This is a genomic window from Streptomyces sp. CNH189 (assembly GCF_000527195.1).
On record NZ_AZUS01000012.1, the window covers coordinates 1 to 55,331 of the forward strand.

Genomic DNA, 55,331 nt, shown 5'->3' on the forward strand with positions numbered 1-55,331 from the left:
CACTCGGTGCAGGTGGAGAAGTCCAGCAGGCCCTTCCAGGAGAACTGCTCGACCTGGGAGACGCCGAAGACGTCGTCGTCACCGGGGTCGGTGAAGTCGATCGGCTTGCCGCCGGAGGTCATCGGCTGCAGGGCGCCCAGGGCGGTCCCGCCGTCGGCCTCGCGCTTGAACCAGATGTTGGGGAAGGCGAGGAAACGGTGCCAGGCCACACCCATGTTGGTGTTGAGCGAGACGACGATCATCCAGACGAACGACGTCCCGATCTTGATCATGGCGACCAGGTAGACCAGGTTCTGCAGCGCGCCGACCGACAGCCCCTTGAAGGCCAGGACCAGCGGGTACGACGCGAAGTACGACGCCGAGTAGCTGTCGACGTGGTGCAGGGCGCCCTCGAGGCCGCGCAGCACGTAGATCGCGAGGCCGATGGTGAGGATGACGTACTCGACGAAGTACGCCTGGCCGGCCTTGGAGCCGGCGAAGCGGGACTTGCGGCCGGGCCGGGACGGCAGGCTGAGCAGGCGGATCACGATCAGCGCCGCGATGCCCAGGACCGTCATGACACCGATGAACTCGATGTACATCTCGAACGGCAGGAAGTCGCCGATGACCGGCAGCACCCAGTCGGCCTGGAACAGCTGGCCGAAGGCCTGGGCGAGGGTCGGCGGCAGTGTCAGGAAGCCGACGGCGACGAACCAGTGGGCGATGCCGACGATGCCCCACCGGTTCATGCGGGTGTGGCCGAGGAACTCCCGTACCAGGGTCACACTGCGCTGGTAGGGGTTGTCGGTCCGGGTGCCGGCCGGGACCGGCTGGCCCAGCTTGAAGTGCCGGACGAACTGGCCGATCGCGCGTGCGAGCAGCGCAACGCCGACCACGGTCAGGACCAGCGACACGATGATCGCGGCGAGTTGCATGAGGGCTCCTCGGGCCTGCGAGGGGTTCAGGGTGTGGAGTGGGTTGTCGGGGGCTTCACCGGGACTTGCCTTCCGGCTTCCCCGAGATTACTAAGCGGTAACTTATGCGGTCCGTTTGAGACTACCCCCATCTCCAGCCGCACTGTAGCCGGGCACGAGGTGATCTGAATCGCTGAGGGTTCCTTCGCGGGTGACCGGTGAGCCGGCCGGTGGACGCCCTGGTGGGTGCCCGTGAGGCGCCCCGGCGACCGTCCCGGATGGCATCCGGGATCCGATCGTGTTATTCACGCCAAATCAGTCGATACGCCCCTAACTTATATCCGTGCTCTACGGGATCGTCGCCGCCGCCACCGCCCTGCTGTTGTCCGCCCTGCTCACGGGGGTCCTGCGGGCTCCTGCCCTGCGCCTGGGGATCGTGGACCGCAGGCGTCGGCGGGCCGTGCCGCTGTCCGGGGGAGCCGCCGTCGCGCTGGCGACCGCCCTGGTCGCGGCGGCCGGCGACGCCCTGGGCGTCGCCCCGCTCGGCGCCGGGATCGGCCGGGTGGTCGTGGCCGCCGGCTGTGTCGCGGCGCTCGGGCTGGCCGCCGACGCCTGGCGGCTCCGCCGGTGGGTCACGCCCGCCGGTACGGCCGTGGCGGCGGCGCTCGTCGTCCCGTACGAGGAGACCGGGGTGCCCGGCGGCGTGCTGGCCGCGGCGTGCGTCGTCGTCGCGACCGTCGCGTTCCGGGGCCTGGACCACGCCGACGGCCTGGCCGGCACCGTGGGAGCGGTGGGCGCGTTCGCGGTGGCCGTCTGCGCGGCGGCCGAGGTGATGGACGGACTCGCCGCGCTGCTCGGCGCCCTGGCCGCCGCCCTCGCCGGGTTCCTGCTGCACAACTGGTTCCCCGCGCAGGCGGCGCTCGGGGAGGGCGGAGCGCTGTTCACGGGCTTCGTCCTGTCCTCCTCGGCGGTGTTCGTGCGGGCCGGACAGGGAATCGGGTCCGGAGCCGCCGTGTTGTTCGCGCTGACGGTCCTGGCGTGTGCGGACGGCGCCCTGGTGGTACTCGGGCGGCGGCTCGACCGCCGGCCGGTGAGCCGCGCACGCCCGGACCATCTCGTGCACCGGCTGCGACGGCTGGGGCTCGCGCCCCGCGCTGCCGTGGTGCTGCTCGGCGCCGGGGCCGCGGGTGCGGCGGTGGTCGCCGTGTGTGTCCACACGGGGAGGGTGCCCGCGGGTGCGGCGCTGTGGATCGCGGGAGTCGCGGCGGTGCTCGTCCTGGGCCTGGTGCGGTTGCCTGTCACCCCTGTTTTCCGGCCGCGTCAACGTTCGGCCAGTGCGTCCTCGCAGGTCAGCGAGCGGTTGCGTGTAAGGAGCGGATAAGAGTTGAGTCTGTCCGACTCAGCTCTGTTGACCCCACGCCGGACGTCATGCATGCTTGAGTCTGTTCCACTCAAGTCAGCTGGAGGAATCGAAATGGCACGTGCGGTCGGCATCGACCTGGGCACGACTAACTCCGTCGTCAGCGTTCTGGAGGGCGGCGAGCCCACCGTCATCACCAACGCCGAGGGCGCCAGGACCACGCCTTCCGTCGTCGCCTTCGCCAAGAACGGTGAGGTGCTGGTCGGCGAGGTGGCCAAGCGCCAGGCCGTGACGAACGTCGACAGGACCATCCGGTCGGTCAAGCGCCACATGGGCACCGACTGGAAGATCAACCTGGACGGCAAGGACTTCAACCCGCAGCAGATCAGCGCCTTCGTGCTGCAGAAGCTGAAGCGGGACGCCGAGGCGTACCTGGGCGAGAAGGTGGCCGACGCGGTCATCACCGTCCCGGCGTACTTCAACGACGCCGAGCGCCAGGCGACCAAGGAGGCCGGCGAGATCGCCGGCCTGAACGTGCTGCGCATCGTCAACGAGCCGACGGCCGCCGCCCTGGCGTACGGCCTCGACAAGGACGACCAGACCATCCTCGTCTTCGACCTCGGTGGCGGTACCTTCGACGTCTCCCTGCTGGAGATCGGCGACGGTGTCGTCGAGGTGAAGGCCACCAACGGTGACAACCACCTCGGTGGTGACGACTGGGACCAGCGCGTCGTCGACTACCTGGTCAAGCAGTTCCAGTCGGGTCATGGCGTGGACCTGTCCAAGGACAAGATGGCGCTGCAGCGTCTGCGTGAGGCCGCCGAGAAGGCGAAGATCGAGCTGTCCTCGTCCACCGAGACCTCGATCAACCTCCCCTACATCACCGCCTCCGCCGAGGGCCCCCTGCACCTCGACGAGAAGCTGACCCGCGCGCAGTTCCAGCAGCTGACCGCGGACCTGCTCGAGCGCTGCAAGACGCCGTTCAACAACGTCATCAAGGACGCCGGCATCTCCGTCAGCGAGATCGACCACGTCGTCCTGGTCGGTGGCTCGACCCGTATGCCCGCCGTCGCCGACCTGGTCAGGGACCTGACCGGCGGCAAGGAGGCCAACAAGGGCGTCAACCCGGACGAGGTCGTCTCCATCGGCGCCGCGCTCCAGGCCGGTGTCCTCAAGGGTGAGGTCAAGGACGTCCTCCTGCTCGACGTCACCCCGCTGTCCCTCGGCATCGAGACCAAGGGCGGCATCATGACCAAGCTGATCGAGCGCAACACCACGATCCCGACCAAGCGCTCCGAGATCTTCACCACGGCCGAGGACAACCAGCCGTCGGTGCAGATCCAGGTCTACCAGGGCGAGCGCGAGATCGCGGCGTACAACAAGAAGCTCGGTATGTTCGAGCTGACCGGTCTGCCGCCGGCGCCGCGTGGCGTCCCGCAGATCGAGGTCTCCTTCGACATCGACGCCAACGGCATCATGCACGTCACGGCGAAGGACCTCGGCACCGGCAAGGAGCAGAAGATGACCGTCACCGGCGGCTCCTCGCTGCCGAAGGACGAGGTCGACCGGATGCGCCAGGAGGCCGAGAAGTACGCGGAGGAGGACCACGCCCGCCGCGAGGCCGCCGAGTCCCGCAACCAGGGCGAGCAGCTCGTCTACCAGACGGAGAAGTTCCTCGCGGACAACGCGGACAAGGTCCCCGGTGACGTCAAGACGGAGGTCGAGGAGGCCGTCGCCGAGCTGAAGGAGAAGCTCAAGGGCGAGGACGCCGCCGAGATCCGCACCGCCACGGAGAAGGTCGCCGCCGTCTCCCAGAAGCTGGGCCAGGCCATGTACGCCGACGCCCAGGGTGCCCAGGCCGCCGGTGGCGCGTCCGCCGGTGAGGCCAAGGCCGACGACGACGTCGTCGACGCCGAGATCGTCGACGAGGACCGCAAGGACGGTGCGGCGTGACGGAAGAGACCCCGGGCTTCGACGAGCAGCAGCAGCCCGACGTCCCTTCCGGCGCACCGACCGACGACGCCGAGCCGAAGGCCGCCGCTCCCTCCGAGGAGGAGGCGGCCCCGGCCGGGGACACGGGGCAGAACGCCGCCCTGGTGGCTCAGCTGGACCAGGCCCGCACCGCGCTCGGTGAGCGCACCGCGGATCTCCAGCGCCTCCAGGCCGAGTTCCAGAACTACCGCCGCCGTGTCGAGCGGGACCGGGTCGCGGTCAAGGAGGTCGCCGTGGCGAACCTCCTGTCCGAACTGCTCCCGGTGCTGGACGACATCGGCCGCGCGCGGGAACACGGCGAGCTGGTCGGCGGCTTCAAGTCCGTCGCCGAGTCGCTGGAGACCACGGTGGCGAAGCTGGGCCTGCAGCAGTTCGGCAAGGAGGGCGAGCCCTTCGACCCGACGATCCACGAGGCCCTGATGCACTCCTACGCCCCGGACGTCACCGAGACGACGTGCGTGGCGATCCTGCAGCCGGGGTACCGCATCGGCGAGCGCACCATCCGCCCCGCGCGGGTGGCCGTCGCCGAGCCGCAGCCGGGCGCGCAGACGGTCAAGCCGGCCGAGGAGAGCACCGAGGCGCAGGCGGACGCGGAGAACAAGGAGAACGGTGGCCCGGAGGAGGGCTGACGTTATAGCTGACGCAGGGAAGGAGGGACGTCGGGGATGAGCACCAAGGACTTCATCGAGAAGGACTACTACAAGGTCCTCGGCGTCCCCAAGGACGCCACCGAGGCCGAGATCAAGAAGGCGTACCGGAAGCTCGCCCGCGAGTTCCACCCGGACGCCAACAAGGGCAACGCCAAGGCGGAGGAGCGCTTCAAGGAGATCTCCGAGGCGAACGACATCCTCGGTGACCCCAAGAAGCGCAAGGAGTACGACGAGGCGCGCGCCCTCTTCGGCAACGGCGGTTTCCGTCCGGGGCCGGGCGGAAGCGGCGGCACGTTCAACTTCGACCTGGGCGACCTCTTCGGAGGCCAGCCCGGCGGCGGCGGCCAGGCGGGCGGCTTCGGCGGCGGCCTCGGTGACGTCTTCGGGGGCCTGTTCAACCGGGGCGGCGCGGGGACCACGCGGACCCAGCCGCGCCGGGGCCAGGACATCGAGTCCGAGGTGACGCTCAGCTTCACCGAGGCGATCGAGGGCGCGACCGTCCCGCTGCGGATGTCGTCGCAGGCGCCCTGCAAGGCCTGTTCGGGTACCGGCGACAAGAACGGCACACCGCGCGTGTGCCCGACCTGCGTCGGCACCGGGCAGGTGGCGCGGGGCTCCGGCGGCGGCTTCTCGCTGACGGACCCGTGCCCCGACTGCAAGGGCCGCGGCCTGATCGCGGAGGAGCCCTGCGAGGTCTGCAAGGGCAGCGGCCGGGCCAAGTCCTCGCGGACGATGCAGGTGCGCATCCCCGCGGGGGTCAGCGACGGGCAGCGGATCCGGCTGCGCGGCAAGGGCGCTCCCGGTGAGCGCGGCGGGCCCGCGGGCGATCTGTACGTCGTCGTGCACGTCGGCTCCCACCCGGTGTTCGGCCGCAAGGACGACAACCTGACCGTCACCGTGCCCGTCACGTATCCCGAGGCGGCTCTCGGCGGCGAGATCCGGGTCCCGACGCTGGGCGGTCCGCCGGTGACGCTGAAGCTTCCGCCGGGCACACCCAACGGGCGCACCATGCGCGCCCGCGGCAAGGGAGCGGTCCGCAAGGACGGCACCCGCGGTGACCTTCTGGTGACCGTCGAGGTGAGTGTTCCCAAGGACCTGTCGGGGAAGGCTCGTGACGCCCTGGAGGCGTATCGCGAGGCAACCGCGGACCAGGATCCGCGGGCGGAGCTGTTCCAGGCCGCGAAGGGAGCTTGATGCGATGGACGGCCGTCGACGCAATCCGTACGAACTGACCCAGGACACCCCGGTCTACGTCATTTCGGTGGCGGCCCAGCTGTCCGGTCTGCATCCGCAGACGCTGCGTCAGTACGACCGGCTGGGACTTGTGTCGCCGGACCGCACGGCGGGCCGGGGCCGGCGCTATTCGGCCCGTGACATCGAACTGCTCCGGCAGGTGCAGCAGCTGTCGCAGGACGAGGGCATCAACCTGGCCGGAATCAAGCGCATCATCGAGCTGGAGAACCAGGTCGCCGCCCTCCAGGCCCGTGTGGCGGAGCTGGAGGACGCGCTCGACGGCGCGGCGGCGGCGATGCGTCAGCGTGAGGCGGCCGTCCATGCCTCGTACCGTCGTGACCTGGTGCCCTACCAGGAGGTGCAGCAGACCAGCGCGCTGGTGGTGTGGCGGCCCAAGCGCCAGCAGCAGTCGGACTGACCACGCGGAACGCGCGGAAGGGGCCCCGAGGTTCACCGAACCTCGGGGCCCCTTCTCTTATGCCTGACCACAACTGTGGCTATGGTATGCCTGCGTGTCCAGGTGTCCCACGCGGCGTGTCCGCAGGACTTTCACGAGTTCAGCGGACCGTGCTGTGTCCATCTCGTTAAGTGGTTGCCCTTGACGGCGATGGGCCCTGAAGCGTTGGCTTTTCAGTCACATGGGCCGCAAAGCTGTGCCCACGTCCAAAACGCACCTGAAGTGAGCCCTCGCATGCGTCGTATCGCCATATCCGTGGCCGCCGTCTCGATGTCCGTCACGCTCGCCGGCTGCGGCATGCTCGACGCGACAGGGAGCAGCGACGAGGCGAGCCCGGCCAAGGGGGACGACATCTCCGTCGGTCTCCTCCTCCCGGAGAAGGCCAACACGCGCTACGAGCAGTTCGACTACCCCTTCTTCAAGAAGAAGGTGGAGGCGCTCACCGACAACAAGGGCAAGGTCGAGTACGCCAACGCCGAGGCGGACGCCGACAAGCAGGCCTCCCAGATGCAGCGCATGATCGACGCGAAGGTCGACGTCATCGTGCTGGACGCGGTGGACGCCCACGCCATCGCGGAGAGCGTCACCAAGGCCAAGGAGGCGGGCATCCCGGTCATCGCCTACGACCGGCTGGCCGAGGGCCCGATCGACGCGTACATCTCCTTCGACAACGAGCTGGTCGGAGAGGTGCAGGGCCGTTCGCTGCTGGAGTCCTTCGGCGGCGACCTCAGCATCACCGACAAGGTCGTCATGATGAACGGCTCGTCGACCGACCCCAACGCCAAGCAGTTCAAGGCGGGCGCGCTGTCCGAGCTCAAGGGCAAGGTGACCATCGCCAAGTCCTTCGACACCAAGGACTGGGACCCCAAGAACGCCGAGAAGAACATGGCCGAGGCGATCGGCGAGATCGGCGCGGGGAAGATCAAGGGCGTCTACTCGGCCAACGACGGCATGGCGGGCGGCATCGTCAAGGCGCTGCGCGGCGCCGGTGTCACCGACCTGCCCCCGATCACCGGCCAGGACGCGGAGATCGCCGCGGTGCAGCGCATCGTCACCGGCGAGCAGTACATGAGCGTGTACAAGTCGTACCCGACGGAGGCGGAGAACGCCGCGGAGATGGCCGTGGCGCGGGTCCAGGGCCGGGACATCCAGTTCGACGCCCTCACCCGTGACCGGGTCGACAGCCCCACCGAGCAGGACATCCCGGCGCAGTTGGTGCCGGTGGTCGCGCTGACGCAGGAGAACATCCAGGACACGGTCATCGCCGACGGGTTCTACGACGTGTCGGACATCTGCACCGCCGACTTCAAGTCCGCCTGCGAGAAGCTCGACCTGAAGTAACTCCCGTCGGTATTCGGCCACCCGCGGGTCTCGGGGCCGGCGCGGTGGCCGGCCCCGTGTTGCACAGCAGGTTCCGGCCGCGCATAGTTGCGCTGCGGAAAGTGGCTGAACCGGGGGTGGGATGGGCGATGGCCGGGCACGCGGCTCAGGAGCATCCGCACGGTGCTGACCGACTGTGCGAGGCCGGGGACCGCGTCTACTCCCGGGCCGTACGGCGCGGCCGGCTGCCGCGCCGGGAGGCCGAGCGGGTGCCCTGCCTGCTGGAACTGGCCCTGCTGCACCCCGATCCCGACGACATGGACTGGCTGGTGCCCACCGCCCCGCAGGAGGTCATGACCCGGCTGCTGCGCGGCATGTACGACGAGGTGAGGGCGAGTCAGCGCCGGGTCGGCTCGGCGGTCGCCGCCTTCGAGTGGTACGCCGGACTCGGCCGCCAGGTGCCGGTCGCGCAGTCGTCGGCGGAGGGCCCGGCGATCCGTGTGCTGGACGGACTGGCGCGTATCCAGGCCGCGATGGACGAGGCGACGCAGGCGTGCACCACCGAGGTGCTCACGGTCCAGCCGGGCGGCATCCGGCGTGAGGCCGAGCTGTCGGAGGGCCTGCACCGGGCGATGGCGCTGCGCGGCCGGGGCGTGCGCATGCGGGACCTGTACACCCATGTCGCCCGGCACGGGCACGGGTTGCTGAGTTACCTGGAGCTGATGGGCGACGCGGTGGAGGCGCGCACGCTGGACGAGGTGGTCGACCGGCTGATCCTGTTCGACCGCACGGTCGCCTTCATTCCCGCCAACGCCGAGCGCACGATGGCGCTGGAGCTGCGCCACCCGGCGCTGGTGGAGTACCTGGGCACGGTCTTCGACCGGCTGTGGCGGCTCGCCATCCCGCTGACCGCCCCTCTTCCGGCCACCGGCATCGAGGGCATCTCGCACCGGGAGCAGTCCATCGCGGCGCTGCTGGCGGAGGGCCACCAGGACGCGGTCGTCGCGGAGCGCCTGGGCATCAGTGTGCGGACCTGCCGGGCGCACATCGCCCGCCTGTCGGAGACCCTCGGGGCGGCCAGCCGTACGCAGCTGGGGGTGCGGATCGCGCAGGCGGGGCTGGACGGGGCACGGCACCCGGCCGTCACTCCGCCGGGTCGAGCACCCCGGACCGCGCGATGAGGTAGCCGAGCTGGGCCCGGCTGCCGCTGCCCAGCAGCGCGGCGAGTTTGGCGATGTGCTCCCGCGCGGTGCGGACGTTCATGCCGAGCCGGTCGGCGATGACGGCGTCGGTGTGCCCCTCGACGAGCAGCGTGGCGATGGCGCGCTGGCGCGGGGTGACGCCGTTGAGGGTGGGCTGCCGGTCCGCCTCCGGGTACATGGGGGTGGCCAGGCGCCAGAGCCGGTCGAAGGTGGTGACCAGGAACGTCACGATCGCCGGATGCCGGACCTCCAGGGCCGTCGAGCGCTCGGGGCCGGCCGGGATGAAGGCGACCGCGCGGTCGACGATCACGAGGCGGTCGGTGATCTCGTCCAGGGAGCGGGCCTCGACGTCGCCCGTGAGGCGTTCGTAGCGGGCGGCCAGCGTGGGCGCGTGGCGCAGGGTGTGCTGGTACAGGGCGCGGATGCGGCCGCCGCGGTCCAGCAGGTCCTGGTCGCGGCGGAGGGCGGGTTCGTGGACGGCCGGGTCGAACTTCACGTAGCTGCGGTGCGGCTGGACGGCGAGGAGTTCCGTGGCGCCGGTCATCGCCTCGCCGATGGCCCGGCCGATGCTCTCCGTGCCGCTGTGCCGGGTGACGAGGGGGGACTCCTGTTCCACCGGTTCGCCGGGGCGCAGCAGCGGGGCCAGGGTCTCCGCCAGGCGTTCCTGACGCCGCCGTTCCTCGGCGACGCGGTCCTCGGAGGCGCGCAGCAGCCGGTGCAGGGCGAGGTGCGGTGCGACCGGCTCCAGCCGGCTGGGGTCGTCCCCGGCGGGGTGGAGCAGGCCGAGGCGGAGCAGGAGTGGGGTCTCCGCGTCCCCCGAGGCGGGCACGTGGCCCTGGTCCAGGGCGCGGGCGTAGCGGTCCAGTGCCTCCGCCCGCAGCGCGTCCGCTGCCCTCTGTGGTGCGTCGCCGCTCATGCCTGACCGCCCCCCGGACCGGATCAGTGGTCCTGCTCGAGAATGCCGGACTGTGCGATGAGGTACCCCAGTTGGGCACGGCTGCCACTGCCGAGCGCGGTGGCCAGCTTGGCTATGTGTGCCCGGCAGGTGCGGACGTTCATGCCGAGGCGGCGCGCGATGGCCTCGTCGACGTGTCCCTCGACGAGCAGTTTGGCTATCGAGTGCTGGATGTCGGTGAGACCGTCCGGTGCGGTCTCGTACGGGGTGCCGGCGGTGAGGGGGACCGCGCGGCCCCACATGAACTCGAAGACCTTGATGAGGTAGCGCACCAGGCCGGGGTGGCGCAGTTCGAGCGCGACCTGCCGGTCGTCCCGGACGGGGATGAAGGCGACCGTGTCGTCGCAGACGATGAGGCGCTCGACCAGCTCGTCGATGGTGCGGTACTCCACCTTGCCGTCGGCGAACTGCTCGGTCCAGGCGATGCGCTCGGGGTTGTACCGGGCGGTGTGCTGGTAGAGCGTCCTGATCCGCACCCCGCGTTCGATCAGCGGCCGGTCGCGTTCCAGTGCCTCGATCAGGCGCTGCTCCGGGTGCCGGTTCTTCGGCTGGACGGTGAGCACTTCGTTCCGGCACTGGGAGGTCGCCAGGTCGAGCGCCTCGTTGATGCGGTCGAGTCCTTCGAGCACGGTGATGGAGTGGACCGGTTCCGCCAGGGGGGCGCCGAGTCCCATGAACGGCTCGAAAATGTCCGCCAACTCCATGGTCAGGCGCCGGCGTTCGGTGATCTCACGCTCGATCGGGTCCAGCCGCTGGGCCAGCACGACGGAGGGCGGGACGGGGCGCAGCCAGTCCGGGTCGTCGGGGTCGGGGTGGAGCAGGGAGAAGTCGACCAGACAGGGTGCGGCTTCGGCCTCCGCCCGGGGGATACGTCCCGTGCGCAGTGCGTTCGCGTACAGACGACTCCCTTCCACGCACAGCTCCGTCATGGGATGGGGATGCACGGTTTTGGTCCGATTCATTGTTAAATCTCCACCCCCCAGGCTCCTGAACATGCAGGAACATGATGCACCGATCGTGTGGCCATGACGTGCCCGAATGAGCCATCGTCTTACTTGACGGGGGAAAGGGGACCTTCGAGTGAGGACGAAGCCGACTATGCGTAAGAGAATGCGTCGCTCGGTGCTTGTCGCCGCCTTGTCCGCCGTTGTGGCCTTCGGTGCGCTGGGCGCCCTGTCCGGCGCGCAGACCGATGCCGAGGACGACACCGTCTGGTCGAGCGGGACCGTGGGCGTGGTGGACGGCGAGGACGTGGTCCAGCTTCCGGCAGACACTGTCTGGAGCTGACGTGGCCACCCCACCTGACGACCGATCCTTCCGTCGTGAGATGGCGACGGCCTACCGGTCCGGATGGCATTTCATCGACCTGGTCACCGCCATCCCCCACAGCGGTGACTCGTTGATGGTGACCGTCTTCGGTGAGCCCGTGGTCGTCACGCGCGACGAGGACGGTGACGTACGGGCGTTCCGGTGTCTGAGGCGGCCCAGGGGGGCGCCGAAGCCCGTGCGGTGTGCCATCCGGTACGGAATGATCTTTGTGAACCTGGACCAGCGGGACCACCGGCAGGTGGAGTCCGACTCCCCTGCCCCCAGGACCATCTCGGCCACCCCCCGCAGTGCCTGACGCGATTCCCCCGTCGTAAAAGATCGCGCAGGTGCTTCCCCCCGCAGCGGCGTCACCGTGACCTGAACACGGTGACGCCGCTGCAGTTTTGGGGGATATTTCCGGGTATCCCCGGGATAGGGCGATGGCCGGAAGGGATCGCTCGCCGGTGCGAGCCGCACCGCCGGCCTCAGCCGCGGCCCATCGCGCGCGTGAGCGCGATCTCGATGACGACCCGGTCCGGGTTGGGGCCCGGCATCCGTCCGTAGCGCTCCGCGTACCGCAGCACCGCGTCCTCGACGCGCTCCGGGTCCGTGCGGACCCGCGCGCGTCCCTCCAGCGTCGCCCACCGCTTGCCGTCCACCTGGCAGACCGCGACCGGCGCGCCCTCGTCCCCCGCCGCCCGTACGTGGCGGACCTTCGCGCTGGTCCGGTTGGTGATGACCCGGGCGAGGCACGTCTCGGGGTCGTACGTCACCCCGACGGGTACCAGGTGCGGTGTGCCGTCCGGGCGGAGGGTGGTCAGCGTGCACAGGTGCCGTTCGCGCCAGAAGCTGAGGTACGACGCGTCCGGATCGCCCGGATCCACCGAATACGTGAGGGTCATGACCCCGGAACTTAGCCCCGAGTCCCTCGCGGCACCACCTTGAGTGGATTAGACTCAAGTTTGTGGACGTTGACACAGTCAGCCACAGACATCGCTGAGGGTCACCGAAGGGCACCAAGGAGGAGAACGGACACGTGGACGCCGAGCTGACCAACCGGAGCCGTGACGCACTGGCCGCCGCCGGCAACCGGGCCGTGACCGAGGGGCACCCCGACCTCACCCCCGCGCACCTGCTGCTCGCCCTGCTCGCCGGGCAGGAGAACGAGAACATCACGGACCTGCTCGCCGCGGTGGACGCCGACCAGGCCGCCGTACGCTCCGGCGCCGAGCGGGTCCTCTCCGGACTGCCGAGCGTCACCGGATCCACCGTGGCGCCGCCCCAGCCCAACCGCGAGCTGCTCGCCGTCGTCGCCGACGCCCAGGCCCGCGCCCAGGACCTCGGCGACGAGTACCTGTCCACCGAGCACCTGCTGACCGGCATCGCCGCCAAGGGCGGTGCGGCCGGCGAGGTACTGTCCCGGCAGGGCGCCACCGCGGACAAGCTGCAGGAGGCCTTCCAGAAGGCGAGGGGGACGCGCCGGGTGACCACTCCCGACCCGGAGGGCCAGTACAAGGCCCTCGAGAAGTTCGGCACCGACCTGACCGCCGCCGCCCGCGAGGGCAGGCTGGACCCCGTCATCGGACGGGACCAGGAGATCCGGCGGGTGGTGCAGGTGCTGAGCCGCCGCACCAAGAACAACCCCGTGCTGATCGGCGAGCCCGGCGTCGGCAAGACCGCCGTCGTCGAAGGCCTCGCCCAGCGGATCGTCAAGGGCGACGTGCCCGAGTCGCTGAAGAACAAGCGGCTGGTCGCGCTCGACCTGGGCGCCATGGTCGCGGGTGCCAAGTACCGCGGCGAGTTCGAGGAGCGGCTCAAGACCGTCCTGGCGGAGATCAAGGAGTCCGACGGGCAGGTCGTCACCTTCATCGACGAGCTGCACACGGTCGTCGGCGCGGGCGCCGGCGGCGACTCCGCGATGGACGCCGGGAACATGCTCAAGCCGATGCTGGCCCGCGGCGAGCTGCGCATGGTCGGCGCCACCACGCTCGACGAGTACCGCGAGCGGATCGAGAAGGACCCGGCGCTGGAGCGGCGCTTCCAGCAGGTGCTGGTCGCCGAGCCGACCGTCGAGGACTCCATCGCCATCCTGCGCGGGCTCAAGGGCCGCTACGAGGCGCACCACAAGGTGCAGATCGCCGACAGCGCCCTGGTGGCCGCCGCGACCCTCTCCGACCGCTACATCACCTCCCGCTTCCTGCCGGACAAGGCCATCGACCTCGTCGACGAGGCCGCCTCCCGGCTGCGCATGGAGATCGACTCCTCGCCCGTCGAGATCGACGAGCTCCAGCGCGCCGTCGACCGGCTGAAGATGGAGGAGCTGGCCATCGGCAAGGAGACCGACGCCGCCTCCCGGGAGCGCCTGGAGAAGCTGCGCCGCGACCTCGCCGACAAGGAGGAGGAGCTGCGCGGCCTCACCGCCCGCTGGGAGAAGGAGAAGACCTCCCTCAACCGCGTCGGCGAGCTGAAGGAGAAGCTCGACGAGCTGCGCGGCCAGGCCGAACGCGCCCAGCGCGACGGCGACTTCGACACCGCCTCCAAGCTGCTCTACGGCGAGATCCCGGGCGTCGAACGCGACCTGGAGGCCGCCTCCGAGGCCGAGGAAGAGGTCACGAAGGACACCATGGTCAAGGAGGAGGTCGGCGCCGACGACATCGCCGACGTCGTCGCCTCCTGGACCGGCATCCCGGCCGGCCGCCTGATGGAGGGCGAGACGCAGAAGCTGCTGCGCATGGAGGACGAGCTGGGCCGGCGGCTGATCGGCCAGACCGAGGCCGTGCGGGCCGTCTCCGACGCCGTGCGGCGCTCGCGGGCCGGCATCGCCGACCCCGACCGGCCCACCGGCTCCTTCCTCTTCCTCGGCCCCACCGGCGTCGGCAAGACCGAGCTGGCCAAGGCGCTCGCCGGCTTCCTCTTCGACGACGAGCGGGCCATGGTCCGCATCGACATGTCGGAGTACGGCGAGAAGCACTCCGTCGCCCGGCTCGTCGGCGCGCCCCCCGGCTACGTCGGCTACGAGGAGGGCGGCCAGCTCACCGAGGCCGTCCGCCGCCGCCCGTACAGCGTGGTGCTGCTGGACGAGGTGGAGAAGGCCCATCCCGAGGTCTTCGACATCCTGCTCCAGGTGCTCGACGACGGCCGCCTCACCGACGGCCAGGGCCGCACGGTCGACTTCCGCAACACGATCCTGGTGCTGACGTCCAACCTGGGCAGCCAGTACCTGGTCGACCCGGTCAGCACCGAGGCCGAGAAGCGCGAGCAGGTGCTGGAGGCGGTCCGGGCGTCGTTCAAGCCGGAGTTCCTCAACCGTCTCGACGACCTCGTGGTGTTCTCCGCGCTCAGCAAGGCCGAGCTGGAGCGCATCGCGGAGCTACAGATCGCCGCGCTCGGCCGGCGCCTGGCCGAACGCCGGCTCGCCCTGGAGGTCACGCCCGAGGCGCTGGCCTGGCTGGCGCAGGAGGGCCTGGACCCGGCGTACGGCGCCCGGCCGCTGCGCCGCCTGGTGCAGACCGCGATCGGCGACCGGCTCGCCCGGGAGATCCTCTCCGGCGAGATCAAGGACGGCGACACGGTCCGGGTGGACCGCGTCGAGGACGGGCTGATCGTCGGCCCGGCCGCCGGCACCGGCAAGACACTCTGAGTGACGGTTCCGCTTTCCGGGCCCGATGTCCCCCGCGGACGTTGGGCCCGGAGCCTTTCCGGGTACCCCGGACCTGACCGGATCGAGTCAGCCCTCGGCTGACAGGCCCGTCGGGGCTTGCCACCCCCCTCCCCGCATGGGGGAGGATGGCGGGATCCGTACGAAGGGAAATTCACGGTGACCATCGACCCGTCCTCGATTCCGAATTTCGGGGGCCAGCAGCCCGAGCCGCAGCCCCAAGGACCGGCGGGCCCCGTCGTCCCGGATCAGGACCTCGTGAAGCAGCTCCTCGACCAGATGGAGCTCAAGTACGTCGTCGACGACGAGGGTGACCTCGCGGCGCCGTGGGAGCAGTTCCGCACCTACTTCATGTTCCGCGGCGAGGACGACCAGCAGATCTTCTCGGTGCGGACGTTCTACGACCGGCCGCACCAGATCGAGGAGAAGGCACAGCTCCTCGAGTCCATCGACGACTGGAACCGCCGCACCCTGTGGCCCAAGGTCTACACGCACACCCACGACGACGGCACGGTCCGTCTCATCGGTGAGGCGCAGATGCTGATCGGCATGGGCGTGAGCCTGGAGCACTTCGTCTCCTCGACGGTCAGCTGGGTGCGGGCCGCCATCGAGTTCGACAAGTGGCTCGTCGAGCAGCTCGGCCTCGAGTCGGAGGTCAACGACGCGGACAAGCCGGACGACGACGCGTAAGCGCCCTGGCGCGCGAGCGGCGGCGCCGGCCAGGCGCACGCCGTAGGGAGCCCAGCCCGGCCCGGAAGCCGGCCCACGTGGCCGGTCGCGGGGCCGGGCTCTCTCATACCGGCTTCCGGCCCGCCGGGCCCGCTTATTCTTGGGGACATGACAGCCCAGCCCGTCCCGCGCGACGACGACCGAGGCGGCCTGCGCGCCTCCCACGACGACCGGGAGGCGGTGGTGGAGCAGCTGCGCGACGCGGCGGCCGAGGGGCGCATCGACCTCGACGAGCTGGACGAGCGGCTGGAGCGGGCGCTCACCGCGAAGACCTACGCGGAGCTGGACGCCCTCACCGCGGACCTGCCGAGCCCGCCGGCCCCCGCCGACCTGCCGCCCCTCGAGCTGAAGGGCGGCCTCCACGGAGCGTCCCGCGGCCCCGGCCACTGGGAGGTCCCCGCGCAGGTGATCGCGCGCGGCGGCCTGGCAGGCGTGAAGCTCGACTTCAGCCGCGCCGAGTGCCGGCTGTCCGAGGTCACGGTGGAGGCGTACGGCGAGGCGGCGGGCGTCACGATCGTCCTCCCCGACGGCTGGGCGGCCGACACCACCGCGATGGACCCCGGCATCGGCGGTCTGAAGGACACCACGACCCCGGGCCGCCTCCCGGGCACTCCCCTGATCCGTGTCGTCGGTTCCGGCGGCATGGCGGGCGTGGTGGTCCGCCACCCGAATCGGTGGGAACGCCGCAAGCTGGCGAACGACCCGCCGCGGGGCTAGCCGCGGGCCGGCGTGCTCCCGATCCTGCGCGCGAGGCGCCCGATCGGCACGGCGTTGACCAGCCCGGCCAGGACCACTCCGGCGGAGAAGACCAGCGTGCCCAGCCAGGGGAGCGAGTACTCGCCGGGTGCCGACACCGCCACGGCGAGGAAGCTGAGCGGCGCCGCCGCGAGGATGGGCCATATCCCCGCGAAACCGGGGTCCGGCGACAGCAGCACGGCGTACAGGAAGGTGCCCAGCGCCGCCGCGACCACGGCGACGTAGGCCCGCGCGGGCCAGTTGTCCATGGCGGCGGCGAGCAGCGCACGTCTGGGGCGCGTCGAGGGCGTCCGGTCCGGTCTGCGGGCGAGCGCTCCGAACGCGGCGGCGTTCACCAGGGCGCACAGCAGCAGCCACCCGCCGTATCAGGCCGGCCCTTCCGGCTCCTGCCCCGGCGTCGCGGGCACGATCAGCGCGCATTCCGCCCACACCGTCTTGCCCACGGGCTCACGGGGCTCCCAGCCCCAGCGCTCGGCCAGGACGTCCACCAGCAGCAGACCCCGGCCGGACTCGCCCTCGGGCGGCGCCAGGGGCGTGGCCCGAGGAGGCCGCTTCCCGGCGGCGGCGTCCGCGACCTCGGCGCGCACCAGGCCCGCCGTCTCGTCGAGCACGAGCCGCAGACCGAAGTCCCGGCCGGGGACCCGGCCGTGCCGTACGGCGTTCGCCGCCAGTTCCCCGACGACGAGGGCGATCGCACACGACGCGTCCGACGCCGGCGGATGGCCCCACCCCTCCAGGCACCGGACGGCGAACCGCCGGGCGAGCCGCGCGCCGTGCGGCGAGGAGGGGAACTGCGCGGCGGCCGTCGGCAGTTCCCGGTCCGGGGCAAGAATTCCTGTGAGCACGGCGTGGTCCGTCCTTCTCCGTCGAGCCGGTCTCGTGGCGTGCACGAGTCGTCGCTTTCCGTGGTCAAGACTCGGCGGCCCGCCCTACTCTCAAAAGGGGGTGCGGACTTACCTTTCAGGTCATAAGGAACGGAAGTGACGCTTTGGCCAACGGAATTGACCCCAGTACGTCGATGGCCGCGCTGTTCGGTGCGCGGGTGCGGAGACTGCGGACGGCGGCCGGGCTCACCCAGGCCGAACTCGGCGCGCTGACCCACGTGGTGAGCACCCGGATCACGCAGATCGAGCGGGCGTCGGGGGCGAAACCGACGCTGGAGCTGGCGCGTGCGCTGGATGCCGCCCTCGGCGCGGACGACCTCCTGGTCGAGCTGTGGCCGTACGTGTACCGGGAGGCGTTCCCGGACTGGTCACGGAAGTTCATGGAGTACTCGGAGCGGGCGGTGGCCATTCGGCAGTACGCGGCGCACGTCGTGCCGGGTCTGTTGCAGACGGAGGACTATGCGCGGGCCGTGCTCAAAGTCGGCCGAACGCTGAGCGGCGAGGAGCAGTTGAGGGAGCGGTTAGCTCTCCGTATGGGACGACAGGAACGCCTCAGCGCACCGGATCGGCCGGAGCTGTGGGTCGTGCTCGACGAGGCGGTCCTCCGGCGCCCGGTCGGCGGCCTACCGGTGATGCGCGACCAGTTGGCGCGGCTGCTCGCCTGCGGGGCGGAGCCCCACATCACGGTGCAGGTACTGCCTTTCGACCAGGGCGAGCACGAAGTGATGGGCGGCTCTCTGACGGTCCTCACCATGCCGGACGGGAGGGAGATCGCCTACACGGAAGGCGCGCACTACGGCCAACTCGTCGAAGAATTGGACGAGGTCGCGAGTCTCGCGCTGACCTACGATCGGCTGCGGGCGGCAGCTCTGCCCCCGATCATGTCGCTCGACATGATCCGATCCGTGAGGGAGGACAACCATCGTGGAGCGAACGTCCCGTCCCGATCTGAGCGTCGCCGTGTGGCGCAGGAGCAGCTACAGCAATCAGGAAGGGGGCGACTGCGTGGAGGTGGCCGACGGCCTCCCCGGCCTCGTCCCCGTGCGTGACAGCAAGGTCCCCCAGGGACCGACCCTCCGCTTCGAAGGCGCCTCCTGGGCCGCCTTCATAGGCGACCTGAAATCCCGCCGTCCCTGAGCGGAGCGGCCCACCGATTCCCTGTCGGCGAGGGTCCGGTGGGCCACTGACCTCCCCGAAGAACCGGGAGAAAGAACTACCCGCCCACCCACCCTCCCCGCCGAAAGGCCCGCGTCACTCGTGCGAGTGACCGGCTTGCGGGTGCGGAATGCGGGCGGCTACGTTCGCCGCGACAAGCTCGACGATCACCAACGAATTCGGCCCCCGGCCGGGACTGGCATCCCGACCGAAGGCCTGACCGTTCAGGAAGAAAGCACCTTCCCAATGGCTGACTCGCAGTTTAACGCGCCCCCGCGCGCCGGCGCCGGAGCTCCGACCTCCGGCGTGATCCACGTACGCACCCGCCTCACCGCCGACTTCACGGTGATCTCCAACGCCCTCGCCCAGCGGCGCGGCAGCGCGGTCACCATCGGAGTCGCGGTCTACATCCTGTCCCTGCCCAGCGGCAGCATCGTCAGCATCTCCGCCCTGTGCGCCCACTTCACCGAGGGCGAGATCCTGATCTCGCGGGCGCTCAGGGAACTGGAAGCCGCCGGGTACCTGGAGCGCCGCCGCGAGCGCACGCCCTCCGGGCAGATCCGTACCCGGACCTACTTCTACGACGTCCCCGGCGGCACCCCGATGCCGGACCCGGACGGGCCGCCGGAACCGCCCGAGCCGGCCGCTCCCTCGCCGGTGCCCGCGGAAGAGGCTCCCGTGCCTGCCCCGGACGATCCCGCGGAGCCGGCCGTGCTCGCCGACGCCGATCCGGAGGCGGTCGCCGTGCTGGCCTCCCTGCGCCGCGTCGATGCGCGGCTCGTCCTGTCCGAGCGGGAGGCCGCGCGCCTTGCCCCGGCGGTCACCGCATGGCTGGCCGCCGGTGTCGCGCCCACCCGGATCACCGCGCTGCTCACCACGGGGCTCCCCGACCGCTTCCTGGCCCGTCCGGCGGGCATCCTCGCCTTCCGCCTCCGCGAGACTCCGCTGCCCCTACCGCCCCAGGACCCGCTCCCGCCGCTGCCCGACCGCCCGGCCGCGCTGCCGTTCCAGACGTGCGACGGCTGCGAGCGCGCCTTCCGCGCACCGGAGCCCGGACGCTGCCGGGACTGTCGAAGCCACCTCGTCGGGGACCTTCTTCGTGCGGCTGGTTGAGCAGATGGGCGGGTGTGCGATCGCTCCCCGGACGGGAGACTTGGTATGCGACGATGCGAGATCCGTTGGCGGACGCAACAGACGGAGGAGGCGGGGCATGGCCGACCGATTCACAGATGGGCTTCTGACCCCCGCAGAAACAGCCTCTCACCTGCAGATTCCGCAGTCGACGCTGCTCTCGTGGCTGAAGAGCACGGCCGCCGGGGCACCGCTGGTCCACCAGGTGGAACCACTGCGTAAGGGACAGCCCTCCGTGCCCTTCATCGCGGTGGCCGAGGCGCACGCTCTCCGTTCCCTCCGCACCCTGGGGCTTCGGATGAGCGAGATCAGGGAGGCGGCCGCCGCCGTTCGGGACGCCTTCGACACCCCCTACGGCCTTGTCTCGAAGCGGATCGCGACGGACGGCGTGGACATCTTCGTCGAGCACGGGATGGGGGACCTTCGCAGAGCCCGGGACGGTCAGGCGCCCATTCACGAGGTGGTCTCCGACTACCTCCGCTACCTGAACTGGGAGCCCGACGACGACTTCCCCTCCAGCCTGCGGCTCAGGCAGTACCCGGAATCCGTCCCCGTCGTGATCGACCCGAGGTTCGGGCAGGGGAGACCCGTCGTGGCTGCCAACCGTGTCGCGGTCAAGGCCATCACGGACCTCTGGGAGGCCGGGGAGAGCGTCGACGACATCGCGTACGACTTCGACATGACTCCCGAGCAGGTGGATGTGCTGTGCCAGGCAGTGGTGCGCCTTGCTTCCTGAGTTCTTCCTCGACCGCAATCTCGGACGTCGCGTCGCGGAAGGACTTAAGGCGTGCGGCTGGACCGTTCACCGTATCGGTGACGTCTTTCCCGACGACGCTCAGGACATCCCCGACGAAGACTGGATCACTCACGGCCTCGACCGCTCGTGGGTGCCGATCTCCAAGGACGGCCGGATCACAAGCCGGGACTTGGAGATCCGGCCGGTGCTGGAACGGGGAGCGGTGCTGTTCTACCTCGACAACCAGCAACTGCCCAGCGCCGAGATGGTCCAAAGACTCGATGCACACCGCGAGGTGATCCACCGGGCCGTGGCCGGGGGCGGACCCGCTGCTTATGCCGTGCGACGCGACCGCGTCGAGCGCACCTGGCCGTGAGTTCGCTCAGATCGCGCACGCCGACCTGAGGCGGGCCGCGGCCTCCTCCAGGACCTGGCGCTGCTTGCAGAAGGCGAAGCGGACGAAGGGGGCGCCCATGTCCTGGTGGTCGTAGAAGACGGCCGTGGGGATGGCGACGACGCCCGCGCGTTCCGGGAGGGCGCGGCAGAAGGCGATGCCGTCGGTCTCGCCCAGGGGGCGGATGTCGGCGGTGACGAAGTAGGTGCCGGAGGGGCGGTAGACCGTCAGGCCGGCCTCCTCCAGGCCCGCCGCGAGGACGTCCCGCTTGGTGAGCATGTCCGCGCGGAAGTCGGTGAAGTACGACTCCGGCAGGGCGAGGGCCTCAGCGACCGCGTACTGGAAGGGGCCCGCGGAGACGTAGGTGAGGTACTGCTTGGCCGAGCGGACCGCCGTGACCAGCTCGGGGGAGGCGGTGAGCCAACCGACCTTCCACCCGGTGAAGGAGAACGTCTTGCCCGCGCTGGAGATGGTCACCGTGCGGTCGTGCATGCCGGGGAAGGTCGCCAGGGGGATGTGTTCGGCGTCGTCGAAGACCAGGTGCTCGTAGACCTCGTCGGTCACGACGAGGAGGTCCCGCTCCACGGCCAGCTCGGCGATCGACGCCAGCTCCGCGCGGGTGAGGACCGTGCCGGTCGGGTTGTGCGGGGTGTTGATCAGCAGCAGGCGGGTGCGGTCGGTGACCGCGTCGCGCAGCTCGTCGAGGTCCAGCCGGAAGCGGCCCTCGCCGGGGCGGAGGGTGACGGGGACGCGGGTGCCGCCCGCCATGGCGATGCAGGCCGCGTAGGAGTCGTAGTACGGCTCCAGCGCGATCACCTCGTCGCCGGGCTCCACCAGCGCCAGCAGCGCGGCGGCGATGGCCTCGGTGGCGCCCGCGGTGACCAGCACCTCGGTGTCGGGGTCGACGGCGAGGCCGTAGCGGCGCCGCTGGTGCGCGGCGACGGCGGTGCGCAGCTCGGGGATGCCCGGCCCCGGCGGGTACTGGTTGCCGAGCCCGTCCCGCAGGGCCCGTACGGCGGCCTCCCGGACCTCTTCCGGGCCGTCCGTGTCGGGGAAGCCCTGGCCCAGGTTGATGGCTCCGGTCCGCAGGGCGAGGGCCGACATCTCGGCGAAGACCGTCGTCCCGAACTCGGCGAGCCGGCGGTTGAGGAGGGGGCGCGCGCTGGAGGTCATGCGGGTCATCCTGCGCCGGATCCCCGGCGTCCTCAACTCACCCGCGGCGCGGAGCGGCGCGCCGGCCCCCGACCCGGGCGGAGAGGGCTCAGGACGCCGCCGACGCGGGCCCGGGCGCCGCACGCCAGGGGAAACCTCTGGAGTTGCTCAACTCTGCTTTGGGGCGGAGTGGGGGAGGGCATGTCCCGGTCACACCGTGAGCGAGGCACCCACGGGGGGCTGCTTCGGGGGATCACGGGGAACCGGAAGGAGGGTGGCGCCATGACTGTCGGCATCATCCTGGTAGTGCTCTTCGCCCTGCTCGTCGTGTTCGTGTCGCGGGCGTCCCGCAGGTCGGCTCTGCGTCGCGCCGGGTCGGGGGCGGGCCGCCGACGCGGCGGGTCGTCCTCGGGCGGCGGCCACACCGACGGGGGCAGCGGCGGCTGGTGGGCCGGCGGCGGCGCGGCCGCGACCAGTTGTGGATCGTCCTCCGACGGAGGCTCGTCCTGCGGAGGCGGGTCGTCCTGCGGAGGGGGCGGATGCGGCGGTGGAGGCGGCTGACACGGGGCAGCACGGCTCCACTTCGGGAGAACGCATCCGCGACGGCGGGGTCCGCACCTGGGGCGGGCCCCGCCGTGGTGTTCAGCGGCGGGACGGACTCCGGTTCCGGTTGGCGCGTGGTGCGGCGGAGTGCGACGTCACTCCGGGCGTACGCCGTAGTTGAACACGTGAGCTGTGGAGCCCCCCAGGGGATGGAAAGCCCACGAAGTTGGGTAAAAACGCTGTGGTGGCAGCACAGTTCATGATTCCCTATAAATCACCAGCGCAGCCATCGGATCTCCCCGCGGACCCTTCTTCCAGCCGGGCGACCGGGCTGACGGGCCGAGTGCCCGGTCCCACCGGGGTGCGCGGACCCGTATTTCTTCCTTGTGTGCTTGCGGAGCCGATCCATGCTCACGACCCTGAACACCGCCTATTCCGACACGCGCGCGGCCGACCTCGCCTGGGCACTGGGGCGCGAGCCGCTTCCGGCGCTGGCCACCCTCGACCTCGAACTGCAGGGGGCCAGGCTCCAGCTGCGGCTGCTCGGCGCGTCCCACCAAGTGCTCCTGGAGGAGGACCGCGGCCTCTGCTCGGAGACGGTGGCGTGCATCCCGGGCAGCAGCACGCCGCTTCCGCTGGGCGTGGCCAAGCGGGTGGACGACTGGGAGTACGAGTTCGCCGCCCGGGTGGAGGTTCTGCCTCCGGGAGCGTTCGCCGGCCGGGCGCAGGAGCTGCTCGCCCTGGTCTCCGACCACCCGCAGGGCCTCGCCGGGGTGTTCCCCGGCAGCCCGCACGCGTTCACGGCGATGCTCGCCCGCAGCCACGAGGGCCAGTTCCACTGGCGCACCTGGCACGCCTACCCGCAGGACGGCCAGCTCGTCGCCACCCGTACCCGCGTGGGAGCGCGGGTGGCCGCCCATGCCGGTGCCGTGCGGGCGTAAACAAAAATCACGCGTGTGGGTGACGTTGTGCGATCAGGGCGTGACGTAACGTCCCTGGGGTGATCGAACCGCAGGCCCCCGCTCCGCCCGGCTCCACGCAGTCCTGGGACGGGCCTGACGGCTCCCGGGACGGCACCGTGAGTGAGCTGCCGCTGCCCGTGCGGCAGGGCACCGGGCGGTGGCTGGTCCTCGCGGGGGTGTTCGTCTGCGCCGCCTGCGGACTGGTGTACGAACTGGAACTGGTCGCGCTGGCCGCGTACTTGATGGGCGACTCGGTCGCCCAGACGTCCGTCGTGCTGTCCGTGATGGTGTTCGCGATGGGCATCGGCTCCCTCGCCGCCAAACGGCTGCGCCGGCACGCGGCGGCCGGGTTCGGCGCGATCGAGGCGGCACTCGCGCTGGTCGGCGGATGCAGCGCCATGGCCCTGTACGCGGTGTTCGCCTGGACCGGCGACTGGGGCGGGATGTGGGCGGACGGACCCCGCTGCCTGCTGGTCGCGTTCTCCCTCGCCACCGGTCTGCTGATCGGCGCCGAGGTGCCGCTGCTGATGGAGCTGATCCAGCGGATCCGCCGCCAGGACGCGGGCGGCGCGGTGGCCGACCTGTCCGCCGCGGACTACGTCGGCGCCCTGGTCGGCGGCCTCGCCTTCCCCTTCCTCCTCCTGCCGGTGCTGGGCCAGTTGACGGGCGCGCTGATCACCGGCGCGGTCAACGCGGTCGTCGGCGGCGCGCTGGTGCTCGGGCTGTTCCGGCGCGACCTCACCCGGCGCGCCCGCCGTCTGCTGGTGGTCGCCAACGTGTGCGTGCTCGCCCTGCTGGCCTCCGCCGCCCTCCTCGTCGACGACTTCGAACGCGCCGCCCGGCACGCCCTGTACGGCGAGGACGTACGGGTCGCCGTGCACACCGACGTGCAGGAGGTGCTGCTCACCGGCGGCCGGGACGGACGGCCGCTGAACCTGTTCCTCGACGGGCGGCTGCGGGTCGGCGGCCAGGACGAACTGCGCTACCACGAGGCCCTGGTGCACCCCGCGATGGCCGGACGGCACGCGCGCGTGCTGGTGCTGGGCGGCGGCGACGGGCTGGCCGCCCGCGAGGTGCTGCGCCACCCCGGCGTGCGGCGGGCGGACGTCGTCGAACTCGACGAGGGCTTGGTCCGGCTGGCCCGCCACGACCCCGCGCTGTCCGCGCTCAACGCGCACTCCCTCGACGACCCCCGCGTCCGGGTGATCACCGCGGACGCCTTCGACTGGCTGCGGACGGCACCCCCGGCCGCGTACGACGTCGTGGTCGCGGACCTGCCGCACCCCGGGATCACCGCCAGCACCAAGCTGTACGCACAGGAGTTCTACGGCCTGACCCGGCGGGCGCTGGCCCCGGGCGGCCGGCTCGTGGTGCACGGGGGCGCGGTGGCGTCCCGGCCACGCGACTTCTGGACCGTCGACGCGTCCCTGCGCGCCGCGGGTCTGCGCACCACCGCCTACCGGGTGCGCGGCCGGCAGTCCCGGTTCGCCGCGGGACCCGACCGCGGCCCCGCGGACACGCCCCGCGCCCACCACGACTGGGGGTTCGTGCTGGCCGCCGGCCGGCACGCCCCCCGGCCGCGCCTCGACCCCGCCGGCCCCCGGCCGCGGACGCTGACCGACGCCTCCCTCGCGGCGGACGTCCGTGCGGCGGAACGCACCCGCGTGCGCGGACTGCGGCCGTCCACGCTGGTCCACCCCCGCTACATGGACTGACCCCCTTACCGCGCACCGCACCGACGCGCCGTGACTTCTCACGGACGGGGGTGCGGTCCGGCGTCCCGTGGGTAGGCTCCGCACTCATGGAGCACGAGGTGTTCGTTCCGGTCGAGACGGAGCGGCTCAGGGAGGTGCTGGACGACCCCGCGCGGGTCGCCCGGGCGGTGCCCGGGCTCCAGCACGACGCCGGTGCGGATCCCGTCGCCGGGCGTCTGAAGGTGCGCGTCGGCGGCTCCTCCATCACCTACCGCGGGTCGGTACGGGTGGCCGCCGAGGATGACGGTTCCTACGCCGTCGAGGGCGACGCGGCGGAGGCGCGGGGGAGCGGGTCGGTGCGGCTGGCGCTGCGGCTGCGCCCGCGCGCGGTGGACGCCGGTACGGCGCTCGTCGTCACGGGGACGGCGACGGCCGACGGGCGGATCACGGAGGTGCCGCCGGAGACGGTGGCGTCGGCGGTCACCCGTCTGCTCGACCGCTTCGCGGAGAACCTGGGCGCGATCGCCGCGGAGGACGCCGGGGCCGCGCCCCGCCCGCCCGCCGAGTCACCGGAACAACTGTCGACGGGCGACTTCGAGCCGCGGGCCACCACCGACTTCGAGACCACCCCCGACGCGGAGGACCCTGCCCCGCCACCGGAACGGCCCAAGCCGACCGGCACGTCCGGGCCCGGCTCCGCGTCGGACGGCCCGTCCGAGCCCGCGCCGGAGTCCGAGGAGCCCCCGGCGTCCGAGCCGCCGTCCGCCCCCGAGGCCGAGTCGGAGGCCGGTCCCTCGGACGAGCCGCCGCAGTACGGCGCCGGGAGCGGTCCGGAGCCCGTCGGGCTGCCGCCCGGGTTCGGGGACGGGCCGTTCGGGGGCGACGACGAGGACGACGACTCCCTCGCCGAGGCCGCGCACGCCCGGCGGACGATGATCGGGCGCAGCGCCGAGGAGGTCGACCACGCACCCCCGCGCGGCCGGTACGCCCCGGTCCCGGCGCCCCAGACCGTCGCCTCCTCCACCCCGCTGCGCTGGGCCGCCCCGGCGGCCGCCCTCGCGGTCGCCTCGGCCGTCGTCGCCATCAGAGCCCTCCGCCGCCGCCACTGACCACCCCCGCCGGCGCCCCCCTCGCGCGTGAGCGGGCGGCTCGCCCCGCCCCGGTGATCCACCTTCGGTGGACCCGACCCGCCGCCCCCGGCCGCCTCCGCGCCACCGTGCGCCGCCGACCCGAGCCGGAAGGCGCCCGCGCACAGCGGCGACCCGCCCCAGCGCGGCGCGCGGGCGACCCTGCCCAGGAAGCCTCGCCCCCCGTGCCGCGCGGGTGGCCCCGCTCGGGAAGCCTTGCCTTGCCTCCGTGCCGCGCGGGCGACCCTGTCCGAGAAGCCTTGCCTCCGTGCCGCGAGGGCGGCCCCGCCCGAGAAGCCTCGCCCCCGTGCCGCGCGGGCGGCCCCGCCCGAGAAGCCCCGCCCGCGTGCCGGCGCGGGTGACCCCGCCCATCCGCCCCCGCCCATCCGCCTCCGCACGCGCACGCGACCCGCACCGGGCCTACGCACACGCGCGACGCGGGCCGCCCGAATGCCGCACGTGCGCGAGATACCGGCCCACGACGGTTCCCCCTTCTCCTCGCCCCGCGGACGCGGACCCCGTCCCCTTGATCACCCCAGTAGGGTCGAAGGGTGAGTAACGAACACATCACGCTGACCGCGGGCGACGCGGAGGTGGACGTGCTGCCGGGGAACGGCGGACGGGTCGGGGGGCTGCGGATCGGCGGCGTGGAGTTGCTGCGGCAGGGGGAGAAGTTCGGGTGCTTCCCGATGGTCCCCTGGTGCGGACGGCTGCGCGACGGCCGGTTCCGGGACGGCGCCACCGTGCAGCAGATGCCGCTCAACGCCCCGCCGCACGCCATCCACGGCACGGCCCGCAACTCCCCCTGGCGCACCGCCCGCAAGAGCACCGACGAGGCCGTGCTGACGTACGACCTGACCGATCCGTGGCCGTACTCGGGGCGGGTCACCCAGCAGGTGGCGCTCGGCGAGGAGTCGCTGACGCTGACGATGGGCGTGGAGACCTACGAGTCCTCGTTCCCGGCGCAGATCGGCTGGCACCCGTGGTTCCTGCGCAACCTGGGCGGCGAGGACGTGACGATCGGTTTCGAGCCCGCCTGGCAGGAGGAGCGCGGGGACGACCACCTGCCCACCGGCCGGCGCGTCGACCCGAAGCCCGGCCCCTGGGACGACTGCTTCGGGATGCCCGGCGGGGTGGACGTCACCCTCACCTGGCCGGGGCAGCTCCAGCTGAAGGTGACCAGCCGCGAGGAGTGGGTCGTGGTCTACGACGAGCAGGACGAGGCCGTCTGCGTGGAACCGCAGACCGGACCGCCGGACGGACTGAACACCCACCCGCGCCTGGTCACGCCGCTGGAGCCGCTGGAGGCCTCGACGACCTGGACGTGGACCCGCCTTTAAGCTGGCGGCATGACGGACACACGCGGCGCGCTGCTGCAGCAGATCAAGGACAAGGCCGTGGTGCACGGCAAGGTGACCCTCTCCTCCGGTCTGGAGGCCGACTACTACGTCGACCTGCGCCGCGTCACCCTCGACGGCGAGGCCGCCCCGCTGGTCGGTCAGGTGCTGCTGGACCTGACCGCGGAGCTGGAGTTCGACGCGGTGGGCGGCCTGACCATGGGCGCCGACCCGGTCGCCGCCGCCATGCTGCACGCCGCCGCGGCGCGCGGCCGCGGGCTGGACGCGTTCGTCGTGCGCAAGGCCGCCAAGGCGCACGGCCTGCAGCGCCGCGTGGAGGGCCCGGACATCAAGGGCCGCCGCGTGCTCGTCGTGGAGGACACCTCCACCACCGGCGGTTCGCCCCTCACCGCCGTGGAGGCGGTGCGCGAGGCCGGCGCGGAGGTCGTGGCCGTCGCGACCATCGTCGACCGGGCGACCGGCGCCGCTGAGAAGATCCAGGAGGGTGCCGGGGTGCCGTACCTGTTCGCCTTCTCCAAGGACGAGCTGGGCCTGGACTGACCGGTCCGACATCGCCGTCATAACGACTCGACCTGCACCGTCGACGTGCCGCCGATGTCTGGGAAGATGGGGCCGACAACGGCGTCGCTTCCAAGGTTCCAGGTCAGGGCCGACAGTACGCAGCACCCCACACCGCACGCTTAAAGGAGCGGACAGATGCCCATCGCAACTCCCGAGGTCTACAACGAGATGCTGGACCGGGCGAAGGCAGGAAAGTTCGCCTACCCGGCCATCAACGTCACCTCGTCCCAGACCCTGCACGCGGCTCTGCGCGGCTTCGCCGAGGCGGAGAGCGACGGCATCGTGCAGATCTCGACGGGCGGTGCCGAGTTCCTGGGCGGCCAGCACAGCAAGGACATGGTGACCGGGGCCGTCGCCCTCGCCGAGTTCGCGCACATCGTCGCCGAGAAGTACGACGTCAACATCGCCCTGCACACCGACCACTGCCCGAAGGACAAGCTCGACGGGTACGTCCGCCCGCTGCTCGGGGTGTCCGAGGAGCGCGTCAAGGCCGGCCGCAACCCGCTGTTCCAGTCGCACATGTGGGACGGCTCCGCGGAGACCCTCGCGGACAACCTGAGCGTCGCCCAGGAGCTGCTGGAGCGCGCCCGGGCCGCGAAGATCATCCTCGAGGTCGAGATCACCCCGACCGGTGGCGAGGAGGACGGCGTCACCCACGAGATCAACGACTCCCTCTACACCACGGTCGACGACGCGATCCGTACCGCCGAGGCGCTGGGCCTGGGCGACAAGGGCCGCTACCTGCTCGCCGCGTCCTTCGGCAACGTGCACGGCGTGTACAAGCCGGGCAACGTCGTCCTCCGTCCCGAGCTGCTGAAGGAGCTCAACGAGGGCGTCGCCGCCAAGTACGGCAAGCCGGCCGGCTCGCAGCCGTTCGACTTCGTCTTCCACGGCGGCTCGGGCTCCACCGAGGAGGAGATCCGCACCGCCCTGGAGAACGGCGTCGTGAAGATGAACATCGACACCGACACCCAGTACGCGTTCACGCGGCCGGTCGCCGACCACGTGCTCCGCAACTACGACGGCGTGCTGAAGGTCGACGGCGAGGTCGGCAACAAGAAGACCTACGACCCGCGCACCTGGGGCAAGCTCGCCGAGGCGTCCATGGCCGCCCGGGTCGTGGAGGCCTGCGGTCACCTGCGGTCGACGGGCACCCGCATCAAGTAACCCTTCCGCGCGTCGGGCCCGGCACCTGTCCAGGTGCCGGGCCCTTCCGTATGCTCCCGGTATGCCCGATGTCCGGCTGGCGTCCCCGCAGGGCAGGTGGATCCTGTTCACCACGGTCCTCGGATCCGGCATGGCCCTGCTCGACTCGACCGTGGTCAACGTCGCCCTCCCGGCGATCGGCCGGGACCTCGACGCCGACCTCGCCGCGCTGCAGTGGACCGTCAACGCCTACATGGTCACGCTGGCCGGGCTGATCCTGCTGGGCGGGGCGCTGGGCGACCGGTTCGGGCGGCGCCGGGTGTTCGTCGTCGGCGTGCTGTGGTTCGCCGCCGCCTCCCTGCTGTGCGGGCTCGCGCCGAACGAGGGCGTGCTCATCGGCGCGCGGGCCCTGCAGGGGGTGGGCGGCGCGCTGCTCACGCCCGGTTCGCTCGCGTTGATCCAGGCGTCCTTCCACCCCGAGGACCGGGGCCGGGCGGTCGGCCTGTGGTCCGGGTTCGGCGGGATCGGCGCGGCCGTCGGCCCGTTCGTCGGGGGCTGGCTGGTGGACGGGCCGGGCTGGCGCTGGGTGTTCCTGCTCAACGTGCCGTTCGCGCTGCTGTGCGCGCCCGTCGCCGTGCGCCATGTGCCGGAGTCGTCGGGCGGGAAGGCCGAGGGTCACTTCGACGTGTTCGGCGCGGCGCTCGGCGCGGTCGCCCTGGCGCTGGTGACGTACGCGCTGATCGAGGCCGAGGACGGGTCGCCGCTGGTCGTCGTGTCCGCCGTGGCGGGGCTCGCCGCCGCCGTCGGCTTCGTGCTGGTGGAGAAGCGCCGCCCGGTGCCGATGATGCCGCTGGAGATCTTCGCGTCCCGCCAGTTCTCGGCGGTCAACGGCGTCACCCTGTGCGTGTACGCGGCGTTCGGCGGCTTCTTCTTCCTCGCCGCGCTCCAGCTCCAGGTCGTCGTCGGCTGGTCCGCGCTCGCCGCCGGCACCGCGCTGCTGCCGACGACCGCCCTGATGCTGCTGCTCTCCGCCCGCTCCGGCGAGCTCGCCGACCGGATCGGGCCGCGTCTGCCGCTCACGGTGGGACCGCTGCTGAGCGCGGCCGGGGTGCTGCTGATGCTGCGGGTCGGGCCGGGCGCCGCGTACGCCACCGACGTGCTGCCCGCGCTGCTGGTGCTGGGCCTCGGCATGGTCACCCTGGTGGCGCCGCTGACGGCGACCGTCCTGGCCTCCGTGGACACCGCGCGGGCGGGCCTGGCCAGCGGCGTCAACAACGCCGCCGCCCGCGCCGCCGGGCTGCTGGCGGTGGCGGCGCTGCCGCTGCTCGCCGGGATGGGTCCGGAGGCGTTCCGGCAGCCGGCGCGGTTCGACGCCGCGTTCGACCGGGCGATGCTGCTGTGCGCGGGCATCCTGGTGATCGGCGCACTCCTCGCCGCGGCGACCGTGCGCAGTCCCGCGCCGGGCTGCCGGCGCCCCGAGTGCCGTACCCACGGCAGTGTGGCCGTGCCCCCGCTGGAGGCGGACCCGCGCCGGGGGAGCAGCATCGCCTGATGTACGAGACTGGACCCATGTCGATTCACGAGAACCTCCTCGGGGGCCCGCCCCCGACCCACCTCCCCGACGACCCGGAGCCGCGCGAGCTGCTGGCGTCCGGTGCCTCCGCCGCCGACGTCGCGGGCCGGTACCCCACCTCCTCGCTGGCCTGGGCGCGGCTCGCGGACGAGGCGTTCGAGCGGGACAGCGTCGTCGAGTCCTACGCGTACGCCCGTACGGGCTACCACCGGGGCCTCGACTCGCTGCGCCGCAGCGGCTGGAAGGGCCACGGCCCGGTGCCGTGGGAGCACGAGCCCAACCGCGGCTTCCTGCGCGCCCTGCACGCCCTCGCCCGCGCCGCGCAGGCGATCGGCGAGCAGGAGGAGTACGAGCGCTGCACACAGTTCCTGAAGGACTCCTCGCCGACCGCGGCGCAGGTCCTGGGCTGAACCGGCCGGTAACCGGAACCTGATCACCGCGGGGCCCGCCTGCCGGACGGGCGGGCCTTGCGGTGGTGGGGGACGATTACGCAGGATGCACCGTGGGGACCGGGGCCCCCGTGCCGGTAACGGCAGGGGCGGACCGCTACCCGGAGAACATTTCAGGAGACAGCGATGTCCCACGAGGCTCACGAGCCCGAGACCCCGCATCTCGACTTCCAGGGGACCACCCCCTACGAGGACTACGTCAGGGCCGACGTCCTCACCCACCTCCAGCACACCCTCTCGGACGACCCCGGAGAGATGGTCTTCCTGGTCACCACCCAGGTCATGGAGCTGTGGTTCACCGTCATCGTCCACGAGTGGGAGACCGCGGCGAAGGCGCTGCGCCGGGACGACGTACCGACCGCGGTGGACGCGCTGAGGCGCTCGCGGCGCGAGCTGGAGGCGCTGAACGCCTCCTGGAAGCCGCTGGCCGGGCTCACCCCGGCGCAGTTCAACTCCTACCGCAGCGCCCTCGGTGAGGGCTCCGGCTTCCAGTCGGCGATGTACCGGCGCATGGAGTTCCTGCTCGGCGACAAGTCCGCGTCGATGCTGGTCCCGCACCGGGGCGCGCCCCGGGTGCACGCCGAGCTGGAGAAGGCCCTGTACGAGCCCGGCCTGTACGACGAGGTGCTGCGGTTCCTCGCCCGGCGCGGGCACCCCGTGCCGAAGGCGGTGCTGGAGCGCGACGTGTCGCGGAAGTACGAGCCGTCGCCCGAGGTCGAACGGATCTGGACGTCCGTCTACGCGGGGGACGAGCGGGACGAGGTGGCGCGGCTCGGCGAGGCGCTGACCGACGTCGCCGAGCTGGTGTGGCGCTGGCGCAACGACCACCTGGTCGCCACCCGCCGGGCCATGGGGGCCAAGACCGGAACAGGAGGGTCCGCCGGCGTGGCGTGGCTGGAGAAGCGGGCGCAGAAGAGCGTGTTCCCCGAGCTGTGGACGGCGCGGTCCTATGTCTGAGCTGACGGAGAAGGCGCGGAAGCTGGACGCCGTCGACGAACTCGCGGCCAAGCGCGAGGAGTTCGTGCTCGACGGGACCGACGGCGCGGTCTACCTGGACGGCAACTCGCTGGGCGCGCTGCCCGTCGCCGTGCCCGGCCGGGTCGAGGACGTGGTGCGCCGCCAGTGGGGCGAGATGCGCATCCGCTCCTGGACGGAGGGCGGCTGGTGGACGGCGCCGGAGCGGATCGGCGACCGGATCGCCCCGCTGGTCGGCGCGGCGGCCGGGCAGATCGTGGTGGGCGACTCCACCAGCGTCAACGTGTTCAAGGCGCTGGTCGGCGCGGTACGGCTGGCGCGGGAGACCGATGCCGGGCGGGACGAGATCCTGGTCGACGCGAGCACCTTCCCCACGGACGGCTACATCGCCGGGTCGGCGGCCCGGATGACCGGCTGCACGCTGCGCCCCGTGGACCCGTCCGAGGTGCCGGGCGCGCTCGGCGAGCGTACGGCCGCCGTGCTGCTCAACCACGTGGACTACCGCACCGGCCGGCTGCACGACCTGCCCGCGCTCACGGCGGCCGTCCGTGCGGCGGGCGCGTACGCCGTCTGGGACCTGTGCCACAGCGCGGGCGCGCTGCCGGTCGGCCTGGACGCGCACGGCGTGCACCTGGCCGTCGGCTGCACCTACAAGTACCTCAACGGCGGCCCCGGTTCGCCCGCGTACCTGTATGTGCGCGCGGACCTCCAGGACCGTTTCGACTCCCCGCTGCCCGGCTGGAACTCGCACGCGGAGCCCTTCGGGATGCGCTCGGAGTACGAGCCGGCCGGGGGTGCGGTGCGCGGGCGGGTCGGCACGCCGGACATCCTCTCCATGCTGGCCCTGGAGGCGGCGCTGGAGGTCTGGGACGGGGTGACGGTCGAGGCGGTGCGGGCCAAGTCCCTCGCGCTGACCGACTTCTTCCTGGAGTGCGTCGCGGAGTACGTGCCCGAGGGCCGGGTGGAGTGCCTGACCCCGCTGCCGCACGGGGAGCGGGGCAGCCAGGTCGCGCTGCGCTGCTCCCCCACTCTCGGCTCCGCTCGAGCGGGAGGGACCCCCACCGCCGGGCCGGTGATGCGGCGGCTGATCGAGCGGGGCGTGGTCGGCGACTTCCGCCACCCGGACGTGCTGCGCTTCGGTTTCACCCCGCTGTACGTCGGGTTCGCGGACGTGGAGCGGGCGGCGCGGGCGCTCGCCGAGGAGCTGGACCAGGCCTGAAGGGGGGCCGGGGCGGCACCGTCCCGGCCCGTTCCCGCCGGTCAGGCGGGACCTCCCGGTGAGAGGGCCCCCCGAGGTACTGGTACCGTCCCGGCCGAACGGCCGTGTGTGTGCCCGGCCCGGTCGAACCACGTTGTATCGCTGGAAGGTTGGAGCATGACGGACGACGTCGCAGCCGCCCGGGCCGCCGCCGAGGAGGAGTCGGCTCTCTCCCACCAGCCGGTCGCCCCCGACGCCACGGCGGCCTACGGCGACGATCCCGACCAGGTGATCGACCTCTACGCGCCGCGCGGCGGGGCCGGACCCGCCCCGGTGGTCGTCGTCCTGCACGGCGGCGCCTGGCGCGCACCCTACGACCGGCGCCACATCAGCCCGTTCGCCGCGTTCCTGGCGGCCCGCGGCTTCGCCGTGGCCAGTGTCGAGTACCGGCGCGGGGCGGGGGAGACGGGCGCCGGTGGCCCGGTGGCCGGGCGCTGGCCCGACACCTTCGACGACGTCGCCGCCGCCGTTGACGCGCTGCCCGGGCTGATACGCGAGCACCTCCCGGCGGGCGATCCGCGCCGCATCGTCCTCACCGGCCACTCGGCCGGCGGGCATCTGGCGCTGTGGGCCGCAGCCCGGCACCTCCTGCCGGCCGGTTCGCCCTGGCGCACGGACGCCCCCGCGCCGCTGCGCGGGGTCGTCGCCCTCGCGCCGATCGCGGACTTCGAGGTCGCCGACAAGCTCGGCGTGTGCGGCGGCGCCGCCCGTGAACTCCTCGGCGGTGACGACCATTTCGCCGAGCGCCGGCCGCACGCCGACCCGGCGCTGCTGCTGCCCACCGGGATCGCCACCACCCTCGTCCAGGGCCGCACGGACGTCGACGTCCCCTTCGCGGTCGCCGAGTCGTACGCGGACGCGGCGGCGAAGGCGGGCGAGGTGGTGGGGGTGACGCTGCTGGAGGACGTCGGCCACTTCCCGCTCATCGATCCGGCGGCGGACGCCTGCGCGGTGGTGGCGGAGGAGATCGCCCAGCTCGCCTGGTGAGCCCAACTCCGCCCGCACGATGGGCCGGTCATACCCCTAGTACCTGAGAGCTACCCCGAGGGTGAGTCCCCCGGTGGGACGCGGGCTACACGCCACGCTCCGTAACTTCCTTTCCCAGTAGGCCCGATGACCGGGCGGACGGGAAGGAAGCGGCGACGATGGAGCAGGGGCGTGAGCGGGGGACTCCGGGCACGAGACCCGGCGGGGCGGAGGCCACGGCACACCGTCCCGCACACCGCCCGGCGGGCCGGCTGCGGCGCGGGCTGCTCGCCGCGCTCGTCGCCGCAGCCGTGGCCGTGCCCCTCGCCGGGGCCGCCGGACCGCAGGCGCCCGCCCCGCCGCCCGCCCAGCTCCCGCCCCCGGCCGTCGCCGGACTCGACGCGACCTACGCCGCCCACCGGGCCAACGCCGCCGAGGCGGCCCGCACCGCGTCCGACCACGGGTACCGGGACCGCGCGGCCACGGAACGCGTGCTTGCCACACGGCAGTTGCTGTACTTCGACGGACGCGGCGCCGGTCTGGTCACCGAGGTCCTCGGTGACCTCGCGCACGCCGACCGCGTCGCCGTCCTGGTCCCCGGGTCCGACACCGGCATCGACACCTACGACCGGTTCCGCGCCACCGCCCTCGCGCTGCATCAGCGGCTGACACGGGAAGCGCCCACGGGGATGCGTACGGCGGTCGTGGCCTGGCTCGGCTACGAGACACCCGGCACGGTCAGCCCCTCCGTCGCGACGACCGGCCGCGCGGAGGAGGCGGCACCCGAACTGCGCGCGCTCGTGGCGGAGGTGCGGTCGGTCGCCGCCCCCCGCGCCCGTGTCTCCCTGCTCTGCCACTCCTACGGCTCCGTCGTCTGCGCCCGGGCCGCCTCCGGACTCGACATCGACGACCTGGTGTTCCTCGGCAGCCCCGGCACCGGCGCCGACACCGCCGCCGACCTGCACACCCGCGGCCGGGTGTGGGCCGCCCGCGGCGCCGGCGACTGGGTCGAGCACGTCCCGCACCTCGACGCCGAACTGCTCGGCACCACCGTCGGCTTCGGCACCGACCCCGTGGCCGAGGAGTACGGCGCCCGCGTCTTCGCGGCCGGCGACGGCGGACACAGCGACTACTTCGCCCCCGGCTCCCTCTCCCTGGCCAACCTCACCCGGATCGTCCTCGGCCACACCCAGGAGGTGACCCGATGACCCGCCTCACCGTCGCCGTACGCGACACCGCCGCCCGCATCGACGCGGCCACGCCCGCCCACCGCGACCGCGCCGTCGACGCCCTACGCGCCTTCGCCGTCCTCGGCGTGGTCCTGGGGCACTGGCTGGTCACCGCGCTGGTCGCGGACGGCCGCAGCCTGCGCACCGCCAGCCCGCTCCAGCACATGCCCTGGCTGGCCCCGGTGTCCTGGACCTTCCAGACGCTCGCCGTGTTCTTCCTGGTCGGCGGGCACGTCGCGACCCGCTCGTACGCCTCGGCGCGGGAGCGTGGCACGCCGTACCGGCGGTGGCTGCACGCCCGGCTGGCGCGGCTGTTCGGGCCGGTCGTCGCCGTCCTCACCCTGTGGACGGTCGTGACGCTCGCGCTGCTGCTGTCCGACGCCGAGTACGGGACCGTGCGGACGCTGGTGAAGCTGGCGCTCTCCCCGATGTGGTTCCTGCTGGTCTTCGCCGCCCTCACCGCCGCGACCCCGCTGGTCGCCCGGCTGCATCCGCTGTGGCCGCTGGCCGTCGTCCTCCACGTCGACGTGCTGCGGTTCGGCTTCGGCGCGTCCGACGGGCTGGGCTGGCTGAACCTCGCCGCGGGCTGGCTGGTGCCGTACACGCTGGGCGCGGCCTGGACCCGGGGCGAGCTGGAGGGCCGCAGGTCGGGATGGCTGCTGCTGGGCGGCGGCACGGCGGCGACGGCCGCGCTGGTCGCGTGGGCGGGGTATCCGGCCGCCATGGTCGGCGTGCCGGGCGCCGAGGTGTCCAACCTCAACCCGCCGACCCTGGCCGCCGTCACCTTCGGCCTCGCCCAGTGCGGACTGGCGCTGCTGCTGCGCGACCGGCTGCGCCACGCGATGCGCAGTCCGCTCGCCTGGGCGGCGGTGGCGCTGGTCAACCTGTCCGCGATGACGGTGTTCCTGTGGCACCAGACCGCCCTGATGGCCACCACCGCCGCGCTTCTCCCGGCCGGCCCGCTGCCCGGCCTGCACACCGTCCCCGACGGCCTCGGCTGGATCGCCGCCCGGCTGCCCTGGCTGGTGCTCTTCGTCCTCGCCCTCGCCGTGTGCGGGGCGGCGTTCCGCACCTGGGAGCGGGGCGGCGGCCGACGGCGCGTGCGGCCGTCGAAGGTGGTCCGGGCACACCACCCGGTGACCGAGCGCATCCCTCATGTCTAGGCTGAACACCGTGGTGGACACGGGGGCGGAGCACATACGGCGGTGGCTGGGCGTCCTGCGCGACGACCTGCTGACCGCGCGGGTCGACCCCCTGCCGCCGTCGACATGGCTGCGGTGGCTGCCGCACGGGGTCGTGTGGATCATGGCCGTCGTCGTGACGATCGTGGAACTTGTGGAGCTCCACGAGCACGGCCTGGTCCCCTACGGCATCGTCGTTCCCGTCGCACTCGGCCACGGCGGCGCGATGGTGCTCGTGCTGTGGCGGCCCGTCCCGGGCTGGTGGACGTCGCTGGCCGCGATGGTGGTGGGCGCGTTCGCGGTGCGCGCCGAGATGGTCGTCGGCGACGGCCAGTCGTTCGCCTGGCCGTGGAGCTCCGCGGGGCTCGTCGGGCACATTCTCGTGCTGCTGCTGCTCGCCCTGCGGGTGCCCACCCGAGTGTCCGTGGAGGCGCTGGCGCTGACCGCGCTGGTCACCTGGGTGCTGCAAGGGTGGATCGGTGCGCGGGACTACCAGTCCACCGGTCTTCTGGCGGTGATCCTCTCCGCCGTCGTGATCGTCCTCGGCATCGCCCTGCGCGGCCGCCGCGAGGCCCGCGCCGAGCTGGTGCAGCAGACCACGCTCACCGCCGAGGAACGGGCCCGCCGCACGCTGCTGGAGGAACGCAGCCGCATCGCACGTGAGTTGCACGACGTGGTGGCCCACCACATGTCGGTCATCTCCATCCAGGCGCAGGTCGCCCCGCACCTCGTGAAGGACCCGCCCGACGAGCTCAAGGAGAACCTCGCCGGCATCCGGCAGAACGCCGTCGAGGCGCTCACCGAACTGCGCCGCGTGCTGGACGTGCTGCGCTCCGAACACCCCGCCCCCGGCGAGCGCGCGGACGCCCCGCAGCCCACCCTGGACCGGCTGGAGGCGCTGGTGGAGAACACCCGCGCCGCCGGACTCACCGTGACCACCGAGGTCACCGGCGACCGCCGGCCGCTGCCGCCCGGCGTGGAGCTGTCCGCGTACCGGATCGCGCAGGAGGCGCTGAGCAACGTGCTGCGGCACGCGCCCGGCGCCACCGCGCACGTCACCCTCGCCTACGGGCCGCGCGCCCTGCGGGTGGAGGTCGTGAACACCGCCCCCACCCGGGAGGCGCCGCCGTCCGCCGGGGCCCGGCACGGACTGCTCGGCATGCGGGAGCGGGCGGTCATGCTGGGCGGCACGCTCACCGCCGGCCCCTGGTCCGGGCGCGGCTACCGCGTCGAGGCCCGCCTCCCCGTGTCCGCACCCTCCGCCACCGACCCCCTTCCCCAGGACGGCACCGCATGATCCGCGTACTGATCGCCGACGACCAGCAGATGGTCCGGCAGGGCTTCACCGTGCTGCTGAACACGCAGCCCGACATCGAGGTCGTCGGCCAGGCGGTGAACGGGATCGAGGCCGTCGAGAAGGTCGGTGAACTCCCCCCGGACGTCGTCCTGATGGACATCCGTATGCCCGAGCTCGGCGGCATCGAGGCCACCGCCCGCATCACCGCCGTCCACCCCGAGGTGAAGGTGCTGGTGCTGACCACCTTCGACCTCGACGAGTACGTGTACGAGGCGCTGCGCGCGGGCGCGTCCGGCTTCCTCCTCAAGGACGCCTCCGCCGAGCAGCTCGCCGAGGCGGTGCGGGTGGTGGCGGCGGGTGACGCCCTCCTCGCGCCGGGCGTCACCCGCCGGCTGATCGCGGAGTTCTCCCGCCTGGACCCGAGGCCCCGCTCCCCGCTGCGGCAGCGGGTCGGTGATCTGACCGAACGCGAGACGGAGGTGCTCGCGCTGATCGCCCAGGGACTGTCGAACGCCGAGATCGCCGTACGGCTGGTGGTGGCCGAGCAGACCGTGAAGACGCACGTCGGCCGGATCCTGGTGAAACTGGGCCTGCGCGACCGCACCCAGGCCGCGGTGTTCGCGTACGAGTCGGGGCTGGTGCGTCCCTCCGGTTACTGAGCCCGAAGTACCGCGGGGTAACCGGGCGCGGCCTGCGTAGTACCTGAGACGGACGCCCGGGAACCCGACTCAGCGGGGACGACCGCGACCACCCGTTCGGCCTACCGTGTGAGCGTGACCGAGACGACGCACCAGCAGTCCCCGCGTGCCGGGGACGGGGACCGCAGCCCGGAGTACCGGCTGGCCCAGAACTCCTTGCGGGGACTGCGCGAGGACCTCTTCCGCGACCCCTTCGCCTATCGTCCGCTGGGCCCCCGGCCGACGGACGGCCCGATCCTGGGCCGGCTGCCCGCGCGGATGCGCACCGCCGCGGAACGGCTCCCGCACGCGGTGGTGGGGGCGATCGCGCTGATCACCCTGATGGTCGGCGCCCTCTCCGGCGCCGTGCCCGGCGGTGACGGCAGGGCCCTGCTGGCCGGTCTGCTGTGCGCGCTGCCGGTGGTCGTCACGCTGTCCCGGCCGGTCGGCGCGTTCTGGCTGTCCCTCGTGGTGGCGCCGGTGACCGCGGTGGTCAGCGGCGACGGGTCGGACTGGCCGTGGATGCCCGGCGCGTTCGTCAGCCACCTCACGGTGCTGGTGGTGGTGGCGCTGCGCACCCGGCCCCGCACCGCCGTCTGGATGTGGGCCGTGACCGCCGTGTACGTCGTCTTCTCGGACGTCCTCTTCGGCGGGTCGTACTACTACAGCAACGGCGCCCCGATGCTGCTGACGTCCGCGTTCGCCCTGCTCCTGGTCTGTCTCTGGCACGTCCGGCACACCGCCCAGCAGGAGGTGACCGCCCAGCAGACGGTCACCGCGCAGGAGCGGTCCCGGCGCACCCTGCTGGAGGAGCGCACCACCATCGCCCGCGAGCTGCACGACGTGGTGGCGCACCACATGTCGGTGGTCGCCATCCAGGCCGAGGCGGCGCCGTACCGGGTGGAGAACCCGCCGGAGGAGCTGGAGCGCGCCTTCGTCACCATCCGGGAGAACGCGGTCGCCGCCCTGACCGAGCTGCGCCGGATCCTCGGTGTGGTCCGCGCCGAGGACTACGAGGCCCCGGACGCCCCTCAGCCCACCCTCGCCGACCTGGACGCGCTGCTGGTCAACGTGCGCGACGCCGGCCTGACCGTGGAGAAGGTGGTGACCGGCGCGGTGCGGGAGCTGCCGCAGGGCGTGGAGCTGTCGGCGTACCGGATCGTGCAGGAGGCGCTGAGCAACAGCCTGCGGCACGCGCCCGGTGCGAGCGCCCGCGTGGAGATCGGGTACGTCCTCGGCGGCCTCGGTGTCCGGGTCGTCAACGGTGCGATGCCCGAGCCGAGCCTGGTGAAGCCGTCGCCCGGAGCCGGTCACGGCATCACCGGGATGCGCGAGCGGGTCGCCATGCTGAACGGCGAGATGACCGCCGGCGCCACCGACGACGGTGGCTACGAGGTCGCGGTGTTCCTGCCGGTCACCGCGGTGAACGAGGGTGACGCATGACCATTCGCGTGCTGATCGCGGACGACCAGATGATGGTGCGCGAGGGATTCTCCGTCCTGCTGAACGCGATGCCGGACATCGAGGTCGTCGGCGAGGCGGTCAACGGCCGGCAGGCGGTCGAGCGGGTCCGCGAACTCGGGCCCGACGTGGTGCTGATGGACATCCGCATGCCCGAGCTGAACGGCATCGAGGCGACCCGGGAGATCGTCGCCGCCGACGGCTCGTCGAAGGTGCTGGTGCTGACCACCTTCGACCTCGACGAGTACGTCTACCAGGCGCTTCGCGCGGGCGCGTCCGGCTTCCTCCTCAAGGACGCGTCGGCCCGTCAGCTCGCGGACGGGGTGCGGATCGTCGCGGCCGGTGAGGCGCTGCTCGCCCCGTCGGTCACCCGGCGCCTGATCACCGAGTTCTCCAAGCTGTCCGACGCGCCCCGGCTGATGCCGTCCGCGCAGGCGGCGTACGGCGACCTGACCGAGCGGGAGACGGAGGTGCTGGTGCTGATCGCGCAGGGGCTGTCGAACTCGGAGATCGCCGAGCGGCTGGTGGTCGCCGAGTCGACGATCAAGACGCACGTCAGCCGCATCCTGGTGAAGCTGGGCCTGCGGGACCGCACCCAGGCGGCGGTGTTCGCCTACGAGGCACGGCTGGTCACGCCGGGCTGACCGCGCGCGCCCTAGGCTGAGGCCCATGGAGCAGCGCATCACCCTGATCACGCTGGGAGTCACCGACCTCGCCCGGTCGAAGGCCTTCTACGAGGCGCTGGGCTGGCGCGGGCAGGAGGTGCAGGAGACCGTCTTCTTCCAGGCGGGCGGTCTCGGGGTGGTCCTGTGGGGCCGGGACAAGCTCGCGCGGGACGCCGGTCTCGCACCGGGGACCGCGGGCGGGTTCGGCGGCATCGTCCTCGCGCACAACGTCCGTTCCGACGCCGAGGTCGACGAGCTGCTCACGGCGGTGGAGCGGGCCGGCGGGACGGTCACCAAGCCGGGTGTCGCCAACGAGATCGGCTTCTACTCCGGCGCGTTCACCGACCCCGACGGGCACGCCTGGGAGGTCGCCCACAACCCCGGCTTCCCGCTCGCCGAGGACGGCACGGTCACCCTCCCCGACCTCGGCACCGCCTGACGGACGCCCGGAGGGCCTGACCCCCTGGTCAGGGAGCGGGACGGCGGTCTACCGTCCGTGCATGGCAGCTCCTTCCGACCTCGCTTTCGACCCGTGGGACCCGGCCTTCCTCGCCGACCCCTACCCCGCCTACGCCGAGCTGCGGGAGCGGGGCCGGATGCGGTACTTCGAGCCGACGAACCAGTGGCTGGTCGCGCACCACGCGGACGTCTCGGCGCTGCTGCGCGACCGCCGCCTGGGGCGGACGTACCTGCACCGCTTCAGCCACGAGGAGTTCGGCCGGACGCCGCCTCCGCCGGAGCACGAGCCGTTCCACACGCTCAACGACCACGGCATGCTCGACCTCGAACCGCCGGACCACACCCGCATCCGCCGCCTGGTGTCGAAGGCGTTCACCCCGCGCACGGTCGAGCGCCTCAAGCCGTACGTGCACAAGCTCGCGGACGACCTGGTGGCGCGGCTCGTCGACGCGGGCGGCGGCGACCTGCTGAGGGACGTCGCCGAGCCGCTGCCGGTCGCGGTGATCGCGGAGATGCTGGGCATCCCGGAGTCCGACCGGGCACCCCTGCGCCCCTGGTCGGCGGACATCTGCGGTATGTACGAGCTGAACCCGTCTGGGGACGCGGCGGCGCGGGCCGTGCGGGCGTCGCTGGAGTTCTCGGAGTACCTGCGGGAGCTGATCGCCGAGCGCCGGAAGAACCCGGGCGACGACCTGGTCTCCGGCCTGATCGCCGCCCACGACGAGGACGACCGGCTCACCGAGCAGGAGATGATCTCCACCTGCGTCCTGCTGCTGAACGCGGGTCACGAGGCGACCGTCAACTCCACGGTCAACGGCTGGTGGGCGCTGTTCCGCCACCCCGACCAGCTCGCGGCCCTGCGCGCCGACCACTCCCTCGTGCCCACCGCGGTCGAGGAGCTGATGCGCTACGACACCCCGCTGCAGTTGTTCGAACGCTGGGTGCTCGACGACATCGAGATCGACGGCCAGGTGATCCCCCGGGGCGCGGAGATCGCGATGCTCTTCGGCTCCGCCAACCACGACCCGGCGGTCTTCACCGACCCGTCCCGCCTGGATCTCACCCGCCGGGACAACCCGCACATCTCCTTCAGCGCCGGCATCCACTACTGCATCGGCGCCCCCCTGGCCCGCATCGAACTGGCCGCGTCGATGACCGCCCTCCTGGATCGCGCCCCCACCCTCCGCCTGGCATCGGAACCGGTCCGCAAGCCGAACTTCGTGATCAGGGGACTGGAAGGGCTGGCCGTGGAACTGGGGTGATCACTCCTCCGGCTGATCACCGGCAGATTCCGGGTGAGGGACGTGCCTGCCTCGTCAAGCTGACACCGAGGGCGTGCTGATGACGGTGGAGGTCACCTCCCCCGACTCGGACACGCGTGATCGCGACCGTGTGGAGGAAGTCCAGGCCTACGCCGAGTCAGAGTTCCCCGTGTATCTGCTGGTCGACCGTGACCGCCGCTCCGTCCTCGTACACAGTGACCCGGATCCGGTGGCCGGCTACCGGAACGTCCAGAAGCGCCGGTCGGGTCGGAAGGTCGTGCTCCCCGGCCCGTCGTATCGAGTTCGACACCGAGGAGCTCAAGCCGTACATGGACTGACTGACCGCCCTCTGCTGCCGGGACGCGTTCCGTCGGGGAGGGGCGGTGGGCCCGGGCGGGTGGAGCTACTTCGTCTCCAGGTCCCGTCGGCGGAAGCCGGTCAGGCCCAGCCACAGCAGGGCGGTGGCGACGAGGGTCAGCAGGAACAGCGGGGTCCAGCGCATGTCGGCGGCGGGCAGGCGGGGGATGTGGCCGAAGGGGGAGAGGTTGTTCGTCCAGTCCGGGAACTGGAGGATCTGGCCGAGGTAGCCGACCACGAACGCGTACACCGGCACGACCCAGGCCGCCCGGCTCGCCCGGGGGAACCAGCCGAAGAGGACCACCGCCACGCCGGCCGTGACCCACAGGGCCGGTGCGTACGCGAGGGCCGCGCCCGTCAGGTCGGGCACCAGCCCGGCGTCACCGGTCGAGGCCGCGCCGGCCAGGCCGAAGCCGAGCCCCGCCAGCAGCAGGACGACCGTGCCGCCGCCCATGGCCACGGCCAGATGGCCGCCGACCCAGCGGGAGCGTGAGAGGCCGGTGGCGAGCAGGGGCTCGGCGCGGCCCGCCGTCTCCTCGGAACGGGGCCGCAGGGCTGCCGTCACGACGTACACGGACGCCACGACCGTCAGGACGACCATGACCATCGAGGCGAAGGACTCGACGACGCTCGCCCCGCCGATGCGCTCCAGGGCCTCCTCGATCTCGTCGATGCCCGCCAGCATGTCCTCGGCGTCCCCGAGGATCGACCCGTACATCGCGCCCATCAGGAACAGGCCGGCCCCGAAGCCGGCCAGCATCCCCCGGTGCAGGCGCAGGGCGAAGCCGACCGGTGTGGTGAGCGCGGCGGAGGCGGTGGGGCTGCCCGGTTTCTGCGGACGCAGTCCCGCGCCCACGTCCCGGCGGGTGGAGAGCCGGAACCCCGCCGCCGCGCACCCCACCGCGCACAGCAGGCACAGCAGCAGCGGCCACCAGCGGTCGTCGACGTAGGGGTAGCTGCGCTGCACCCAGCCGATCGGGGACAGCCAGGACAGGGTGTCGTTCGTGCCGCTGTCGCCGGCGGCGCGCAGTACGTAGGCGGTGCCGATGACCGCGAGCGCCGTCCCGGACGCCCCGCGCGTGTGCGCGGTGAACTGGACGGTGACCGCGGCGACCGCGGCGAAGACGAGACCGGCGGCGGCGTGGGCGAAGCCGTAGACCAGCGAGCCGCTCGCGTCGACGCCCTCCAGGCCCAGTCCGGTCAGGCCCAGGGCCAGCAGCAGCGCGAGGGCGAGGTTGGCCAGGGCGGCGACGGCCAGGGCGGCGGCGAGGTGGGCGTGCCGGCCGACGACGGTCGAGCGCACCAGCTCGGCGCGGCCCGTCTCCTCCTCGGCGCGGGTGTGGCGCGTGACGATCAGCACGCTCATGAGGCCGACGAGGACGGCCGTGAAGCCGATCATCTGGTGGCTGAGGATGGAGCCGAAGCCGTCGTCGGTGAGGTAGTGGCGGGGGCCGGACATGGCCAGGCCGGCCGGGCTGTCCACGCTCCTGACGGCGTTGGCCCGGTCCTCCGGGTCGCTGTACAGCGTCCTGAAACTGTCCGCCGTCATGAGGGTGCCGAGGGACAGGGCCAGGATCCACACCGGGAACCGGATCCGGTCCCGGCGCAGGGCGAGGCGGATCAGGGTCCGGGTGCCGGCCAGCGCGTTGCCGCCCGTGACCGGTGCGGCGGGCGCCCGGGTGCCGGGGGCGGCGGTGGCGGAGGTCATCGGGGCTCCCCGTTCGCGTCCTGGCCGGCGTGGTGCCCGTCGGCGCCGGTGCCGTGCCCGTTGGCGGCCAGCTCGTCGCCGTAGTGGCGCAGCATCAGCTCCTCCAGGGTGGGCGGGTGGCTGACCAGGCTGCGGACGCCAAGGTCGGTGAGCGCGCGGACGGCGGTGCCGACCTGGGCGCCGTCGACGGTGAAGCGGATCCGGCCGGTGGCCTCGTCGACGGTCCGCAGGTCGTGGACGCCGGGCAGCCGGGCGAGGTCCGCGGCGGGCCGTTCGGTCTCCGCCTCGACGGTGGTGCGGGTCAGGTGGCGCAGCTCGCCGAGGGTGCCGGACTGGACGGTCCGGCCCTGGCGGACGATGCTCACGCGGTCGGCGAGCTTCTCCACCTGGGCCAGGATGTGGCTGGAGAGCAGCACGGTCCGTCCGGCCGCCTTGGCCTCGGCGATGACGTCCTGGAAGACCACTTCCATCAGCGGGTCGAGCCCCGCGGTCGGCTCGTCGAGCAGCAGCAGTTCGGCGTCGGAGGCGAGCGCGGCGACGATGGCGACCTTCTGCCGGTTGCCCTTGGAGTAGGCGCGGCCCTTCTTGGTCGGGTCGAGGTCGAACCGCTCGACGAGTTCGGCGCGGCGCCGCTCGTCGAGCCCCCCGCGCAGCCGGGCCAGCAGGTCGATGGCCTCACCGCCGGTCAGCCCCGGCCACAGCTCCACGTCACCGGGGACGTAGGCGAGACGGCGGTGCAGCGCCACGGCGTCGCGCCACGGATCCCGCCCCAGCAGCTCGGCGGTGCCGGAGTCGGCGCGCACCAGACCGAGCAGCACGCGGATGGTGGTCGACTTGCCGGCGCCGTTGGGGCCGAGGAAGCCGTGGACCTCGCCGGTCTCGACGCTCAGGTCGAGCCCGTCCAGCGCATGGGTCCGGCCGAACGACTTGCGTAGCCCGGACACGGAGATGGCCTTCGTCATGGCCCGCAACGTACGCCATCTTCAGAAAGTTGTGAAGGAAGAAAACTGACTGAAGATAGATAGACTGATCCGCACCTCGTCGAGCTGGGGAGAAGGCTGGATCATGGCGGAGCAGAGCGGGACGCCCCGGGACCCGGAGGCCGTCTCGAAGTTCGTGGAGCACTTCGCCGCGCAGTTGGTGGAGGCCGGACTCCCGCGCATGCCCGCGCGCGTCTTCGCCGCCCTGCTCGCCTCCGACGGCGGCGTCCTGACCTCCGTCGAGCTGAGTGAACGGCTCACGATCTCACCGGCCGCGGTCTCGGGCGCGGTGCGCTACCTGGCGCGCCAGCACATGGTTTCCCGCGAGCGCGAACCGGGCTCCCGCCGGGAGCGCTACCGGGTCCACGGCGACCAGTGGTACGAGGCCCTCACCAATCGCGACGCCGTCATCAGGCGCTGGGAGGGGGCCCTGCGGGAAGGCATCGCCAGTCTGGGAGGGAACACCCCGGCGGGCCGGCGGCTGGCGGAGACGCTGGCCTTCTTCGAGTTCGTGGAGAAGGAGCTCGAGGCGATGACGGAGCGCTGGCGGGCCCGCCGGGAGCAACTGTTCGGCGGGGACGGGGAGAACCCACCGACCCGTACCGGTGCCGGAGCCTGACTCACGCCGGCAGCGTCAGGCCCCAGGCCGCCTCGTGCACCTCCCAGGTGCGGGTGCGGACCGGGCCCGAGACGGTGGAGTCCGCGCGGTAGCGGAAGTGGGCGCCCGAGACGGTGACCGTGCGGGCGTCGGCCGACAGGGGGGACGCCTCCGCGCCCACCGAGGCCGGGCGGACCTCGACGCGGGCCCTGCCCGAGACGCCGGGGACCACCGAGACCGCCTCCACCGACTGGTGCAGGTCGACCAGCGTCACCCCGTCCACCTCCACCAGCAGCCGCGTCGGCCCCGACCCGGCTGCGGCGGGCGGCCGGGCGGGCGCCAGCGTCCGGACGAAGGAGCGGCAGGTCTGCAGCCAGGGACGGGTCACCCCGCCGTCGGTGTCGCGCACCCGGGGCGGGCCGCCGAGCGGCGGGATGCGCAGCGCGCCCAGCACCACGCCGTCGCTGTCGTCCACCAGCAGGTCCATCCGGCGCTCCGCCCCGTCCAGCACGGCCCGCGCCGCGGCCACCGCCCCGCACGGGACGCCCAGCGACCGGGCGAGCGACACCGCGCCCCCGACCGGCACCAGGGACAGCAGGCATCCGGCCAGCTCCCGGTGCCGGTGCAGCAGTTCCACCGTCCGCACCAGCGCCCGGTCGTCGCCCACCACCACCGGACGGCGTGAGCCGCGCCGGGCCAGCGCCCGGGCGAACTCCTCCGGGCCGTCCGGCAGACACACCTTCGCACCGGCCGTACCGGCGCTGAGCACGTCCTTCGCGATACGGACCGACTCGCCGTCCGCCCGCCGGGCGACCGGATCGATGACCACCAGAAGCTGATCGGACGTCGCGGAAGAAGTCCCGGAAGTCGCCACCTCGGCCATGCCTCGCTTCCTCGGGTAGCATCTTTGTGCAAGAGCCCCTTTGCGCTATTGCGCCAGGGGCTTCGTCTATTCCGGGGCATCCGGTCCGACGGTTGCGGCCAACGGTGGTCGCGGTGCACGCGGCGGAGATCCTCCGTGTGCGCCCCTGACCTTGGACATGCCCCGCCCGGAAGGGGTGTACGCGCGTGCCCGCACTTGTGCTGCTCGGTGCTCAGTGGGGTGACGAAGGCAAGGGAAAGGCGACGGACCTTCTCGGTGGTTCCGTCGACTATGTGGTGCGCTACCAGGGCGGCAACAACGCCGGCCACACGGTGGTCGTGGGCGATCAGAAGTACGCCCTGCACCTGCTCCCTTCCGGGATTCTCTCCCCCGGCTGCACGCCGGTCATCGGCAACGGTGTCGTCGTCGACCCGTCGGTCCTGCTCTCCGAGCTGAGCGGTCTGAACGAGCGCGGCGTCGACACGTCCAAGCTCCTGATCAGCGGTAACGCCCACATCATCACGCCGTACAACGTGACGGTGGACAAGGTGACCGAGCGTTTCCTCGGCAAGCGCAAGATCGGGACCACCGGCCGGGGCATCGGCCCGACCTACGCCGACAAGATCAACCGTGTCGGCATCCGGGTGCAGGACCTCTACGACGAGTCGATCCTCACCCAGAAGGTCGAAGCGGCCCTCGACGTCAAGAACCAGATGCTCACCAAGCTCTACAACCGGCGCGCGATCGCCGTGGAGCAGGTGGTCGAGGAGCTGCTGGCCTACGCGGAGAAGCTGGCTCCGTACGTCGCCGACACCGTGCTGGTGCTGAACGAGGCGCTGGAGCAGGACAAGGTGGTCCTCTTCGAGGGCGGCCAGGGCACCCTGCTCGACATCGACCACGGCACGTACCCCTTCGTCACCTCGTCGAACCCGACCGCGGGCGGCGCCTGCACGGGCGCGGGCGTGGGTCCGACGAAGATCAGCCGGGTCATCGGCATCCTGAAGGCGTACACCACCCGTGTCGGCGCCGGCCCGTTCCCGACGGAGCTGCTCGACGAGGACGGCGAGGCCCTGCGGCGCATCGGCGGTGAGCGCGGTGTCACCACCGGCCGTGACCGGCGCTGCGGCTGGTTCGACGCGGTGATCGCCCGCTACGCCACCCGCGTGAACGGCCTCACCGACTTCTTCCTCACCAAGCTCGACGTCCTCACCGGCTGGGAGCAGATCCCGGTGTGCGTGGCCTACGAGATCGACGGCAGGCGCGTCGAGGAGCTGCCGTACTCGCAGTCCGACTTCCACCACGCGAAGCCGGTCTACGAGATGCTGCCGGGCTGGAGCGAGGACATCAGCAAGGCGAAGTCCTTCTCCGACCTGCCGAAGAACGCCCAGGCGTACGTCAAGGCGCTCGAGGAGATGTCCGGCGCCCCGATCTCCGCGATCGGCGTGGGCCCGGGCCGTGACGAGACGATCGAGATCAACTCGTTCCTGTAGGTCAGCAGGTCAGCAGGTCTGTCGCCGCGTGCACCGGCGCCCGCGCGGGCGCCGGTGCACGGGCATAGCCTGACGCTGTACCCGCGTGCATCGACGCGGAAGAGGGTGAGTGCGATGCGCGTGATGCTCAAGGCGACGCTGGACACGGAGAAGGCGAACGAGGTCATCCGCAACGGGAAGATGCCCGAGCTGATGAAGGAGACCATGGAGCGGCTCCAGCCCGAGGCCGCCTACTTCGGTCCGCTCGGCGGCCGCCGGACCTGCCTGCTGGTCCTCGACCTCGAGGACAGCTCACAGATCCCGCCCACCGGTGAGCCGTTCTTCTCGCTGTTCGACGCCGAGGTCGAGATGACCCCGGTGATGAACGCCGAGGACCTGCGGAAGGGGCTCTCCGAACTGCGGTGACGGTGACGCTCAGCTGAAGACGATCATCGAGCCCTGGGCGAGGCTCCGCGTCGCCGCCGCGTGCAGGCCCAGCCACACGTGCCGCTCGCGGGCGAAGGGGCTGGGGTCGTACGGCGCGGGCACGGCCGGCTCCTCCAGCTCGGTCGGGGCCCCCGGCGGTTCGGGCGCGGCCGGCGGGTTTCCCGGGTCGATGCCGATGGACGGGGCGACCAGCTCCAGTTCCCGCAGCAGCGCGTGCGAGGAACCCAAGGGGCCGCCGCCCGCGAGGAGTTCGTCGCTGGACAGAGGGCTCGGGAAGTCGACGGGCACGTAGGCGCCGGCGTGGTCGTAGTGCCAGACCAGGTGGGACTGCTGGGCCGTGGACTCGAACATCTCCAGCAACTGCTCGTAGTCGCCGCCCAGTTCGTCGACCGGGGTGACCGGGAGGCCGCAGACCTGGAGCAGGTACACGCGCCGCAGGAAGTGCAGGGCGTCGTAGTCGAATCCGGCGACCGGGGCCACCTCGCCGGTCAGACCCGGCATGTACTGGTACACCGGCACCGGCGGGAGTCCCGCGTCGGCGAGGACCGAATTGTACTGCGCGAGTTCCTCGGCGAAGGGGTTGTCGGGCGTGTGGCACAACACGTCGACGAGCGGTACCAGCCACAGGTCACAGGCCAAAAGAGGACTCCTCGCTTCGCGCGGTCGTCGGGTGGGACGTCCGGGTCCGGGACGGGGTCGGGACGGGATCGGGACGTGGTCAGGGAAGCGTATCGGCGTCCCGTGCGGGCGGATCCTGCCGTGCGGGCCGTCGTACGGGTCCCTTACCCACCGCGTCGGCCGTCAGCCCCTCGACGAGGGAGAGGGAGTACGCGGTGTACGCCTCCAGGATCACGCGGGCGGCGTCGATGTCGCGGCGGGACAGGGCGTCGACCAGCTCGGTGTGCTCCGCCCACAGCCGCCCCCGCGAGTCGGGCAGCTTCCGCAGGTGCTGCACCACGTACACCCACATCTGCACGCGCAGCCGGTGCAGGAAGTCGGTGAGGTACGGATTGCCGAACGCGGACGCCAGTTCGCGCCAGAACCGCAGGTCGTAGCCGATCAGCACGGTGACCTCGCCGGCCTGGGCCGCGCGCCGGGCCTCCTCGCCGCGCCTGCGCACCCCGGCGAGCAGCGCGGCCAGCCGGGGCTCTCCCGGCCTGAGATGCGGCAGGTCGTCGTGGACCAGGGCGTGGAACATCCCCTCGGTCACCAGGCTGCGCGCCTCGATCATGCCGCGGAAGTCGTCGGCGGAGTACTCGTGCACCCGGAAGCCACGGTGCTGGTCGGCGTCGAGCAGGCCCTGCGCCGACAGGTCGACCAGTGCCTCCCGCACGGGCGTCGCGGACACGCCGTACTGGTCGGCGATCTCCTTGACGGTGAACTCCTGCCCCGGCTGGAGCCGCCCGGCCAGCACCTCGTCACGGAGCGCGTCGGCGATCTGCTGCCGCAGGGTGCTGCGGGTCACGGCGACGTTGCCGCTGAGGCGGGGCATGGTCGGGGCGTCTCCCTCATCGCGTTCGAGTGGCGTGCTCGCAAAAGTCCACGGGCAGGCCACCTTACGCGGTTCAGGCGCGGCGCCGGATGTTCGAACGGGCGCGAGGGGAGACCCCCTCGCGCCCGTTGGAAGGCCGGTGACTCAGCCGGTCACCTCACGTGTTCGTCGGCCACGGCGAGAGCCGTGTCCAGGGCCGTCAGCCCCTCCTTCAGCTCCGCCTCGCTCGTGTTGAGCGGCGGCACCACGTGGGTGCGGTTCATGTTCACGAACGGCCAGAGGCCGGCCTTCTTCGCGGCGGCGGCGAAGGCGGCCATCGGGGCGTTGGCCTCACCGGACGCGTTGTACGGCACCAGCGGCTCCCGGGTCTCCCGGTCGCGCACCAGCTCCAGAGCCCAGAACATGCCGGTGCCGCGCACCTCGCCCACGCTCGGGTGGCGTTCGGCCAGCTCCCGCAGGGCGGGGCCGACGACGGACGCGCCGAGGGAGGCGGCGTTGTCGACGACGCCCTCCTCCTCCATCACGTTGATCGTCGCGACGGCGGCGGCGCAGGCCAGCGGGTGCCCGGAGTAGGTCAGGCCGCCCGGGTAGGGGCGGGTGCCGAAGGTGTCGGCGATCGCGGGGGAGATGGCGACACCGCCCAGCGGCACGTAGCCGGAGTTCACGCCCTTGGCGAAGGTCATCAGGTCGGGCACGACGTCGTACAGGTCGGCCGCGAACCACGTGCCGGTGCGGCCGAACCCGGCCATCACCTCGTCCAGCACCATGACGATGCCGTACGTGTCGCACAGTGCGCGGACCCCGGCGAGGTAGCCGGGCGGGGGCGGCATGATGCCGGCGGTGCCCGGAATGGTCTCCAGGACGATCGCGGCGATCGTCGAGGGCCCCTCGAAGGCGATCGTCGTCTCCAGGTGCTCCAGTGCCCGCGCGCACTCCTGCTCCTCGGTCTCGGCGTAGAAGCGCGAGCGGTACAGGAACGGCGCCCAGAAGTGCACGACCCCGGCGGTGGCGCTGTCGGAGGCCCAGCGGCGCGGGTCGCCGGTGACGTTCACGGCCTGCTGGGTGCCGCCGTGGTACGAGCGGTACGCGGAGAGGACCTTGGGCCGGCCGGTGTGCAGCCGGGCCATGCGCAGGGCGTGCTCCACGGCGTCGGCGCCGCCGTTGGTGAAGAAGATCTTGTCCAGGTCGCCCGGGGTGCGTTCCGCGATCAGCCGGGCCGCCTCCGAACGCGCCTCGATCGCGAACGCGGGCGCGAACGTCGTCATCCTCGCCGCCTGCTCCTGGATCGCGGCGACGACCTTGGGGTGCTGGTAGCCGATGTTGGTGTAGACGAGGCCGCTGGTGAAGTCGAGGTAGCGGCGGCCGTCGTAGTCCCAGAAGTACGACCCCTCCGCCCCGGCGACGGCGAGCGGGTCGATGAGCTCCTGCGCGGACCAGGAGTGGAACACGTGCGCACGGTCGGCGGCCTTGACGGCCGCACCGGCCTCGGGGTTGGGCTGAGGGGTCATGCGCCCGAGGGTAGGGGGGACCGGCGGGGGAGCGACATCGGCGGCCTGTCTGCGGTCGGCGGCTTTCCGCGACAGGTTGTCGACAAGGGGGGCGGTGACCCTGGCGGGTGCCCCCGCACGAGCTATTGACAGCCTCCTGTCATTATGACAGGCTGTTGTCATAGTTCGGCAGAGGTTCACAAGAGCCACCGACTCCAGGGAGCGGTCATGACCCGCAAGCCCGTGCATCTCGCCCTCTACGACACCTGGGCCGACTGGGAGACCGGTCACGCCACCGCGCACCTCGCCCTCGCGGGCCGCGAGGTCCGCACCGCCACCCCCGGCGGACGGCCCGTCACCAGCATGGGCGGCCTCCGCGCCCTGCCCGACCTCGCGCTGGAGCAGCTGCGCCCCGAGGACAGCTCCCTGCTGATCCTCCCCGGCGCCGCCGCCTGGGACGAGGGTGACGACCTCGCCCCCGCCGCCCGCACCGCCCGCGCCTTCCTCGACGCGGGCGTCCCGGTCGCCGCGATCTGCGGAGCCACCGCCGGACTCGCCCGCGAGGGCCTGCTCGACGACCGCGCCCACACCAGCGCCGCCGCCCCCTACCTCGCGGCGACCGGCTACGCGGGCGCGGACCGGTACGTCGAGGCCGACGCCGTCACCGACGGCGACCTCGTCACCGCGGGACCGACCGAACCGGTCGCCTTCGCCCGCGAGATCCTCACGCTGCTCGGCGCCTACGAGGACAAGGCCGTCGACGCCTGGTACCGGCTGTTCCACGACTCCGACCCGGCCGCGTTCGCCGAGTGGACGCGGGCGGCGGGCCGGTGAGCCGGGAGGAACAGGACCTGCTCAGCCGGGGCGCGCTCGGCACGTTCCGGCTGAACGGCCAGTTCCTCGCGGTCGCCGAGGAACTGGCCCGCCCCGCCGGGCTCACCGCCGCCTGGTGGCAGGTGCTGGGCGCGGTGCTCGGCGAACCGCTGCCGGTGTCCGGGATCGCCCGGGCCATGGGCATCACCCGGCAGAGCGTGCAGCGCGTCGCCGACCTGCTGGTGGAGCGTGGCCTCGCCGAGTACCGGCCCAACCCCGCCCACCGCCGCGCCAAACTCCTCGCCCCGACCGAGGAGGGCCGCTCGGCCGTCCGCCGGATCGGCCCCGGGCACGCGGCGTACGCGGGGCGGCTCGCGCGCGCCTTCGAGGAGGCGTACGGACAGGAGGGGCTCATGGAGGCGGTGCGCGCGCTGGAACGCCTGTCCGAGGTGCTCGACGCCCTCGGCCCGCCTGTTACGGAACCGTAGAGGTCGCCCAGCTCACCGGGCACCGCACCGCCACTATCCTCGATCCGTTGCTCACTGCGGGGGGAAGGCGGCGCAGCGATGGACAAGCTCGGGATCGGGGATCCGCGCCAGATCGGGGCCTACCGGCTGCTGGCACGGCTGGGCGCCGGCGGCATGGGCCAGGTCTATCTCGCCCGGTCCGACCGGGGACGCACGGTCGCCGTGAAACTGGTCCGCGAGGAGCTGGCCCGGCAGGAGGAGTTCCGCGCCCGCTTCCGCCAGGAGGTGCGGGCCGCCCGGCAGGTCGGCGGCGACTGGACGGCACCGGTGCTGGACGCCGACACCGAGGCGGCCGTGCCGTGGGTGGCCACCGGGTACGTCGCCGGGCCGAGCCTCCAGCAGGTGGTGGGACACGACCACGGGGCGCTGCCCGAGCGGTCGGTGCGCATCCTCGCCGCCGGACTCGCGTACGCCCTGAAGGACATCCACGCGGCGGGGATCGTCCACCGTGACCTCAAGCCGTCCAACGTGCTGGTCACCATCGACGGGCCGCGGGTCATCGACTTCGGCATCGCCCGTGCGCTGGAGACCGTGACCGACGGCGGGCTCACCCGCACCGGGGCGCTCGTCGGCTCGCCCGGCTTCATGGCGCCCGAGCAGGTGCGCGGCGACCGCGTCACGTCCGCCTGCGACGTCTTCTGTCTCGGCTCGGTCCTCGCCTACGCGGCCACCGGGGTGCTTCCCTTCGGCACCGCCAACAGCGGGGTGCACGCCCTGATGTTCCGCATCGCCCAGGAGGAACCGGACCTGGAGCAGGTGCCCGAGGGGCTCGCCGAACTGGTCCGGGCGTGCCTGCGCAAGGACCCGGCCGCACGGCCCACGCTCGACGAGGTGCTGGCCCGCACCGGCGCGGAGGACACCGTCGCCGACGGCCGCTCCCGCGACCCGTGGCTGCCCAGCGCCCTGGTCGCCCAGCTCGGCCGCCACGCGGTACGGCTCCTCGACGCGGAGGACCCGGAGGCGCCGGCCGGTGCGGGGCCGGGGGAGCCGGGGGGTGTGCGGGCGCCCGCTCTTCCCGGGCCGCCCGGTACCACGCCCGAGCACGCCCGCGCCGCCGACGACTCCGCCGTACCGCCGCCCGACGCCTCCGTGCCGCCTCCGCCGGGACAGCCCGGCGTGAACCACCTGCCCACGGTCGTGGTCGGCCCGGGCCACCCCGCCCCGCCCCCGGGACCGGCGCCGGGCGGCGCGTACGGCCACCCGCAGCCGCACCCCCAGCCGCCCCCGTACGGCCATCCGTACGGCGGCCACGGCCCGGGCGGGACCCCGCCGTACGGGCCGCCGCCCTTCACCGGGCACCCGCAGCCGTACGGTCCGCCGCACGACCCGCGCCGGGACGGCCGGTCCACCGCGCTCCTCGTGGTGATCGCGCTGATCGTGGCGCTCGCCGCGGGCGGCACCGTGTACGCGCTGATGAGCGGCACCGAGGGCGACCACCGCGCGGGCGGCGACCCGACGACGCCGGCGGCACCGGACGGCGAGCGGCCGAGCACCGGCGGCCCGGCGACCACCGACGACGGCCGGCCGTCCGGGAGCGGGGAGCCGAGCGGCGACGACCCGGAGGACGGGACGGTCCCCACGGACTTCCTGGGCCGCTGGTCCACCACCATCGACAACGACGGCGGGCACCACACCCGCCGGCTCACCGTCCAGCAGGGCGAGGTCGGCGACACGGTGATGTCCCTGGTGGCCGACGGGCCCACCGGCAGCGGCTCCTACCACTGCGTCTTCGAGGCGCCTCTCACCGGCGCCTCCGACGGCCGGCTGCGGATCGGCCCGTCCA

General features: G+C 72.5%; 55 protein-coding genes and 2 pseudogenes (1 of these 57 running past the window's edge). 44 read left to right on the plus strand and 13 right to left on the minus strand.

What is annotated here, in order from left to right:
* Positions 1-914, minus strand: a pseudogene (locus B100_RS0117355) (Fe-S oxidoreductase); the annotation flags it as partial.
* A 322-nt stretch (positions 915-1,236) separates the two neighbouring features.
* On the opposite strand from B100_RS0117355, the gene B100_RS0117365 reads away from it, so the two are divergent.
* The 7 genes from B100_RS0117365 (at position 1,237) to B100_RS0117395 (ending at position 9,086) form a co-directional block, all read left to right on the plus strand.
* Positions 1,237-2,274 (plus strand): glycosyl transferase, encoded by a 1,038-nt coding sequence (locus B100_RS0117365; protein ID WP_024885700.1) that lies wholly within the window; start codon positions 1,237-1,239, stop codon positions 2,272-2,274.
* Positions 2,275-2,367: 93 nt separating this feature from the next.
* The gene (dnaK, locus tag B100_RS0117370) at positions 2,368-4,206 is read left to right on the plus strand and encodes a molecular chaperone DnaK (RefSeq protein ID WP_024885701.1); all 1,839 of its coding nucleotides are present in this window, start codon (positions 2,368-2,370) and stop codon (positions 4,204-4,206) included.
* Entirely contained in the window at positions 4,203-4,874 is a 672-nt protein-coding gene (grpE, locus tag B100_RS0117375; RefSeq protein ID WP_024885702.1) for a nucleotide exchange factor GrpE, read from the plus strand. The genes dnaK and grpE overlap by 4 nt, the downstream gene beginning before the upstream one ends.
* A 36-nt stretch (positions 4,875-4,910) precedes the next feature.
* Positions 4,911-6,089 carry a molecular chaperone DnaJ gene (gene dnaJ, locus B100_RS0117380; RefSeq protein WP_024885703.1) on the plus strand — a complete coding sequence of 393 codons (1,179 nt, stop codon included), beginning with the start codon at positions 4,911-4,913 and terminating at the stop codon, positions 6,087-6,089.
* 4 nt (positions 6,090-6,093) lie between these two features.
* A complete protein-coding gene (locus B100_RS0117385) occupies positions 6,094-6,546 on the plus strand; it encodes a heat shock protein transcriptional repressor HspR (RefSeq protein ID WP_006134641.1) in 453 nt (150 codons plus the stop codon).
* Between the two features lie 273 nt (positions 6,547-6,819).
* A complete protein-coding gene (locus B100_RS0117390; protein ID WP_199785259.1) occupies positions 6,820-7,926 on the plus strand; it encodes a substrate-binding domain-containing protein in 1,107 nt (368 codons plus the stop codon).
* A gap of 128 nt (positions 7,927-8,054) precedes the next feature.
* Complete coding sequence (locus B100_RS0117395; protein WP_024885705.1) at positions 8,055-9,086, plus strand: helix-turn-helix domain-containing protein; 1,032 nt, start codon at positions 8,055-8,057, stop codon at positions 9,084-9,086.
* Here the strand turns inward: B100_RS0117395 and B100_RS0117400 are convergent.
* On the minus strand, positions 9,049-10,023 hold the full coding sequence (locus B100_RS0117400; RefSeq protein ID WP_024885706.1) for a helix-turn-helix domain-containing protein: 975 nt from the start codon (positions 10,021-10,023) through the stop codon (positions 9,049-9,051). The genes B100_RS0117395 and B100_RS0117400 overlap by 38 nt on opposite strands.
* Positions 10,024-10,046: 23 nt before the next feature.
* Positions 10,047-11,024, minus strand: a complete 978-nt coding sequence (locus tag B100_RS0117405; RefSeq protein ID WP_037722985.1) for a hypothetical protein — start codon at positions 11,022-11,024, stop codon at positions 10,047-10,049.
* Positions 11,025-11,160: 136 nt separating this feature from the next.
* On the opposite strand from B100_RS0117405, the gene B100_RS36970 reads away from it, so the two are divergent.
* A complete protein-coding gene (locus B100_RS36970) occupies positions 11,161-11,349 on the plus strand; it encodes a hypothetical protein (RefSeq protein WP_158686728.1) in 189 nt (62 codons plus the stop codon).
* Between the two features lie 40 nt (positions 11,350-11,389).
* A complete protein-coding gene (locus tag B100_RS0117415) occupies positions 11,390-11,686 on the plus strand; it encodes a (2Fe-2S)-binding protein (RefSeq protein ID WP_051490007.1) in 297 nt (98 codons plus the stop codon).
* 169 nt (positions 11,687-11,855) lie between these two features.
* On the opposite strand, the gene B100_RS0117420 is transcribed toward B100_RS0117415, so the two are convergent.
* Positions 11,856-12,272: a TIGR03618 family F420-dependent PPOX class oxidoreductase gene (locus B100_RS0117420; RefSeq protein ID WP_024885709.1), complete on the minus strand. Its 417-nt coding sequence runs from the start codon at positions 12,270-12,272 to the stop codon at positions 11,856-11,858.
* A gap of 134 nt (positions 12,273-12,406) precedes the next feature.
* On the opposite strand from B100_RS0117420, the gene clpB reads away from it, so the two are divergent.
* From clpB to B100_RS0117435, 3 genes are all read left to right on the plus strand, one after another.
* On the plus strand, positions 12,407-15,010 hold the full coding sequence (gene clpB / locus B100_RS0117425) for an ATP-dependent chaperone ClpB (RefSeq protein WP_024885710.1): 2,604 nt from the start codon (positions 12,407-12,409) through the stop codon (positions 15,008-15,010).
* 177 nt (positions 15,011-15,187) lie between these two features.
* A complete protein-coding gene (locus B100_RS0117430) occupies positions 15,188-15,718 on the plus strand; it encodes a type III secretion system chaperone family protein (protein ID WP_024885711.1) in 531 nt (176 codons plus the stop codon).
* Positions 15,719-15,865: 147 nt separating this feature from the next.
* Complete coding sequence (locus B100_RS0117435; RefSeq protein ID WP_024885712.1) at positions 15,866-16,474, plus strand: DUF1707 SHOCT-like domain-containing protein; 609 nt, start codon at positions 15,866-15,868, stop codon at positions 16,472-16,474.
* On the opposite strand, the gene B100_RS0117440 is transcribed toward B100_RS0117435, so the two are convergent.
* A complete protein-coding gene (locus B100_RS0117440) occupies positions 16,471-16,848 on the minus strand; it encodes an SCO4225 family membrane protein (RefSeq protein WP_024885713.1) in 378 nt (125 codons plus the stop codon). The genes B100_RS0117435 and B100_RS0117440 overlap by 4 nt on opposite strands.
* A gap of 30 nt (positions 16,849-16,878) precedes the next feature.
* Positions 16,879-17,358: an ATP-binding protein gene (locus B100_RS0117445; RefSeq protein WP_024885714.1), complete on the minus strand. Its 480-nt coding sequence runs from the start codon at positions 17,356-17,358 to the stop codon at positions 16,879-16,881.
* A 173-nt stretch (positions 17,359-17,531) separates the two neighbouring features.
* Between B100_RS0117445 and B100_RS0117450 the strand changes: the two genes are divergently transcribed.
* From B100_RS0117450 to B100_RS0117470, 5 genes are all read left to right on the plus strand, one after another.
* Positions 17,532-18,446 carry a Scr1 family TA system antitoxin-like transcriptional regulator gene (locus B100_RS0117450; RefSeq protein WP_024885715.1) on the plus strand — a complete coding sequence of 305 codons (915 nt, stop codon included), beginning with the start codon at positions 17,532-17,534 and terminating at the stop codon, positions 18,444-18,446.
* Positions 18,409-18,534, plus strand: a complete 126-nt coding sequence (locus tag B100_RS37630; RefSeq protein WP_231157461.1) for a DUF397 domain-containing protein — start codon at positions 18,409-18,411, stop codon at positions 18,532-18,534. The genes B100_RS0117450 and B100_RS37630 overlap by 38 nt, the downstream gene beginning before the upstream one ends.
* Before the next feature lie 264 nt (positions 18,535-18,798).
* Positions 18,799-19,665 (plus strand): hypothetical protein, encoded by an 867-nt coding sequence (locus B100_RS0117460; protein WP_024885717.1) that lies wholly within the window; start codon positions 18,799-18,801, stop codon positions 19,663-19,665.
* A 97-nt stretch (positions 19,666-19,762) separates the two neighbouring features.
* Positions 19,763-20,419: a DUF433 domain-containing protein gene (locus B100_RS0117465; RefSeq protein WP_024885718.1), complete on the plus strand. Its 657-nt coding sequence runs from the start codon at positions 19,763-19,765 to the stop codon at positions 20,417-20,419.
* Positions 20,409-20,795 carry a PIN-like domain-containing protein gene (locus B100_RS0117470; RefSeq protein WP_024885719.1) on the plus strand — a complete coding sequence of 129 codons (387 nt, stop codon included), beginning with the start codon at positions 20,409-20,411 and terminating at the stop codon, positions 20,793-20,795. The genes B100_RS0117465 and B100_RS0117470 overlap by 11 nt, the downstream gene beginning before the upstream one ends.
* 6 nt (positions 20,796-20,801) lie before the next feature.
* On the opposite strand, the gene B100_RS0117475 is transcribed toward B100_RS0117470, so the two are convergent.
* Positions 20,802-21,995: a pyridoxal phosphate-dependent aminotransferase gene (locus B100_RS0117475; RefSeq protein WP_024885720.1), complete on the minus strand. Its 1,194-nt coding sequence runs from the start codon at positions 21,993-21,995 to the stop codon at positions 20,802-20,804.
* A 252-nt stretch (positions 21,996-22,247) separates the two neighbouring features.
* Between B100_RS0117475 and B100_RS37255 the strand changes: the two genes are divergently transcribed.
* The 21 genes and pseudogenes from B100_RS37255 to B100_RS37635 all read left to right on the plus strand — a co-directional run.
* Positions 22,248-22,526 (plus strand): hypothetical protein, encoded by a 279-nt coding sequence (locus B100_RS37255; RefSeq protein WP_037722987.1) that lies wholly within the window; start codon positions 22,248-22,250, stop codon positions 22,524-22,526.
* Positions 22,527-22,915: 389 nt separating this feature from the next.
* Positions 22,916-23,449: a DUF2617 family protein gene (locus B100_RS0117480; RefSeq protein WP_024885721.1), complete on the plus strand. Its 534-nt coding sequence runs from the start codon at positions 22,916-22,918 to the stop codon at positions 23,447-23,449.
* Positions 23,450-23,508: 59 nt separating this feature from the next.
* Complete coding sequence (locus B100_RS0117485; protein WP_024885722.1) at positions 23,509-25,185, plus strand: polyamine aminopropyltransferase; 1,677 nt, start codon at positions 23,509-23,511, stop codon at positions 25,183-25,185.
* 86 nt (positions 25,186-25,271) lie between these two features.
* On the plus strand, positions 25,272-26,273 hold the full coding sequence (locus B100_RS0117490; protein ID WP_024885723.1) for an SRPBCC domain-containing protein: 1,002 nt from the start codon (positions 25,272-25,274) through the stop codon (positions 26,271-26,273).
* Positions 26,274-26,842: 569 nt separating this feature from the next.
* Positions 26,843-27,631, plus strand: a complete 789-nt coding sequence (locus tag B100_RS0117495) for an aldose epimerase family protein (protein ID WP_024885724.1) — start codon at positions 26,843-26,845, stop codon at positions 27,629-27,631.
* A 9-nt stretch (positions 27,632-27,640) separates the two neighbouring features.
* Positions 27,641-28,189 carry an orotate phosphoribosyltransferase gene (pyrE, locus tag B100_RS0117500; protein WP_024885725.1) on the plus strand — a complete coding sequence of 183 codons (549 nt, stop codon included), beginning with the start codon at positions 27,641-27,643 and terminating at the stop codon, positions 28,187-28,189.
* 156 nt (positions 28,190-28,345) lie between these two features.
* The gene (gene fbaA, locus B100_RS0117505) at positions 28,346-29,377 is read left to right on the plus strand and encodes a class II fructose-bisphosphate aldolase (protein WP_024885726.1); all 1,032 of its coding nucleotides are present in this window, start codon (positions 28,346-28,348) and stop codon (positions 29,375-29,377) included.
* Positions 29,378-29,438: 61 nt separating this feature from the next.
* Positions 29,439-30,908 carry an MFS transporter gene (locus B100_RS0117510; RefSeq protein ID WP_024885727.1) on the plus strand — a complete coding sequence of 490 codons (1,470 nt, stop codon included), beginning with the start codon at positions 29,439-29,441 and terminating at the stop codon, positions 30,906-30,908.
* 17 nt (positions 30,909-30,925) lie between these two features.
* A complete protein-coding gene (locus tag B100_RS0117515) occupies positions 30,926-31,339 on the plus strand; it encodes a DUF3151 domain-containing protein (RefSeq protein WP_024885728.1) in 414 nt (137 codons plus the stop codon).
* Between the two features lie 165 nt (positions 31,340-31,504).
* Positions 31,505-32,335 (plus strand): tryptophan 2,3-dioxygenase family protein, encoded by an 831-nt coding sequence (locus tag B100_RS0117520; protein ID WP_024885729.1) that lies wholly within the window; start codon positions 31,505-31,507, stop codon positions 32,333-32,335.
* Complete coding sequence (kynU, locus tag B100_RS0117525) at positions 32,328-33,572, plus strand: kynureninase (RefSeq protein WP_024885730.1); 1,245 nt, start codon at positions 32,328-32,330, stop codon at positions 33,570-33,572. Before B100_RS0117520 ends, kynU begins: the two co-directional genes overlap by 8 nt.
* Before the next feature lie 156 nt (positions 33,573-33,728).
* Positions 33,729-34,598, plus strand: coding sequence for an alpha/beta hydrolase (locus B100_RS0117530; protein WP_024885731.1), 870 nt, complete (start codon positions 33,729-33,731; stop codon positions 34,596-34,598).
* Positions 34,599-34,756: 158 nt separating this feature from the next.
* Positions 34,757-35,785: an alpha/beta hydrolase gene (locus tag B100_RS0117535; protein WP_024885732.1), complete on the plus strand. Its 1,029-nt coding sequence runs from the start codon at positions 34,757-34,759 to the stop codon at positions 35,783-35,785.
* A complete protein-coding gene (locus B100_RS0117540; RefSeq protein ID WP_024885733.1) occupies positions 35,782-36,969 on the plus strand; it encodes an acyltransferase family protein in 1,188 nt (395 codons plus the stop codon). The genes B100_RS0117535 and B100_RS0117540 overlap by 4 nt, the downstream gene beginning before the upstream one ends.
* Positions 36,962-38,284: a sensor histidine kinase gene (locus tag B100_RS0117545; RefSeq protein ID WP_024885734.1), complete on the plus strand. Its 1,323-nt coding sequence runs from the start codon at positions 36,962-36,964 to the stop codon at positions 38,282-38,284. Before B100_RS0117540 ends, B100_RS0117545 begins: the two co-directional genes overlap by 8 nt.
* Positions 38,281-38,943: a response regulator transcription factor gene (locus B100_RS0117550; RefSeq protein ID WP_024885735.1), complete on the plus strand. Its 663-nt coding sequence runs from the start codon at positions 38,281-38,283 to the stop codon at positions 38,941-38,943. The genes B100_RS0117545 and B100_RS0117550 overlap by 4 nt, the downstream gene beginning before the upstream one ends.
* Positions 38,944-39,057: 114 nt before the next feature.
* A complete protein-coding gene (locus B100_RS0117555) occupies positions 39,058-40,404 on the plus strand; it encodes a histidine kinase (protein WP_024885736.1) in 1,347 nt (448 codons plus the stop codon).
* On the plus strand, positions 40,401-41,066 hold the full coding sequence (locus B100_RS0117560; protein ID WP_024885737.1) for a response regulator transcription factor: 666 nt from the start codon (positions 40,401-40,403) through the stop codon (positions 41,064-41,066). The genes B100_RS0117555 and B100_RS0117560 overlap by 4 nt, the downstream gene beginning before the upstream one ends.
* 25 nt (positions 41,067-41,091) lie before the next feature.
* On the plus strand, positions 41,092-41,526 hold the full coding sequence (locus tag B100_RS0117565) for a VOC family protein (RefSeq protein ID WP_024885738.1): 435 nt from the start codon (positions 41,092-41,094) through the stop codon (positions 41,524-41,526).
* 61 nt (positions 41,527-41,587) lie between these two features.
* The gene (locus B100_RS0117570; protein ID WP_024885739.1) at positions 41,588-42,808 is read left to right on the plus strand and encodes a cytochrome P450; all 1,221 of its coding nucleotides are present in this window, start codon (positions 41,588-41,590) and stop codon (positions 42,806-42,808) included.
* 79 nt (positions 42,809-42,887) lie between these two features.
* A pseudogene (locus B100_RS37635) lies at positions 42,888-43,022 on the plus strand (Uma2 family endonuclease); the annotation flags it as partial.
* Positions 43,023-43,211: 189 nt separating this feature from the next.
* On the opposite strand, the gene B100_RS0117580 reads toward B100_RS37635, so the two are convergent.
* Both B100_RS0117580 and B100_RS0117585 read right to left on the minus strand, forming a co-directional pair.
* A complete protein-coding gene (locus B100_RS0117580) occupies positions 43,212-44,873 on the minus strand; it encodes an ABC transporter permease (RefSeq protein ID WP_024885740.1) in 1,662 nt (553 codons plus the stop codon).
* Positions 44,870-45,835: an ABC transporter ATP-binding protein gene (locus B100_RS0117585; RefSeq protein ID WP_024885741.1), complete on the minus strand. Its 966-nt coding sequence runs from the start codon at positions 45,833-45,835 to the stop codon at positions 44,870-44,872. Before B100_RS0117585 ends, B100_RS0117580 begins: the two co-directional genes overlap by 4 nt.
* A gap of 103 nt (positions 45,836-45,938) precedes the next feature.
* Here B100_RS0117585 and B100_RS0117590 point away from each other — a divergent pair, with 103 nt between their 5' ends.
* Positions 45,939-46,472, plus strand: a complete 534-nt coding sequence (locus tag B100_RS0117590; protein WP_024885742.1) for a MarR family transcriptional regulator — start codon at positions 45,939-45,941, stop codon at positions 46,470-46,472.
* 1 nt (position 46,473) lies between these two features.
* Here B100_RS0117590 and B100_RS0117595 read toward each other — a convergent pair whose 3' ends face one another.
* A complete protein-coding gene (locus tag B100_RS0117595; protein ID WP_024885743.1) occupies positions 46,474-47,334 on the minus strand; it encodes a hypothetical protein in 861 nt (286 codons plus the stop codon).
* A 185-nt stretch (positions 47,335-47,519) separates the two neighbouring features.
* Between B100_RS0117595 and B100_RS0117600 the strand changes: the two genes are divergently transcribed.
* Both B100_RS0117600 and B100_RS0117605 read left to right on the plus strand, forming a co-directional pair.
* Positions 47,520-48,803 (plus strand): adenylosuccinate synthase, encoded by a 1,284-nt coding sequence (locus B100_RS0117600; RefSeq protein ID WP_024885744.1) that lies wholly within the window; start codon positions 47,520-47,522, stop codon positions 48,801-48,803.
* Positions 48,804-48,917: 114 nt separating this feature from the next.
* Positions 48,918-49,208: a hypothetical protein gene (locus tag B100_RS0117605; protein WP_024885745.1), complete on the plus strand. Its 291-nt coding sequence runs from the start codon at positions 48,918-48,920 to the stop codon at positions 49,206-49,208.
* Positions 49,209-49,217: 9 nt separating this feature from the next.
* Here B100_RS0117605 and B100_RS0117610 read toward each other — a convergent pair whose 3' ends face one another.
* The 3 genes from B100_RS0117610 to B100_RS0117620 form a co-directional block, all read right to left on the minus strand.
* On the minus strand, positions 49,218-49,868 hold the full coding sequence (locus B100_RS0117610; RefSeq protein ID WP_024885746.1) for a hypothetical protein: 651 nt from the start codon (positions 49,866-49,868) through the stop codon (positions 49,218-49,220).
* Between the two features lie 79 nt (positions 49,869-49,947).
* Positions 49,948-50,721: a GntR family transcriptional regulator gene (locus B100_RS0117615; RefSeq protein WP_024885747.1), complete on the minus strand. Its 774-nt coding sequence runs from the start codon at positions 50,719-50,721 to the stop codon at positions 49,948-49,950.
* Positions 50,722-50,873: 152 nt separating this feature from the next.
* A complete protein-coding gene (locus tag B100_RS0117620; protein WP_024885748.1) occupies positions 50,874-52,229 on the minus strand; it encodes an aspartate aminotransferase family protein in 1,356 nt (451 codons plus the stop codon).
* Positions 52,230-52,436: 207 nt separating this feature from the next.
* On the opposite strand from B100_RS0117620, the gene B100_RS0117625 reads away from it, so the two are divergent.
* The 3 genes from B100_RS0117625 to B100_RS0117635 form a co-directional block, all read left to right on the plus strand.
* Positions 52,437-53,042, plus strand: a complete 606-nt coding sequence (locus tag B100_RS0117625; protein WP_024885749.1) for a DJ-1/PfpI family protein — start codon at positions 52,437-52,439, stop codon at positions 53,040-53,042.
* Positions 53,039-53,509: a MarR family transcriptional regulator gene (locus B100_RS0117630; RefSeq protein ID WP_024885750.1), complete on the plus strand. Its 471-nt coding sequence runs from the start codon at positions 53,039-53,041 to the stop codon at positions 53,507-53,509. Before B100_RS0117625 ends, B100_RS0117630 begins: the two co-directional genes overlap by 4 nt.
* A gap of 78 nt (positions 53,510-53,587) precedes the next feature.
* Positions 53,588-55,331, plus strand: the 5' portion of a protein-coding gene (locus tag B100_RS0117635; protein ID WP_024885751.1) for a serine/threonine-protein kinase. 128 nt of this gene lie beyond the right edge of the window; the window shows 1,744 of its 1,872 coding nt (coding positions 1-1,744); it begins with the start codon at positions 53,588-53,590; its stop codon lies off the right edge, out of view.

What these genes read in the sequence shown, in the direction of transcription:
- dnaK (WP_024885701.1), top strand. Translation starts at nt 2,368, where the DNA reads ATGGCACGTGCGGTCGGCATCGACCTGGGCACGACTAACTCCGTCGTC.
- dnaJ (WP_024885703.1), top strand. Translation starts at nt 4,911, where the DNA reads ATGAGCACCAAGGACTTCATCGAGAAGGACTACTACAAGGTCCTCGGC.
- B100_RS0117385 (WP_006134641.1), top strand. Translation starts at nt 6,094, where the DNA reads ATGGACGGCCGTCGACGCAATCCGTACGAACTGACCCAGGACACCCCG.
- B100_RS0117390 (WP_199785259.1), top strand. Translation starts at nt 6,820, where the DNA reads ATGCGTCGTATCGCCATATCCGTGGCCGCCGTCTCGATGTCCGTCACG.
- B100_RS0117395 (WP_024885705.1), top strand. Translation starts at nt 8,055, where the DNA reads ATGGCCGGGCACGCGGCTCAGGAGCATCCGCACGGTGCTGACCGACTG.
- B100_RS0117400 (WP_024885706.1), bottom strand. Translation starts at nt 10,023, where the DNA reads ATGAGCGGCGACGCACCACAGAGGGCAGCGGACGCGCTGCGGGCGGAG.
- B100_RS0117405 (WP_037722985.1), bottom strand. Translation starts at nt 11,024, where the DNA reads ATGAATCGGACCAAAACCGTGCATCCCCATCCCATGACGGAGCTGTGC.
- B100_RS36970 (WP_158686728.1), top strand. Translation starts at nt 11,161, where the DNA reads ATGCGTAAGAGAATGCGTCGCTCGGTGCTTGTCGCCGCCTTGTCCGCC.
- B100_RS0117415 (WP_051490007.1), top strand. Translation starts at nt 11,390, where the DNA reads ATGGCGACGGCCTACCGGTCCGGATGGCATTTCATCGACCTGGTCACC.
- B100_RS0117420 (WP_024885709.1), bottom strand. Translation starts at nt 12,272, where the DNA reads ATGACCCTCACGTATTCGGTGGATCCGGGCGATCCGGACGCGTCGTAC.
- B100_RS0117435 (WP_024885712.1), top strand. Translation starts at nt 15,866, where the DNA reads ATGACAGCCCAGCCCGTCCCGCGCGACGACGACCGAGGCGGCCTGCGC.
- B100_RS0117450 (WP_024885715.1), top strand. Translation starts at nt 17,532, where the DNA reads ATGGCCGCGCTGTTCGGTGCGCGGGTGCGGAGACTGCGGACGGCGGCC.
- B100_RS0117460 (WP_024885717.1), top strand. Translation starts at nt 18,799, where the DNA reads ATGGCTGACTCGCAGTTTAACGCGCCCCCGCGCGCCGGCGCCGGAGCT.
- B100_RS0117465 (WP_024885718.1), top strand. Translation starts at nt 19,763, where the DNA reads ATGGCCGACCGATTCACAGATGGGCTTCTGACCCCCGCAGAAACAGCC.
- B100_RS0117475 (WP_024885720.1), bottom strand. Translation starts at nt 21,995, where the DNA reads ATGACCCGCATGACCTCCAGCGCGCGCCCCCTCCTCAACCGCCGGCTC.
- B100_RS37255 (WP_037722987.1), top strand. Translation starts at nt 22,248, where the DNA reads ATGACTGTCGGCATCATCCTGGTAGTGCTCTTCGCCCTGCTCGTCGTG.
- B100_RS0117480 (WP_024885721.1), top strand. Translation starts at nt 22,916, where the DNA reads ATGCTCACGACCCTGAACACCGCCTATTCCGACACGCGCGCGGCCGAC.
- B100_RS0117490 (WP_024885723.1), top strand. Translation starts at nt 25,272, where the DNA reads ATGGAGCACGAGGTGTTCGTTCCGGTCGAGACGGAGCGGCTCAGGGAG.
- pyrE (WP_024885725.1), top strand. Translation starts at nt 27,641, where the DNA reads ATGACGGACACACGCGGCGCGCTGCTGCAGCAGATCAAGGACAAGGCC.
- fbaA (WP_024885726.1), top strand. Translation starts at nt 28,346, where the DNA reads ATGCCCATCGCAACTCCCGAGGTCTACAACGAGATGCTGGACCGGGCG.
- B100_RS0117510 (WP_024885727.1), top strand. Translation starts at nt 29,439, where the DNA reads ATGCCCGATGTCCGGCTGGCGTCCCCGCAGGGCAGGTGGATCCTGTTC.
- B100_RS0117515 (WP_024885728.1), top strand. Translation starts at nt 30,926, where the DNA reads ATGTCGATTCACGAGAACCTCCTCGGGGGCCCGCCCCCGACCCACCTC.
- B100_RS0117520 (WP_024885729.1), top strand. Translation starts at nt 31,505, where the DNA reads ATGTCCCACGAGGCTCACGAGCCCGAGACCCCGCATCTCGACTTCCAG.
- kynU (WP_024885730.1), top strand. Translation starts at nt 32,328, where the DNA reads ATGTCTGAGCTGACGGAGAAGGCGCGGAAGCTGGACGCCGTCGACGAA.
- B100_RS0117530 (WP_024885731.1), top strand. Translation starts at nt 33,729, where the DNA reads ATGACGGACGACGTCGCAGCCGCCCGGGCCGCCGCCGAGGAGGAGTCG.
- B100_RS0117535 (WP_024885732.1), top strand. Translation starts at nt 34,757, where the DNA reads ATGGAGCAGGGGCGTGAGCGGGGGACTCCGGGCACGAGACCCGGCGGG.
- B100_RS0117540 (WP_024885733.1), top strand. Translation starts at nt 35,782, where the DNA reads ATGACCCGCCTCACCGTCGCCGTACGCGACACCGCCGCCCGCATCGAC.
- B100_RS0117545 (WP_024885734.1), top strand. Translation starts at nt 36,962, where the DNA reads ATGTCTAGGCTGAACACCGTGGTGGACACGGGGGCGGAGCACATACGG.
- B100_RS0117550 (WP_024885735.1), top strand. Translation starts at nt 38,281, where the DNA reads ATGATCCGCGTACTGATCGCCGACGACCAGCAGATGGTCCGGCAGGGC.
- B100_RS0117560 (WP_024885737.1), top strand. Translation starts at nt 40,401, where the DNA reads ATGACCATTCGCGTGCTGATCGCGGACGACCAGATGATGGTGCGCGAG.
- B100_RS0117565 (WP_024885738.1), top strand. Translation starts at nt 41,092, where the DNA reads ATGGAGCAGCGCATCACCCTGATCACGCTGGGAGTCACCGACCTCGCC.
- B100_RS0117570 (WP_024885739.1), top strand. Translation starts at nt 41,588, where the DNA reads ATGGCAGCTCCTTCCGACCTCGCTTTCGACCCGTGGGACCCGGCCTTC.
- B100_RS0117580 (WP_024885740.1), bottom strand. Translation starts at nt 44,873, where the DNA reads ATGACCTCCGCCACCGCCGCCCCCGGCACCCGGGCGCCCGCCGCACCG.
- B100_RS0117585 (WP_024885741.1), bottom strand. Translation starts at nt 45,835, where the DNA reads ATGACGAAGGCCATCTCCGTGTCCGGGCTACGCAAGTCGTTCGGCCGG.
- B100_RS0117590 (WP_024885742.1), top strand. Translation starts at nt 45,939, where the DNA reads ATGGCGGAGCAGAGCGGGACGCCCCGGGACCCGGAGGCCGTCTCGAAG.
- B100_RS0117595 (WP_024885743.1), bottom strand. Translation starts at nt 47,334, where the DNA reads ATGGCCGAGGTGGCGACTTCCGGGACTTCTTCCGCGACGTCCGATCAG.
- B100_RS0117605 (WP_024885745.1), top strand. Translation starts at nt 48,918, where the DNA reads ATGCGCGTGATGCTCAAGGCGACGCTGGACACGGAGAAGGCGAACGAG.
- B100_RS0117615 (WP_024885747.1), bottom strand. Translation starts at nt 50,721, where the DNA reads ATGCCCCGCCTCAGCGGCAACGTCGCCGTGACCCGCAGCACCCTGCGG.
- B100_RS0117620 (WP_024885748.1), bottom strand. Translation starts at nt 52,229, where the DNA reads ATGACCCCTCAGCCCAACCCCGAGGCCGGTGCGGCCGTCAAGGCCGCC.
- B100_RS0117625 (WP_024885749.1), top strand. Translation starts at nt 52,437, where the DNA reads ATGACCCGCAAGCCCGTGCATCTCGCCCTCTACGACACCTGGGCCGAC.